The organism is Novosphingobium sp. PASSN1, assembly GCF_002278815.1.
On sequence record NZ_NKIS01000007.1, the window covers coordinates 138,062 to 193,680 of the forward strand.

A 55,619-nucleotide genomic window follows, 5' to 3' on the forward strand; every position below is an offset into this window, starting at 1 on the left:
CGGGGGCATCGAGCCCCACGCGCCGCCGGGGTCATCACTTAAGTCGCAGACAGTCGCTTTATTGCGGTGTCGATGCCAAGCGTCATCGACACGCGCAGCAACTGCTTGAGCTGTGCCGGTTCGAGGACTTCAGCACCGCAATCGAGCAACACTTTGCCGAGATCGGCGGCAGCCTCCTCGCGCAGACGCGCCTCGCGGCTAACAAGTTCATCGCGCTCTGCCCGAAGCTTCAGAAGGGCATCGCGCGCACTGGGTTTTGACCGGGCCATATCAGGGTCCTTTCGATCTGGCCGTTGGACCCCTCCGCTCACAATCTTGCCATGTCGGCGCTGCGTTTCAAGGGGGCAAACCGTAATCCCGATCGTTGCGGCTAACCGAGAGGTTGGAAGGTTCTCTCGCAGAGGTGGCCAAGCGTGATGGTGCCTTTGGGTCCGCGTCAAGGACGACGGGGCCCCACCATTTTGCCGGGACGAGCCCGACAAAATCGTTGCCCCCATCGCCGCTTCGCGGCCGCGCTTACGCGCGGTCCCTGACCCGGCCCGTCGGCACCATCGCGAGCACCCCTGATGCGACGCATCGTTATCAGGAGAAGAAAGCCATGTTCGTTTCAGCACACGCAGCGCATGCCGAGGTTCAGGTGGCGTTTGACACCAGCAGCGCTTGGATTGCGGCCCTCGATCAGGCCCATGCCCGGGCCCAGCACAGCTACTTCACCCAGTACGTCCTAACCGATGGGCAGACTGGCTATCTGGTCATCGATGAGGGGGACTATGGCGCGCTGCCGGCTGATCTCGAAGGGCGGGTTATCGACGCGGTCCGGGGCAAACTCAGCGACGAGTTCTAGAGGCTGGTTAGCACCACGCAGGGAGGGCGTCCGCCAGGGCGCTCTCCCTTTTTCTTTGCTCACTCACCTTCTCGTCCTGCCTGCATAAGGCGTATTTTGGAGCCAGTAAGGTATGCGGCAGAAAAATCCCCGCCGAACCACTTGGGCTCGGCGGGGCTAAGGTCAAGGGTACCGGAATGGTGCCCTTCGGGTCGCACTATTTGTCTAGCATCGTTCTAGTTGCATCAAAGTGACGAATGTCACTCGGTCGGAAATGGGACGCGAATCCGGGCAGCAAGAACAGTCGGGGCGATACCAAGTTCGGCAGTCATTTCTGCGGCTGGATCGCTGTCCACCGTTAACGTCTGAAAGTTCGCATCGTAGCTGACCGCGAGCCAATTTTCCGGGCCGAAGGGGACAGACCAGGCCCGCGCCTGAGGGCAACCGGGGTTCCTGCAATCCTGGTTTCCTGATGCCGATTGTCCATCATGCCAAGCGTTTGGAACCACGCTGCAAAGGGGGGGAAGTGGGCACACCCTACGCGACTTGTCGCAGGTGGGAAGTATCAGAAATAGATGCCAAAATTTGTGATTTCGATCCCTTTGGCGCGTTTCCGTCACATTGACCTGCAAGGCGCTTTAGCACGTCAATCTACCGTACAGGGAGGCGAATTCGGCGCGGTTCCTTGCCTCCAATGTTCTTGACATGTTCCAAATGCCGACGTAATCTGCCCATCACTTTCGCAGAGTGACCAGGCTCCTTCACTTGAAGGAATCTGTCGAATGTCACGTCCCAAATGTCTCCAAGCCTACGTCTCTGACGAGCTTGCTACCCGTGCCCGCGCAGCAGCTTCTGCCAACGGGCTCGCGCTCAGCGAATGGCTGCGCACAGTCATCGTCCGCGCCTGCGATAGCGACCTCTCGGTCGCCAGTGATCGCAGCGTCATGCTCCGGCTCTACCGCCAGTCGCTCTTCGCCATGGTTGGGGTTGATGCCCTCCTCGCGGGCCATAGCGATCATGCTTTGCGCGAGCGGGTGCATACCGCTTTCGCTGCCCGCTGCCGCGCCGCCGGCGTCGCTGAAACGACTGACGAGGGAGGCAGCCATGAAGCGTGACCTCGGCAATTTCACTCGCGGTAGCCAGCTCATCGAGCACTTCGGCTTCATGTTCGCAGCGGGTCTGAAAGGACCGCTAATCATTTCCCTCATCGTTATGTGCTGGATGACCTGGTGGACCGTCTCGGAAGGCATGTCCGACCACGAAGTCTACCTCGCGTGGATGCATGTCTACGGCGTCGGCTACCGCTTCATGGAGTTCGATCCGGCGCACGATGTGACGGTCCGGACAGCGTGGGGAAGGGCCGTGACCTTTCCCATTTCGCTGCTCGATATCTACCCGCCGGTGGTGCGCGCCTGGCATCATTTGCTAAAGCTGGTCGGCATCGCTCTGGCCTGGTCGAGCGTGATCCTAGTGCCGGTGTTTGTGGCGTGGGTCTGGTTCGCGTCGCGGTTTGGCGGCAAGGCCAAGGAACGCCAGCATGAGCGCGGCGCCAAGCTGACGAGTCTCCACGATCTCGAAACCCGGATCCGGAGGCACAACAAGGCAGAGCAGCGCAAGGAGTGGGGCGCGAAGCTCGGCAACGAGTGGCGCTTTTGCAGTGCTGCACAACTCGCACGCGCGTTTCCCTATCGGCCTTCGAGCATTGCCGGGGTGACCTATCCTTGGCGGCTGGAACAGAGCCACGCCATGCTCATCGGCACCACCGGCATGGGCAAGACCGTTGCGCTCTCGGACATGATCGAGGAGGCCCGGGAGCGCGGACACCGCGCGGTGATCTTTGACCTCACCGGACACTTCATTGAGCACTTCTACGATGCCTCGCGCGACGTAATCCTCAATCCGCTCGATGCGCGCTGCCCACGCTGGAGTGTGTTCGACGAGTGCCGCGACGAGGCCGAGTTCACGGCCGCTGCCGAGGCGCTGGTGCCCCACGATGGGGGCGGCTCGGAACAGTTCTGGGTGCTCGCCGCGCGCCTGCTGTTCGTCGAGATGTGCCTCAAGCTCCGCGCCCGCGGCGCCGACAGCAACGACGCTCTGGCGAGGGAGCTGATGACGGCAGACCTCGCCCAAGTGCACAAGCTCATGCGCGGCACAATCGCCGATCCGCTGACCGCACCCGAGGCCGCTCGCATGGCGGAATCCATCCGCGCGGTGTTCAATGCGAATGCCAAGGCTCTCAAGATGCTCCCCCGAAAGGGGAAGCCTTTCTCGATGCGCAAATGGATCGAGAGCACCGATGACGGTGGTGGGTTCGTCTTCATTTCGGCTCGCTACGTCGATCTCAGCGTGTGCTCGCAGCTCCTCACCGTCTGGCTGGACCTGGCGATGAACACGCTGATGACCCTCGATCGCACCCGCGATCTGCGCATCTGGTTCTTCATCGACGAACTGGGGGCGCTCCACCGCCTCCCTGCGCTCGAGAAGGGCCTCCAGACCGCGCGCAATTTTGGCGGCGCGATCGTCACCGGCATCCACGCCTATGCCAAGCTGAAGGAAGTCTACGGCGACAACATGGCAATGACCTTGTCCTCGCTTGCCCGAACCAAACTCGTTCTCGGGACCGGCGATACCGACACCGCCACTTGGTGCTCCGACTTCATCGGCCAGAGAGAGGTGCGGGACATGGACGAGGGTTACACCTACGGTTTCAACAATGCCCGTGATGCCGTCAGCCTGACCACGCGGCGGCATATCCAGCGGCTGCTCCTTCCCGACGACATCAAAGACCTGCCTCGCCTTGTCGGGTACCTCAAGTTTCCCGATGGCTTTCCCGCAGCGGAGGTCAAACTCACGCCGGTCGACCGTCCGATGCGTTCGAAAGCGTTCATTCGCAGGGCAGCTGATCCCTTCCCGAATCGGCCGATTGCGCGAGAATTGGCGGATGGAAGCACCGGCGAGGACTGGACGGGATCCTCGGCTCAGGAGCACCCGTCATCCAATGATGATGGTGCGGGCAGAAGGCTCGATCCGCGCCAGGGTCTGCTGCCGCTTGTTCCCCGCGAGCCGGAGAACGGTGAGGGTGACGAGCGCGTCCAGCATCGCGGCAGTCTGACGGATCAGGCCGCTGATATCGGTCTGGCGAAGGGGGATGCTACCAGCCCAGGTGTGCCGCGCGAGGGTCAATCGGCAGACGAGATGGCGGGCGTTCAAGGTGCAGGGTCTGTGCCGACCCGCGGTACCAGCCCGGAAGCTGCGAAGGCCAGTGGCGACAGTGAAGTGCCGGACAAGTCGGCGCCAATCTATGGCAGGTCGTCGGCAACTGACACCAATCCGGCGCAATCAGATCAGCCCCTTTCAGAAGCACCCCTGGCGCTGACCGACCCCCGCCGGATGGCACTCGAAGGGGACGCATCTGAGGTGCGTCATACACCTCGCGAGGCTCGCGATGTCGGAGAGTTCGACATCGAGATCTGAAGCGTCAGCTTCCTCTGATCGAGGTCCCTGCCAATGCTGTCCGTTGCCAATGTCCGAACTGCCGGTGGAGCTGCCCGCTATTTTGCCGCCGACAACTACTACACCCGCGCTGATGCCGATCGTTCGGGTGAATGGTTGGGCAAAGGCGCGGACAAGCTGGGGCTTTCCGGCGAAGTCGATGCCAAGACCTTCGAGGAAATCCTCAAGGGGTTTCTGCCCAATGGGACCCGCCTTGGCACCGACAAGCGCGAACACCGGGCAGGAACCGACCTAACGTTCTCGATGCCCAAGAGCTGGTCGCTGCTCGCCCTCGTGGGCGGCGACCGGCGCATCCTCGAGGCCTACACCGAGGCGGTCAAGGAGACGCTCACATGGGCCGAACGCAATCTCGCCGAGACCCGCATCGAGGTGCGCGGCAAGGACAAGGCCGTCGCGACCGGCAACCTGACCGTCGCGTTCTTCATGCACGATACGAACCGCAATAAAGAGCCCAACGCGCATATCCACGCGGTGGTCGCCAATGCGACGCAGGGTCCCGACGGCAAGTGGCGCGCCCTGCGCAATGACAAGCTGTGGGAGCACAACACCCTGCTCAACGCGATGACGATGGCGCGCTTCCGGCTCTCGGTCGAACGCCTTGGCTATGAGGTTGGTGAGGTCGGGAAGCACGGCAACTTCGAAGCGGTCGGTGTCCCGAAATCCGTGCGCGAGGTCTTCAGCTCGCGCCGTGCCGAGGTGCTCGATGCTGTCTCCAGAATGGAGCACAAGGGGCCTCGTGCGACCGATGCCGCGACCTTGATGACCCGCGCCGAGAAGTCGCCGGTCGAGGACCGTTCTGCGCTTGTCAGCTCTTGGAAGGAAAGGGCAAAATCCATCGGCTTCGATCCTTCTGCTGTCATGGCGAGGGCGAATGCGCGCGCGGCGCAGGGCCTCGGCGAGGTTGGCAAGCTGACCTCGATCGTGCGCGGGACCGTTACCAGGGCGCAGGTCCTTGCGGCCGCGCTCGCCGAGCGCTTTGGGCTCAGGGAAGGCGATCCGCAGATGCCTCGGGATCTCGCCAAGCGGTCGCCCGAACAGGTCGCGGCAGCCCACGCTGTGGCGTCCGCGGTGCGGCATCTCGCCGAGCGCGAAGCAGCGTTCTCGAAAGTCGATCTCTACCGGGCGGCGCTGGGCTTTGGCCTTCCAGCAGCCTTGCCGGCGATCGAGCAGCGGGTGCAACAGCTCGCGCGGCAAGGCGCGCTGCAGCGCGGTGCCGGGGTCAACCAGGGCATGCTGACCACGAAAGACGCGGTCGCATCCGAGCAGCGCATCGTGGCCGCCGTGGATGAGGGCAGGGGGAAGGCATCGCCGATCATCACCGCCGATGCGGCCGGTGCGCGGCTGCAGAGCCTCTCGCAGATGCGGTATGGCATCAAGCTCAATGCCGGGCAGGAGGCTGCCGGACGTCTGCTGCTGGGTTCGACCAACCGGATTGTTGCGATTCAGGGCGTCGCCGGCGCCGGCAAGAGTACGGTGCTCAAGCCTGTAGCCGACATCCTGCGCGAGGAGGGCAGGGTGGTGCTGGGCCTCGCCGTGCAGAACACTCTGGTGCAGATGCTCGAGCGCGACACCGGCATCCCGTCGATGACCGTCGCGCGGTTTCTGCGCCGCCATCAGGGCCTGCTGGAGGGTGGTGATCCAGCCCGTCTCGCCGAGGCCCGGGCGGATATGAAAGGCGCCGTGATTCTGCTCGACGAGGCCTCGATGGTCGGCAACGCCGACAAGGAAAAGCTGGTCCTTCTCGCCAATCTTCTCGGTGTCGACCGCTTCGCCAGCATCGGTGATCGCAAGCAGCTGGGCGCGGTCGATGCAGGCAAGCCTTTCGATGTCATGCAGCGCTCCGGCATCGAAACAGCGACGATGGATGCCAACATCCGCGCCCGCACCAAGGCCTTGCGTGCTGCGCAGCAGGCAGCTCAGGGCGGGCGGATCGATGACGCGCTACGGCACCTCGGCAAGAATGTCGTCGAGGTCGGTGAAGGGGCATCGATCGAGGCGGCGGCGGCGTGGCTCTCGCTTGCGCCTGTCGAGCGCGAGCGAACTGCGATCTATGCCTCTGGCCGTGCTCTGCGCAGCGAGGTCAATGCCGCTGTTCAGATCGGGCTAAAGGCCAATGGCGAACTGGGTCAGACGGCACTGAGGCTGGACGTGCTCTCACGCGTCAACACAACGCGCGAGGAGCTGCGCTATGCATCCAGCTATCGCCCGGGGATGGTCGCCGTACTCGACCGCGACAATCGGGCGCAAAAGCTAGGGAAGGGGACATACACGGTCATCGAGAGTGACCGGCAGCGGGGGTCGGTGACCTTGGAGGGTGAAGGCGGGAAGCACACAGTGCTGAGGGTCGATCGCCTTCGTCCCAATGGTGACTACGATCCGCTACGGCTGTTCGTAGTCAAGCGCCTGGACCTCCATGCAGGAGACCGCATTCGCTGGACTGAGACCGACCACAGACGAGGGCTCATCAATGCCGACCAAGCGCGTATCACCGCGATCGGCCGGGATACAGTATCGCTGGTGACCTCGACGGGCATTGCGCATGATCTGCCGGCCAGCGATCCGATGCTGAAGCGGCTTGATCTGGCTTATGCGCTCAATGCCCATATGGCGCAGGGGCTCACGTCAGACCGCGGCATCGCGGTGATGGACAGCCGCGAACGCAATCTCTCGAACCAGCAAACTTTCCTCGTGACCGTCACCCGCCTGCGCGATGGGCTAACCCTCTTCGTCAACGATGCCTCGCAGCTTGGCGCGGCCATCGCTCGCAACACGGGCATGAAGCGTTCTGCCCTTGAAACCGTGGGCCTGCTGCGCGAGGCAGCCGCTTCCGGTCTTGCGAGAGGGAAATCCGAGGTAGCGCTGCAGAGCGAGCCTCCCGTGCTCAAGGAACCGCCCGAGCGCGAGAAGGCGATGGTCAAGCCATTCGAGATGGGGATCTGAACGGGGCGAGATCAGACCTTGCGGCCGAACCAGAGCACACGGCCAACGATGTTCACCGAGCGGCGGTCCAGCCCCTGCCAGCTGGGATAGGCCGCATTATCGCTGACCACCGAGATCTTCCGCCCCTGCGGCTCGATCGCGATGCGCTTGACGTTGAGCGCGCCGTCCATGCGCAGGACATAGATCCCGTCACGCAGCTTTGATTGCTCGTCCGACACATCGACCAGCACCTCATCGCCGTCGTGCAGGGTCGGCTCCATCGAGTCGCCGGTCACCTTGATGATGGAGAGGTTGGTGGGCTTGGCCTGGGTCAGCTTGCGCAGCCACTTGTCGTCGAACCCGAACTGGCCGGCCTTGGCTTCGCTACCGGCAAGCGCGCCGTGACCCGCCGAGGCTTCGACATCGAGCACCGGGATCTGCACCAACTGCACGATCGGAGTGGCCAAAGCAGTCGGTCCGCCCAGAACCGCCTCATCGACCCCAAAGAACTGGGCGAGGATATGCCGGTCCCGTTCGTCTAGGTGGCGCGGACTGCCTTTGCGGAGGAACTGCTGGATGTAGGATACGTTGCGGCCGAGCAGGCGGGAGATCGACGAGTAGTTGACGCCGCGCTGGCGGATCAAGTCGTCGAGAACTGCGCGTGGATCGTTCATGGTCTGCGTTCCTGCGATTCTAGGATTCTATCCTAGGGCTAGGAAGTATCCTTACATGGAACAAAAAGTGAACTCAAGATGGTTTCGACGATCGACAGTGTACCTTGCAACCTTCAGGCACGATCAAACCTGGGCGTTCACGTGAGGCCGATGTTCCATCGTGTGAGGGCTCGCAAAACGACTGAGGTATCTTGTTGGCGCAAGTGCGATCACTGCTTCGTTGGTGATCCGTGCCCAACAGAAAGTTCAGAAATCCGGCGCGCAATCGCCTGCCAGGTCGCGATGCCATTGTTGTCACCGACGAGTACGAGCGCACCGATCTGTTCGGCAACAAAGAGCGCTGCCTCATCGCCGTGGCTCTTGAGGACCTCGTTGGCACAGGCCCAGAGCTCCCAGTCGCTCAGCATCAGCCAATCGTGCTGATTGCAGCCGCAACGGTTGCGTACAGACCGTAGGCAACCAGCGCGGCTGCTGCCAGAAACTCGAGGCGCAGTTTGAATGCCTGCGGGCGAATCTGACCTGCAACCCGGATATGGTCGCAAACCAGCCCATTGAACCCAGCGCGTTGCCCGATGACCTCGACCTGTGATCCGATAAGCTTGCGGGCAGCGCGGCTGTCTTCGAGCTCCCAGATGCCGCCGCTATCGGCTTTTAGGACAAGGCCGTTGGGACCGTGTTGGATCGTGCCGGTGAGGTGCTCCATGCTGCTCACTTACAGGCTGGACCTTTCCAGTAGTGGTCCCAGCGCAGGACCGTTCCGGTTTTTATCATCGCGCAGGAGAGATCGGCCCCAGACGGGAAGCGGCACCAGGCGGCTGTCCTGCTGCCGCCCGCTGACCCCACCGACTGGCAGACCAAGCGAGGCCCAGCTACAATGACGTGTCCGGTCTCGATTGTTCCGCGCGGTCCGCCGAACAACTGGACCATAGCGTCGCGTGCTTCGATCGCCGTTGCGGCGGGACACGGCTGATTTGAGCGGCAAGTGCCGTCCATCTCCCGCGCCGCAATACCGCCAATGCGGAGGTGTGGACCCTCAGCGCACCAAACCGGCCCGTCTCCATCGTACACATGCGTGGGGGTGCAAGTGAACGTCTGGCCTGCGGAGACGACAGCTGCCGCAAGGGCTAGAAACATGGTTGTGGCGCTCCATCTATCGCCCAATCTTGCCATTGGCGCTCGGGAAAGTCATCCAAAACTCGGACAATCTGGCGTGAGCGGGTCAAGCAAGTGACGATGCCGGTTGGACGGCGATGAGTGACCTGCCGTATTCATTCACATATCGCAATCTGGGCTGCGACCGTCGGAACTGGCCAAAGGCAGCCGCTGGGAATAGGCTTCAGACTGAAAAGCAGGGCCAGCCGGTGACCGATGATGTAATCGCCTCTTATGATGCGCAGTCTGCCGAATTGGCCGAGCGCTATGACCAGCCAAGCCTGCTTGCATCATACCAGCCCGTCGAGGCTTTGCTCGAGCCTCGAGGCGAAAATCCGCTCGCGCTCGACATCGGAGCTGGGGCCGGGCGTGAGGCGCGTTGGCTGAAGACCCTTGGCTACGAAGTCGTGGCCGTTGAACCATCGAGCGGCATGCGTAGAGAAGGCGAACGGCGGCACTCGGGCGAAGGAATACGCTGGCTGGATGACCGGCTTCCTGGCTTGCTGAGACTTCACGGACTTGGGCTTTCGTTCGATCTGATCCTGTTGTCCGCCGTTTGGCAGCATGTGGCACCAACCGATCGCCAGCGGGCGTTCCGTAAGATGTCAGCGCTCCTGAAGCCTGGCGGATTGCTTCTCATGACCCTCAGGCAGGGACCAGCGCCATCCGACCGGCCGATGCATGTTGTGACGCTTGGCGAAGTCGAGGCACTTGCCAGAGGCCATGGGCTTGAAGTCCTGAAAGTGGTCGGTCAGGCGGATGAGCTTGCGAGACCAGATGTGCACTGGATCACGGTGGTCTTGCGAATGCCGGATGAGGGCACAGGAGCGCTACCGCTCATCCGGGGGATCATTCTCGCAGATGACAAGTCTTCGACCTACAAGCTCGGACTGCTGCGGGCGATAGCGAGGGTCGCTGAGCATGCTCCCGCAGCCGCCAAAATGGCAATCGATGACCTTGACGCTGTCGATGTCCCTTTGGGTCTTGTCGGGCTTTTCTGGATCCGGATGTACCTCCCGCTTGTCCAGACTGGCTTGCCACAGGCACCGCGCAATCGAGGGCCGGACGGCCTAGGCTTTGCGCGTCAGGGTTTCAGAGCGCTTATGGGCCTAGGGTTCGCAGCAGCTGATTTGCGAGTAGGCGCACAGTTTCGGGATGAGCGGGCCCAGGCAGTCGGGGCTGCGATAACCGACGCGGTTCGAACAATCGTTGCGATGCCGTCAAATTTCATCACGCTACCGGGAACGGGCGCGCAGGTTTTTCGGGCGAGCAAGCTCAGGGCGCCCAAGCCTGAGGAGGTCATCGCGCTGGATTTGCAAACCTTGGGGTCGTGGGGCAGCCTTCGCATTCCGGGCCATATCTGGCGCACCATGTCCCGCCTTGGGGTCTGGATCGAACCGGTTCTCGTCACAGAGTGGGTGCGTTTGATTCGGGCCTATGCCGAGAGACAAGGCATCGTTGTCCCCGCCGGTCAGGCCGAAGTGGCGCTCGCATGGGAGGAACCTGTCCGCGACACGGCCATTGGACGTACAGTAGCTTTGCAGATTTTGGACAGGGGAGGGCGGCTCTCCTGTTGCTGGAGCAACAAGGAACTCAAGCCGGCGGTGCTCGATATCGACCACTGCTTGCCTTGGACTCTCTGGCCATGCAGCGACCTCTGGAACCTGCTACCCAGCGACCGGCGCGTCAACCAGCATCAAAAGCGCGATCGGATCCCGTCAGCCGCTCGGATGCAGGACGCGCGGGGGCGGATCATTGGGTGGTGGTCAGATGCTTGGCTGGGTGATCGCGCATTGGCGGAGCGATTCTGTCGGGAAGTCGGTGCAGCGCTTCCGGTACAGAACGCCGATGATCTGGAGGATGTCTTTGACGGAGTGAGTTGGCGACGTCTGCGTTTAAGACAGGACCAGCAAGCGCCCGAATGGAGCGGATAGAGCCCCATGGCAAAAATCCTGATTGGGCAGGGTCTCGGGCAATGGTTTGTAACGCATCGGCAGGTATCGACACTTGACCCGTCGACGCTGACGGTGGATGTTCTGCGGTATTCAATTTTGGGGACGTTTATGTCGAGAAGGAATTTCCTGAAGCCGTTTGCGCTTACCGTCGGCACCCTGCTCGCATCCGCGCAGGCCCAAGCATCTGCGCCTCAGTTTGAGAATGCCGTTGCACAGGTCCAGCGTGTTTCCGCGGCAACCGACATGGCGGATTTGACCTTGGCTGTTTCGACCGATGTAGTGACGGCGAATGCTCAGCATGCAAGTCATGCCAGCCATTCGAGCCACTCCAGTCATGCCAGCCATTCCAGTCACAGCTCGCATTCCTCCAGCTCCTACTGAGTTGTGCAATCGGACAAGGTCGCAACGCCTGTTGAACAGGCCATGCAACACGTTTCGCTTTGCGCTTCGGCATATTCGATCGAAGCAGTTCATCGAGCTGCTTACGCCCTGATGGCCACAATCGATGTGCGTATTCTGGCGACTGAGCCGGAGATTCTTTGCGAGCTTCGCGCACTGGACAAGGGTATGAATGCGGCTGACGCCGACCTGAGGTTCCGCCGAGAAGTCACCGATCACCAGTTACGCATGGCGATCGAGGAGCGCACGAGCGGGTATCGTGATCTGATTCTGGGCCTCGCCTTTTCAAAGACCGGTTTGCTGGGTGGCTAAGTTTCGTGAGGCTGAAGCGTTTGATAGCTCAGCCAACTCAGCTTACACGATGCTGCCTTGGCGATTCACAGCGTTGGATGGGAACGATCGCTATGTTGCGACCAACCTCGTCGGCGAACATCTGGTCCTTGACCGCGAGACTATTGGAAAGTTTGCGCGACGGGAGTTGGCTCCGGCAGACCCCGCCTACGACGAGTTGAAGGCTCGCCATTTTCTCATCGACGACGACACAAATGTGGCGGTTGATCTGCTGGCACTCAAGGTCAGAACTAAGCTGGCACCACTCGCAAACTTTACCGCGCTTCACATTTTCGTCGTTACCTTGCGTTGCGAGCACAGCTGCCCGTATTGTCAGGTCTCCCGCGCAAACAATGATCGCGGCGAGTTCGACATGTCGCGCGAGACCGCACTTAAATCCCTAGACCTCGTTTTCCGTTCACCTTCACCGGCGCTCAAGATCGAATTCCAGGGCGGGGAGTCCTTGCTCAATCTTCCCCTGATCAAGCTGATCGTTGAAGAAGCCAAACGCCGCAACGAGACAGCCCGGCGCGAGCTCGCCTTCGTCGTGGCAACCAATCTTGCTGTCTTGGACGATGAAGCGCTCGCCTTCTGTAAAGCTGAAAACATCCTGGTTTCCACATCGCTTGATGGGCCAGCAGAACTTCATAATGCGAACCGGCCGCGGCCTGGCAGAGATTCTCATCAGCGCGCCGTCGATGGCATACATCGGGCCCGAGGCGTCCTTGGGCATTACAATGTCGGCGCACTTATGACGACGACCTCGGCCAGCCTCAACCAGGTCAAAGCTATCATCGACGAGTACCTTCGGTTGGACTTTGGCGGCATCTTTCTTCGCCCGTTGTCCCCCTACGGGTTCGCCATCAAGACGAAGTCCTATGCCGCATACAGCCGCGAGCGCTGGTTGGAATTCTACTTTGAGGGTCTCGACTATATCATTTCGCTGAATCGGCAGGGCTTCGATTTCATTGAGCACTATGCTGCCATGGTCCTCAAGAAGATGCTGACCCCGCTGCAGACAAGCTATGTCGACCTGATGAGCCCTGCGGGCATTGGCATCGCAGCCATCGTCTACAATTACGACGGTACAGTCTACGCCTCGGATGAAAGTCGCATGCTCGCTGAGATGGGCGATCAGACATTTGCGCTTGGCAACGTACATCGTGATTCTTTCGAGGACATCATGCTCGGTGATGCGCTGCTTGAGCCGCTGACGCAGTCATTCGCGGGCTCCGTACCTGGATGTTCTTCTTGTGCTTTCGAGCCATGGTGCGGAGCGGATCCCGTGTTTCACCACGCCACTCAGGGTGACCCTGTGGGCAAGAAACCGCTTTCGGCGTTCTGTACCCGCAGTATGGCCCTTTTTCGCGGACTGATCACCCGAATGGAGGCCGATGACGATGTCCGGGCCTTGTTCGAAAAGTGGTCTAACCGAGCATGATGCCGCTTCGAGCCCGAGCGCTTGAATTTCTAGGTGCGTCGGCCGCTACGGCGGAGGTCATCCGGGTTTCGCTATCGGCGGACCGACCTGCCATCATCAGGGCCCAGGAAGGGTTTGTCGTTGGAACGGGTCCGGTCCCTGAAGGCTTCGCTTGGTATCTTCTTGCATCGGCTGACGACTTTCGACGCCTCCCCATCGACGCGCGTGCGGTGATTGCGCCGGCTCAGACCGTGTTTTTGGGCCAAGGGGACGTGATAGCCGTCGATCCGCTGCGCAAGGCGATCCGTGTGCTCTATCGGGGCAATTCGCCTTACAATCATTTTCTGCTCACGGAGCGATGCAACAATTATTGCCTGATGTGCTCACAGCCACCGCGCGATGTCGATGATGGCTGGATCGTCGATGAGGTGTTGCAGGCCATCCAACTTGTAAGCCGCGATGCTTTGGAGATCGGGTTCACTGGTGGTGAACCCACCTTATTGGGGGAACGCTTCCTTGAGCTGGTCCAAGCTGCGGCATCTTACCTACCTCGAACTGCACTCCATGTGCTGTCCAACGGACGGCGCTTCGCCGACGGTGCCTTTGCAGCCAAGCTTGGGGGTATTCGCCATCACGATCTGATGCTTGGCATCCCGGTTTACTCAGATCTCGCGCACCTCCATGACCATGTAGTCCAGGCCGATGGCGCATATGACGAGACCATCCGCGGCATTTTGGCGCTCAAGGCCAGCGGTGTCCGCGTAGAGATCCGAGTTGTGCTGCAAGCCCAAACGGTTGGCCGCTTGCCAAAACTGGCGCAGTTCATTGCCCGCAACCTCCTCTTTGTTGATCACGTCGCCCTGATGGGACTTGAGCCTACCGGCTTCGCGCGCGCCAACATGGAAAGCATCTGGTGCGATCCGGTCGACTATGCTGAGCAGCTGAGCTCGGCAGTGAGGACGCTATCCGGCGCTGGAATCAGGACATCTATCTACAACACCCAACTTTGCGTGATTCCGCCGGAAATTCGGTCATTTGCTCGTCGGTCGATAAGCGACTGGAAGCAAACCTACCTGCCTGAATGTGAAGGCTGTGAGGTGAAACAGGAATGCGCAGGTTTCTTTGCAAGTGTCGTCCATGGTCGGAGCCGAGGAATCAAGCCAATCGTTGCACCTACTTAGATGATCGCCCAGCTAACCAGACCTAGGCCATCGGACTTCAGCGAGATGGTCGAGAGGCAGACAGACTCTAACGGGCCTTCCTTAGGTGCATTTGCTCATGGGGAATGGGAGCATCTGCATCCCTCCACATCCGCATGATTTTTGGTTTACCGATGCGCGGCCTCTGCCTTACCTATTGATTATACAGGGGGTGCAGATGTCAAAGCTTTGGCGGGTTCTCGCGATTTTCGTCCTGATCATGTGCTCAACCCCTGCGGCTGCGCAGGAAAAGACAGGAGTGAAGCAGGGGTTTGAGCTCAAACCGGGAGCCGCAAGAATATTGCTGATTGAGCCTTCCGTTCGCGTAGGAGCGCAGTCGACCGGAGGCATGTTCGAACCCAATGCGGATTGGACTAGTCAGGCGAAGCAGAACATCGAGCGGGAGCTCGCGGCCATCCAAGGTCGGCTCGGCAATGTTGTTGACCGTCTTGAACTGGATGCAACTGACCAATCAGCCGATCTGAGGCGGTATCACGCTCTTTTTGGCGCCGTCGCGGATTCTGTCATCGAGTACCAGTTCTTTCCTGGGAACCGTCTGCCAACAAAGAAGAAAGACAAGCACGTGTTTGAGTGGTCGGTTGGGCCGGGGCTCAATACGCTCCATGCGTTGGAAGGCTATGACTATGTCCTGATGATCCGGACAAAGGACGCCTACGGTTCGACAGGCCGAAAACTTTTGCAATTCGCGGCAGCACTGGGCGGGATCGGCGTAAAGTCGGGTGAGCATGTCGGCATGGCTGGCCTGATTGACGTACGCACCGGCGATCTGGTCTGGCTCAACGCGGACCTGCAAATGGGTGGTGACGTCAGAACTGAAGAGGGAGCAAACAAGCGCGTTAGCCAGCTGCTTGAAGGGTTCCCTGGCCGGTCGGCTGAATAGGCGATGAAGAGACTCATTGCATTGGCAGCTAGCTTGCTTTGGCTGCCTGATCAGGGGGTAGCGGCTGACAGCTACGCCCTCCCTACATATACGCCTGCCTACGAGCCCAAAACTGTCGACGAGCGGGGCTTGTGGATGGATGCGGATCGATATGAAAAGGCGCTCGCTGCCTCCCCACTTCGGATCAACGATAAGGACCTGACGGACTATGTCCGCCGGGTGCTCTGCCAAACAGTGGGGCGCGATCGCTGCGAAGGGACGCGCATCTACATTGTCGATGTTCCAGCCTTCAACGCGACCATGGTCGCCAACGGTGCAATGAGTGTTTGGAGCGGGCTGTTGCTTCGTGTTCGAAGCGAAGCGGAACTCGGCGCAGTTTTAGGCCACGAGTTCGGTCATTTTGAGCTGCGCCACTCTCTCAAGGGATTCCAGAGCGCGCGCAGCACTTCTGATGCCCTGGCCTGGACGCAGATCTTGGGGGCGATCGCTCGGCAGGACGTTTCCGATACGCAGGTCAATCTGCTTGGATCCTACTACCGCTTCAATCGGGCCCAAGAAATGGAGGCCGATCTGATTGGCCTGCGGTATCTGGGAACATCACCTTATCCAAGTCGTGCAGCATCTGAGATTTGGCAGCACCTCATGGAGGAAGCCGATGCGACGGCTGCGGGCAGGATGATGCGCAAACAGCAGCGGTATCAGGCGGGCTTTTTTGACTCGCATCCGACCAACTTGAGCAGAGCCGACTATCTGCTCGCCGAAGCCATCAAGATCGGTGACACTGGAGATGCAGCAGCAAAATCGCACTATGCATCAATTGCCGCTCAATTGCCGCGGTTTCTCGAATCGCAGATCAAATTGAACGATTTTGCCGGGACAGAATATATCCTCAGCGGGATCGCTGCCACCACAGGATGGACTGGTGAACTCCTTCAAGCACGAGCTGATATGTTTGCCATGCGGGGCAATCCGCGTGATCTCATTACCGCAACAACGCTGTACTTGAATGCGATAGACGCTGGCTACCGGAAGCCCGAGACCCTCAGGGGGCTTGGCTTAAGCCTCATCAAGTCAGGACAAAAGGCTGACGGGGCTCGCTACCTCAGCGAGTATCTCGCTTTGGTTCCGAATGCTCCGGACGCCAAAATGATCTCATTTTATCTGCCGCAGACAAGTGGGAATGCGAAATGAAGAGAATTGCCATTGCAGGCTGCCTTTTCTTGGCAGCGGCATACCCCGTGTTGGCGCACAAGCTTATCGAGCCGGGGCTGATCTCCGGAATCGCGAAGGGCGCTTTTTCGGCTCAGCCGTCTTCGACCTGGAATCGCCTCCAGCAAAAGGAGGGCAAGTATCAGGAGATCTGGACCATTGATGGGGACCATCTCAACCGCGTCATCTTTCTCGGAGGGGTTCCTGATGGGGAAGCGTTGCTCAAGGAGCGCGACAAGAAGCGGGATCCACTTCCAAGATTTGGTCAGAACATGCTTCTCCCCGACATTCCCGTTCTGTTCGAACGGACCTACCGTAGCTACTATGGCACTCCCGCAATCGAAGTCGGGGCCATGGAGCCAGTGAGCTTTGCCGGCGAACAGGGCATTCGCTTTGAATACGCCTACACAGATACTGAGGACGAGGTTGAACGTCGTGGGGAAGCTTACGCTGCGATAAAAGGTAAGCAGCTGTTCGTGATGGCCTTCGAGGCGCCAAAACTGCATTATTTTGAGCGAGATATCTCACTTTTCCGTAGTCTTGTTCAATCGGCCAAGATCAGATGAAGCGCAAGGCGGGCAGCTACAGGACCGGGTACGTGGTTCTAGCTGTGCTCGCCTTTGTCGGAGGGCGATGGTCAGTCGAGGCACCCACTACGGCAACAAGCCCACGGTATCTAGCAGCGCCGACACGCCTAGGTGCTGCAGAACAGGTGGACGCCGCTAGGCTAGACGCAGTCGCTGCAACTACGTCTAGCCTAGGTCGCAACGAATGGCTATCAGCGGGCGTGCCAGAGGCGGTAGACACGCGCTTAACCTGCGAGGGGAAGCGCTACTGCCGCGAAATGAACAGTTGTGCCGAGGCCAACTTCTATCTCAACCAATGCGGGGTCGGGCGGCTGGATGGGGATGGCGACGGCATTCCGTGCGAGAGCATCTGCTAGAATTTGACAGCCGCTGGCGACCAGTTGAAGACGTTCGCCTCTTTCACGCGAGCGTCAGAACCGGACAAAAGCAGTCATTACCGTTCGACTATTTGGAGGTCGGACTACATTCTGGAGGCCTTATAGTTTACGCCCGCTACATCGTGGGCTGGCGGGTGGGCGGGACGGCGCATGCCAGCCGCGTGCTGGATGCCCTGGACCAGGCGATCCATGATCGCGGCCTGTCCACCGTGGTGGCCTGATCCACCACAGCGATCGTGGCAGCCAATACGTGTCGATCAATTATACCATGCGCATTGCCGAGGCCGGTACCGAGCCTTCGGTGGGCAGCGTCGGCGACAGCTATGACCAAGCCTTGGCCGAGACGATCAACGGTCTTTACAAGGCCGAGGTCATCCTCCGGTGGGGACCATGGCGATCATTTGTAGCCCGTCGAACACGCTACGCTCGAAACAAAGTTCAGCGCCGCTAATGGATCGACTAGTTCAACAATCGGCGCTTGCTCGCGCCTGTGGACCGGCGTGCAAAAGGGACCCCGTTAGCGGGGTGATCGGCGTCTAAAAGGGACCCCTCATTCCGATGGTGTAGCGGGCCGCCTGGTTTTCCAGGTGGCGAGATCGGGATGTTGGTGGTGGAGACAGTCGTTCGGATCCGGCGCGAGCACGCGAACGGGAAGGCGATCAAGGCGATTGCGCGGGATCTGCGGTTGTCTCGCAAGGTGGTGCGCAAGGCGATCCGGGCGCCGGAAGGCGCGTTCGATTACCATCGCACGGTCCAACCGCTGCCCCGGCTTGGGCCGTTCCAGGAGCGGCTCGATACGCTGCTGACGGAGAACGAGGCCCGGCATCGGCGTGACCGGCTGCGCATGACCCGGATCCATGATCTGCTGTGCCGGGAGGGGTTCGAGGGATCCTACGATGCGGTCCGGCGCTACGCCCGGCGCTGGGCGGAAGCACGGCGCAAGGATGCGGGTGACGGCGCCCCGGCGTTCATCCCGCTGCTGTTCCAGCCCGGCGAGGCCTACCAGTTCGACTGGAGCCACGAGGACGTGGAGATCGCCGGCAAGCCGATGCGGGTGAAGGTGGCGCACATGCGGCTGTGCGCGTCGCGGGCCGTCTATGTCCGGGCCTATCCCCGCGAGACGCAGGAGATGGTATTCGATGCCCATGCCCGCGGCTTCGCCTTCTTCGGCGGGGTGCCGCTGCGCGGGATCTACGACAACATGAAGACCGCGGTGACGACAGTGTTCGTCGGCAAGGAGCGCGTGTTCAACCGCCGGTTCCTGGTCATGGCCGACCATTACATGGTCGAGCCAACGGCCTGCTCGCCGGCGGCAGGATGGGAGAAGGGTCAGGTCGAGAACCAGGTCCAGACCATCCGCGGCCGTTTCTTCCAGCCCCGCCTGCGCTTTGCCAGCATCGAGGAGCTCAACGGATGGCTGGAGGCCGAGTGTCTGCGCTGGGCGGCATTGCACGCGCATCCCGAGCAGAAGGAACTGACCGTTGCCGAGGCGCTGGATCTCGAACGGTCATCCCTGCAGCCGATGCTGGCGCCGTTCGACGGCTTCCACGAGACCGCCCATGCCGTGACCGGCACCTGCCTGATAAGCTTCGACCGCAACCGTTACTCGGTCATGGCCAAGGCCGCGCGGCGGGCCGTGCAGGTCCGCGCCTATGCCGACCGTATCGTCGTGCGCCTCGGTGACGAGGTCGTTGCCGAACATGCCCGGCACTTCGGCCGTGATCGGACGATCTACGATCCCTGGCATTATCTCCCAGTCCTGGCCAACAAGCCCGGCGCCTGGCGCAACGGCGCCCCTTTCCAGGGCTGGGACCTGCCGCCAGCACTGGCGCGGCTGCGCCGCAAGCTGGGGAGTGGCGACGAGGCCGATCGGCGCTTCGTGCGGGTGCTGGCGGCCGTTCTGACCGATGGTCTGGACGCGGTCGAGGCTGCAATCTGCGAGGCGCTCGACGCCGGTGCCGCCAGCGACGAGGTGATCCTCAACATCCTGGCCCGGTACCGCGATCCACTATCTGACCGGCCTCTCGACGTGGTCGTCGACCTCAAGCTCAGCCATCCGCCAATTGCGGACTGCGCCCGCTACGACACGGTGCGAGGCCTCGATGCAGCGGCATGAGATGATCGAGGCCATGCGCGGGCTCGGCCTCAGGGGCATGGCCGGCGCGTTCGACGAGGCCGTCACCACGGGACTTCAACGCAAGCGCACGACCCACGAGATCCTGACCGACCTGCTGCGGGCGGAAGCGGCGCATCGCCATGCCGCCTCGATCCGCTACCGCATGACCGCGGCCAAGCTGCCGGTGGTCAAGGACCTCGATGCCTTCGTGTTCGAGGGCACGCCGATCAACGAGGGGCTGGTGCGCTCGCTCCACGCCGGCTCCTTCGTGCCCGCACGGCGCAATATCGTGCTCGTTGGCGGGACGGGGACCGGCAAGACCCACCTCGCCACCGCGATCACCGCCAGCGTCGTCCGCGCCGGCGCCCGCGGGCGCTACTTCAACACGGTCGACCTGGTCACCCGGCTCGAGGAGGAAGCCCGCATCGGCAAGGCCGGCGCCATGGCCGCCCAGCTCAGCCGGCTCGACGTCGTGGTGCTCGATGAACTGGGCTACCTGCCGTTCGCCAGATCAGGCGGACAGCTGCTGTTCCACCTGATCAGCAAGCTCTACGAGAAGACCTCGGTCATCATCACCACCAACCTGGCCTTCGGCGAGTGGCCCACCGTGTTCGGTGACCCCAAGATGACCACCGCGCTGCTCGACCGCATCACGCATCATTGCGATATCGTCGAGACCGGCAATGACAGCTGGCGCTTCAAACACCGCAGCTGACCACCTCGAAAAATCGCCTTCGCGCTGCCGCCGCCTCCGGTCGGGCTACGCCCTCCCTACGCCGCCAGCAGCGCGAAACACGCGCCCAGCTTCAATCGATCAATGCGACGCCGAGGGGGGCCCTTTTGCGCGCCGATAGGGGGTCCCGATTGCACGCCGATTGACAGTCAGGCAGCTGGAACACAGGTTCATCCAGCTTTCGCGCAAGCAGCCTGTCAAATGGTATGCCTGCAATGTCCGGACTGCGAGCTTGAATGCGCTGCAAGACCTCAATCGTGCCTTCGCGGCATATGAGATCACGCCGTCCCGTTTTGCCCGACACTGACAGTTCCAGATAGGTTCGACCGGCGTCCTCGAACACAGTGACATGCCGCCACGATAGGTTCTGCGTTTCCGTGCCATGCCGCATTCCGGTGTTGGCCAGCATGATCACGTAATCGAACAGCAGTGCACGCATCTGCCCGGACTTGCCTACACGCCCCTGCTCAATCCAAGCTGGGAAGCTATCGAGCATTGTCTGGTATTCGGCCTGCGTGAAATCCGGCCTGCGCTGCCCATTGCGGCCCTTGTTCATCAACACAGGCACATCCTTGCGGGCCAGCAATCCGCGCACCACGGCTTCATCGAATACGCGGTTCAATGCGCTGTTGTGGGTATTGAGGGTCGAGCTTTTCGGCTCTCTGCCCATCTTCTCCCGCCGCCAAGCCCCGAACTTGAGCAGTTCCTCGTACCTCACGCTCTGGATCGGCATGTTTTCGAAATATGGGATCAGGTAGCGGTTGATGACAATATGGTAGTCGCGGAATGACACCTTGCCGACGCCGTTTGCCGTTTCCTCCCGCATCCTGTCCATGGCCCACATAGCAACCGTCTTGAAGCTCTTGGAGAGCGTGGGCAGGCCATGCTGCTCCATGTAGCGGTATTTGTAGAACAGCTCGCGGGCGCTGATGATGGCCTCTGCCATGTCGTGATGGCCAGTGCTCACACGCACCCAGCGCGATTTCAGCTTGAAGGTGGCTTGCCAGCGCCTGATCCCGGCCCGCCGGTAGAGTTTGAGATCGCCGTCAAGCAGCAGGATCGTGCTAGTTTTTGGTCGTATACCCATTGCAGAACAGTCTGTTTAACCGACTGTTTGTTGTCAGGTGGGCAGGTGGTCAACCAGAGAGATGGGCGGCCTGTCAGTCGCTGAACAAATCTGATAGGCTCGCATGATGAGAAACCGAAGGAATTGTGCGATGCGATTTTCGCTGCCCTTCCACCAATCGAGCAAAAGGCCTGTAGCTGCCTACTGGCGTGATCCCGAGCGGCCAAAATGAGCGTTGGATCCGGGCTATCAAATCGCATCCGTGAACGCATAGAAAAATTACAGCTATCCCAAGCAGCAATTGCCCACTCGTGCGGATGTAGTCCGGCACGCTTCGGTAATTATGTGACCGGCATTCGAAATCCAGACCTCAAAACACTTGCACGTATCGCGGTCGCACTCAGGACAACTACCGATCACCTGCTTGGGCTCAGCCCCGCGGTGCCCGATGCGACAAAGGCGGTGATCCTGCGGGTTCTTGAACTGGAGGGGATGGAGCACTATCAAGCGCAAAACATAGCTCAAATCGCGGAAGAAGCACTTCAGTTGTTCGCCGCTTTGCCAAACGACGGGGACGCAGAAATGCGGGCTGGCATAGCCGCTCAGGCTGCTTGGCAGGTGCGGCAGCGTCTTTAACTAGATTGGCATCATAGCCTGCCTCAACCCAGCGCGATTTCAGATTGAAGGTGGCTTGCCAGCGCCTGATCCCGGCTCGCTTGTAGAGTTTGAGATCGCCGTCAAGCAGCAGGATCGTTGCAGGTTTTGGTCGTGCACCCATCGTGTATCAGTCGTTTCACACGACTGTTTAGCGCCAGCCAAATGGGCTGTCGGCTGGAGATTGACGCCTTCAAATCTGGCGCAGCTGCGAAAAAATGGACACTATTTATCGGCCATTTTTCGAGCATCATCGGGATACTCGCGCACCAAAATTGGGACAAAGTCACTCATGTCCGGCTCGGAAGAAGAATCATTTTCGTCATTAAATACAAAATCAGGAATTTTTTCAAATTTTGTTATGACAAATCCGTCCCTCCCTGTAGAAAAATCCGCCACAACACTCTCTCCGTGCTTGATGTAATGCACTGGAATTAGATAAAATGAAATTTGGGTATTATACAAGGGAAAGCCCTTTGCCCGCGGCCGCCCCTCTTTCTCTTTATCAAAAACAAAAAAAGGTGAAAAATTCACACGCCTCCCATTATAAATGACATAAACTGATTTTAATGGCAATTCATCAGGATTAATTGTAGACGAAATCAATTTCAATATAGCATTTTTTCCTAGAGAATAATACTCACCTTCATCTTCAGTAATCCATCGATCATTACTTATTTCTCGCGGCGGATAAACACCGATCTTTGATAGATCGTTGTACAATTCATCTTGATTTACATCATTATTTATATCGAGCGTGACAAAGTTATCATTTGATTTTCGAGCTTTCCGAGTGGGAGCAACAGGACTGCCCTTTGATCTTGCATTAGCTGCCGCCCTTTCCCGCTCTGCCTGAGCTGCGGCTTCACGAGCAGCCTGATCTCTTTGGGCTTTGACCTGCGCGGGAGACAGCTGCGCATGAACCAGGCCAGACCCAGCACCAAGAGAAACTAGCGCAAAGACGACCAAGATTTTGCGAGAGAGGCTCATCATCTTAAATTGTCCCAGAACCAGATTTCAGCTCGGCTAGCTCAACCGCAATGCGCCGCTGATGCCGCTCCATGGCAACGATCAGGAAAAAGAACATTAGCCCCAGAAATCCGACCATAGCGTTTCGTGCCTGAACAAAGCTCACGCCAGCCGCCTCACTCTTCTCCGCCAACTCAGCTGCCTTGGCGGCGGCACGTGACGCCTCAGCATCTCGCTTGATCTTCAGTGTCACCCAAAACCCATCGGTCAAGCGCATGAAGGTTTGGTCGTAGCGGTCCCAGAACTCGTTCTTGGATTTCCCGGCCTGAAATGCCTTCATTCGGGCGATGACAGCTGGGTCTTTTGCAGCCTTGGCCAGAACCTCGACCGACATTTCCAGATCGGCTTTTGTGCGCTCCTCGTAGAGCACCCAATCCAGCACATCATGCTTCCGCAGTGTGCCGTTGATGTACTCGGTCTGATACCATTCCGAGAAATCAGCGAATGTCAGCGCGGGATCACTCTGGGGCCGGTAAGGCTCAAACTCGGTTTTCCAGACTTTGTACATCTTCTTGGCGTGCACATCGTAGATCGATGGCGGCAGCTTCTTGCTCTCCCCCTCAACCGTTGCCCGCACCGGCGCCGCGTCGGTTTTCGGCGGAGTGGCAGCAGCGACCATATCCGCTTCCGTGACAGAGACCGGTTTGACCTCGACGGTTTGGAGGGACAGTAGGTAGTTTAAGGCGCTGCTGGCACCATTCCACGCGGCAAATGCCAACATGGTCGTGGCCACGATGATCGCAATCCACCTCAGGATCCTGAGATAGAGTGCCTCAGCCTTGTCGATAACGCTAACCTGTCGCTCGTTTGAAACTTCCGACATACGCTCCCCTCTTGCGTTCAAAGACTGCGAGTTCAGCCCGGCACCCTTGACTTGGGCACAGGGCATGCTGAAGCCAATGCGTGCCGCCTGCATAACCAAAAGCTTCAAATCAGCAAACCTCATCGGTTTGGTTTCGCAGTGCGCAATGCGTTAAAGAGTATCGGCGTGAGTAAGGAATGGAATGAAATGGCCGAATCGATCAATCGATTTATCATATGCGCGGTTGCTGCAACCCTAGGGCTGTCAGGTGCGCCTGCTGCCTCACAGCAATCCCCTGCTCAGATCAAAGCCCAAAGAGATCGGGCTGCACGCGATTCGGCTGCTAGGGCCTTGACTGAACGTGAAAAGGCAGCGGCAGCGGCAAAGGCAAGTGCCGCAGCGAAGGCAAGGCAAGCACAAGCAGCCAAAGCTCGAGACGCTAGGTTAGAGGCTGAATGGCGTGACTGGGCACGGCGTCCTAAGGTTTCACAAACGTGCACTGGGGTGGATTGCAGAGTGGTCACACCTGAAGGTTGGGCCGGGATAACAGCTGGGATGAATGTAGCGACGGCCCAAGGAGCATCCGGCCTCGACCTCAGGGATGACGGTCATTATGCAGAGCTCGATTATGACTGCAGATCTTACAATGTCTATGAAGGCCCCGAAGAAATATCTATGCTCGTAGAGGAAGGCGTTATCACCTCTATTGAAGTGTGGGGACCAAAATTTCAAACTGATAGAGGTATAAAATTGGGAGATAGCGAATGGCTTGTCCGGAGAGTTTACTCCATTACGAGGGTTGAACCGGATATCTATGGAGAGAAAGGCGACAAAAAGCTGTTTTTTGACGTAAATAAAGGTGAGTTTGGAATTAAATTTAGTATAAACGGTGGCAGACTGACAGGAATCACAGTGGGCGGGAAAAGTCGAGATTACGTGGAGCACTGCTTATGACATTGTTCCTATTTACAGCCGTACCGGGCCTGAACTGCGAGCCACCATTTAGATGACTGATGGCCCCACAAAATTTAGTCGTCTCACACGACCATTCACGACCAGCCCAAACCTGAAAATCCAGCCCACACAGCGCCCAGAACGCTGCCAGCAGTGAGTTGCTCAACCCAGCGTCGCCTCGCTGTAGACACTGTCAAAACGCAGATTTGCACCCCACCCAAAACAGTCGTGCAAAACGACCATTTGAAACCGTGCCCGATCACCGTGCTCACACCGTCCCCGTACAGCCCAAAACCGTGCGATAAACCGTGCCAATCAGACACACCTCCCCCATCGGGATAAGCATTTGTTTCTGTGTGAAAAATGGTAGCGGAGGAGGGATTCGAACCCCCGACACGCGGATTATGATTCCGCTGCTCTAACCGACTGAGCTACTCCGCCCCGATCAGGGGTTGCGCACGCGGCGGGGTGCTCCGTTCGCTGCGCAGGCGGGCCTATTAGGCGGGGTCGGCTACGGGGTCAACCAGGGAAATCGCGTTGCGGTGCAAGGTTTCAGCGGCGCGTTCGTCCGCGGAAGGGCCAGCGGCCCGCAGGCTCCCACGGTCCGCCGCGATAGCGGTGCAACGCGAGCGCCGCGAAGGTGAACCGCTCGGGCAGGATGGCGGGGCCTAGCGCGGCCTGCAGGGCCTTCGCCTCGCCCCTCAGGACCTTGTTCTGCACCGTGACATGGAGGCGCGGCACGCCTTCATCCTGCACGGTGAGCATGCCGTGGAAGTGATCTGCGATCATGGCGCGCAGCGCGAGCATGGCGGGGCTTTCGATGGCGAGCGCGGTGCCGGTGCCGAGGTCTGTGATCCCAGCGAGCAGGGCGGGCTGCGGCGGCATTTCGGCGGCGAGCGCGGCCAGCAGGCTGCGCGCTTCGTCCTCCACGAACGGCGGTAGCGCACGCAGCAGGGTGACGTGCGCGGGAACGTGGTTGCGCTCTGCCGGATAGTGCGCGCGCCGCAAGGCATCTGCGCGGCCCTGGAGCGCGGCCGGAAGTTCGGCCGTCAGCACCAGCGGCGCTGGCACCAGCAACTTTGGCACGGGCTCTTAAAGCTCCCCGCGCGCGCGGCGGATGGCGAACCAGCGGGCAACGTTGGCGTTGTGCTCCTGCAGCGTTGCGGCAAACACATGGCCGCCTTTCCCGTCTGCCACCATGAACAGCGCGTTCGTCTTGGCCGGGTGCAGCGCCGCCTCGATCGAGGCCTTGCCGGGGTTGGTGATCGGCGCAGCAGGCAGGCCGACCATGGTGTAGGTGTTATAGGCGTTGACCGCCTGAATCTCGGACTGGCGGATGCGGCGGCCGAGCGGCTTGCCGCGCGTGATCGGGTAGATGATCGTGGGATCGGCTTGCAGCATCATGCCCTGCCGCAGCCGGTTGGAATAGAGCCCCGCCACCATGCGGCGTTCGGAAGGCTTGCCGGTTTCCTTCTCGACGATCGAGGCGAGGATGACGGCTTCCTCCGGGCTGCGCGGCACGGCATCGCGGGCGCGCTCTGCCCAAAGCTTTGTCACAGTGCGCGCCATCGCCTGCTGCATCCGCGCGGCCACCGCCGTGCGGCTCTCGCCGCGCTGGAAAGCGTAGCTATCGGGCAGGACCGAACCTTCAGCGATAGTGGGCGCCGTGCCGGTGAGCAGCGGCTGCGCCATCAGGCGTTCCTGCACCATGACTGCGGGCATGCCTTCGGGGATCATCACCATGCGGCGCACTTCGCCGCCTGCGCCCTGCAGGATCGCCAGCACGGCCGAGCCGCTGGCATGGGCGGGAACAGCGTATTCGCCCGCCTTCAGCGGCTCGCTGCCGCCGAGCAGGCGCGCGCGGGTGCGGAAGGTGCTGGCCGAGGCGACGATGCCCTCCGCCTCCAGCTTTGCCGCCACGCTGGCAAGCGTCGCGCCTTCAGGCACGGCGAATGTGGTGTCCTTGAACAGCGGGCCGCTGCCATACCAGCCATAGAAGAAGTGGACACCCCAAGCGCCCACGACCAGCAGCACGGCCAGCACGAGGATGCGGAGGCGGCCAGCTTTTCGCATCGAACGCCGCCTCCTGCCGCCCTTGCTCAGATCGCCTTCACGATGACGCTGGCGTTGGTGCCGCCAAAGCCGAACGAGTTGTTGAGCGCAGCGCGCACGACGCGCTTCTTCGCGACCTTGGGCACGAGATCGACGCCTTCGGTGCCTTCGTCCGGATTATCGAGATTGAGCGTGGGCGGCACGATCTGATCGCGAATCGCCAGCACGCAGAAGATCGTCTCGACCGCGCCGGCACCGCCGAGCAAGTGGCCGATGGCCGACTTGGTGCTGCTCATCGAAGCGCCCGCCAGATCAGGGCCGAGCACGCGCTTGATCGCCGCCAGCTCGATCGTGTCCGCCATCGTCGACGTGCCGTGGGCGTTGATATAGTCGATGTCGCCCGGGCCCATGCCGGCCTTGCGCAGCGCCATGCGCATCGAAAGTTCGGCACCCTTGCCTTCGGGGTGCGGCGCCGTCACGTGATAGGCATCGCCCGAAAGACCATAGCCGACGACTTCAGCATAGATCTTCGCGCCGCGCGCCTTGGCGTGCTCGTACTCTTCCAGCACGACGACGCCTGCGCCCTCACCCATCACGAAGCCGTCGCGGTCCTTGTCGTAAGGACGGCTGGCCTGTTCGGGGCGATCATTGAAGCTGCAATTGAGCGCGCGGGCCTGTGCGAAGCCAGCAACGCCCAGCGGATTGATCGTGCCTTCCGCGCCGCCTGCCAGCATCACATCGGCATCGCCGTCCTTGATCATGCGCGCGGCATCGCCGATCGAGTGCGCACCAGTGGAGCAGGCGGTGACGACCGCGTGGTTGGGGCCCATCAAGCCATACTTGATCGAGACCTGACCCGAGATCAGGTTGATCAGGCGGCCATGCACGAAATGCGGGCTGACACGGCCCGGGCCCTTTTCGTGCAGGACAATCGATTCGCTTTCGATACCCGGCAGGCCGCCGATGCCAGAACCGATCGAGCAGCCGGTGCGCATTTTGAGATCGTCGTCCATGTCGGTCAGCCCGGCATCTTCGAGCGCCTGCCCTGCGGCATCGATCCCGTAGATGATGAACGGATCGACCTGGCGCTGCACCTTGAAATCGACGCGCTTGTTCGGATCGAATCCATAAGGATGGTCAGCGGGCTTCACCTCGCACGCGATCAGGCACTTCTGGCCCGTGGTATCGAAGCGGGTAATCAGGCCAGCGCCCGACTTTCCGGCGATGAGGTTGGCCCAGACGGTTTCGACATCGGCCCCCAGCGGGGTCACGAGGCCAAGTCCGGTGATGACGACACGGCGCATTGCAATCTCCGAAACGTTCGCCCGCTACCGGCGAACGGACCATGAAGCACAACAGGCCCAGACCCTTGGGGGCCGAGCCTGCCGAAGTCCTGGCGCACAAACGCCGGGACGCGTCACCCGCCCCCATGCAACTTGCCCGAAAGCAAGCTGCATGGGGAAACGCGGACGCATTGGGGACCCGAAAGGATCAGCCCTTGTTATCGTCGATGTACTTGATCGCATCCGACACGGTGGCGATCTTCTCGGCCGCATCGTCAGGGATTTCGACACCGAATTCTTCTTCGAACGCCATGACCAGCTCGACGATATCAAGGCTGTCGGCACCGAGATCGTCGATGAAGCTCGCGTCTTCGGTGACCTTGTCGGCCTCTACCCCGAGGTGCTCGACAACGATCTTCTTCACGCGGTCGGCAGTATCGCTCATTCTAATGCCCCTTCAAGGAACTGGGTTGGTGTAATCAAATCTGGCCTTCGCCCTAATGTCCGGATTGCTGGCTGGCAAGTGCCGCATTGTGGACGGAATGTGGACGCGGCGTGGCGAGTGGTGAAATCGAGGCTGGGCGAGGCCTATGCGGGCCGGTCCACCCTCACCCCTTGGGCTGCTCCACGGTGCGCAAGTGCAGTTCGCGCAGCTGCACCGGTGCCGCAGGCGAAGGCGCGCCCATCAGCAGGTCTTCTGCGCGCTGGTTCATCGGGAACAGCGTGATTTCCCGCAAGTTCTGCGCGCCGCAGACGAGCATGACAACGCGGTCCACGCCCGCCGCCATGCCGCCGTGCGGCGGTGCGCCATACTGGAACGCGCGGTAGAGCCCGCCGAAGCGTTCTTCCACATCCGCTTTCGAAAGGCCGACGAGTTCGAAGGCCTTGACCATCAATTCCGGCGACTGGTTGCGGATCGAGCCGGAGGCGATTTCGTAGCCATTGCAGACGAGATCGTACTGGAACGCCTTGATCGTCAGCGGGTCCTGCCCGGTCAGCGCGTCCATCCCGCCCTGCGGCATCGAGAACGGGTTGTGTGCGAACTCTACCTTCTTGGCGTCCTCGTCCCATTCGTAGAACGGGAAATCGACGATCCAGCACAGTTCGAAGCGGTCCTTGTCGATCAGGCCGAGCTGCTCGGCAACGCGGGTGCGTGCGGCCCCTGCCAGCTTGGCCGCCTGCTCGGGCTTGCCCGCGGCGAAGAACAGGCCGTCATCGGGACCAAGGCCGAGCGCGGCATAAAGAGCCTCCATGCCTTCCGTGCCGTGGTTCTTGGCGATCGGACCGCCGAACTCACCGCCCTTGCGCGTGACGTAGCCGAGACCGGCATGGCCTTCGCTGCGCGCCCACTCGTTCATGTCGTCGAAGAACTTGCGGCTCTTGTCCGCCGTGCCCGGTGCGGGGATGGCGCGGACGGTGCCGCCGCCTGCCACGATCTTCTCGAACAGGCCGAAACCCGAAGTGGTGAAGTGGCTGGCAACGTCGGTGATGATCAGCGGGTTGCGCAAGTCCGGCTTGTCCGAGCCGTACTTCAGCATGGCATCATCATAGGCGATGCGCGGAAAGCTGCCCGAAGGCGTGACCGGCTTGCCATTGGCGAAAGTCTCGAACACGCCGCCGATGACCGGCTCCATCGTCTCCCACACTTCTTCCTGGGTGACGAAGCTCATTTCGAGGTCGAGCTGGTAGAACTCGCCCGGCAGGCGGTCGGCGCGCGGGTCTTCGTCGCGGAAGCAGGGCGCGATCTGGAAATAGCGATCAAAGCCCGCGACCATCAGCAGCTGCTTGTACTGCTGCGGCGCCTGCGGCAGCGCATAGAACTTGCCCGCGTGGATGCGGCTCGGCACGAGGAAATCGCGCGCGCCTTCGGGGCTGGAGGCGGTGAGGATCGGCGTCGAGAACTCGGTGAAGCCAGCGGTTTCCATGCGGGCGCGCATGTCGCGGATCACCTTGGTGCGCGTCATGATGTTCGCGTGCAGCGTCTCGCGGCGCAGATCGAGGAAGCGGTAGCGCAGGCGGATATCCTCGGGATATTCCTGCTCACCGGCCACCGGCATGGGCAGTTCTTCGGCCGCCGAGAGCACCGTTGCGCTGCGGGCATAGACTTCGATTTCGCCCGTGGCGAGCGCGGGGTTGACGGTACCGGCGCTGCGGGCCTTGACCTCACCCTCGATCGTCACGACGCTTTCGACGCGCAGGCTTTCGAGCAGGCCAAGCGCGGCACTGTCGCTATCGGCGACGATCTGGGTGATGCCATAGTGATCGCGAAGGTCCACGAACAGCACGCCGCCATGATTGCGCTTGCGGTGCACCCAGCCCGAAAGGCGCACGTTCTGGCCGACTTGCGCCTGAGCCAGCGCGCCGCAGGTGTGGGAACGATAAGGGTGCATGGGGCTTCATCCAATTGGGCTGGCAAATCCGCCAGCATTCGGGCAGGGAATACCCGCGGCCAAGAGGCGATGGCCGCGGATTTGTCAAGCCGCAGGCCCCGGACGGGGTCACCACCAGCGTCGTGCTGACCGCTTGTCGGACTGCCCGGTGCCCAAGCAGAAAAGCACGATGAAGATACATCCCCTGATCACGACGACCGAGGCCCTTTCCGCACTGTGCGACCGCCTTGCCACGGCCGATTTCATCACGGTCGATACCGAATTCATGCGCGAGAACACCTATTGGCCCGAGCTGTGCCTGGTGCAGATCGCCGACGACAAGGAAGCAGCCGCGATCGATCCGCTGGCGCCGGGGATCGATCTGGCCCCGCTGCTCGAACTGCTGGTCAACAACGAGGACGTGCTCAAGGTGTTCCACGCCGGCGGGCAGGATGTGGAAATCATCTACAATCTTTCCGGCAAGACCCCGCACCCGATCTTCGATACACAGATCGCGATGATGGCGATCAGCCAGTCCGAACAGATCGGCTACTCCAATCTCGTCGAAAGCTGGCTGGGCTTCTCGGTGGACAAGGGCGCCCGGTTTACCGACTGGTCGCGCCGCCCGCTGACCGAGCGGCAGATCGAATATGCCATCGGGGATGTCACGCACCTCTCAAAGATCTTCCCGCGCATGCTCAAGCGCCTGATCAAGACCGGGCGCGGCGAATGGCTCGATGCCGAGATGGAAAAACTCGCCGATCCCGAGAACTACCGCTCCGATCCTCAAGTGGTTTGGCAGAAGATTCGCGCACCCAGCCGCAATCCGGCAGTGCTGGGGCGGCTGAAAGCCATTGCCGCCTGGCGTGAGACCGAGGCGATGGACAAGAACATCCCGCGCGGGCGGATCATGCGCGACGAGACGCTTGCCGATGTTGCCAGCCACCCCCCGCGCGAACAGCACGATCTTGCCAAAGTGCGCGGGCTCTCTGCAGGGTGGAAGGACAACGACATCGGCCGCCGCCTGATGCAGGCGATTGCCGATGCCAAACCGCTGCCCGACGCCGAACTGCCGGCCCGCGCCCCGCGCGGCGCCCCGCTGGGCAAGGAAGGCGCGCTGGTCGCCGATCTGCTCAAGCTGCTTCTCAAGATTCGCAGCCGGGAGATTGATATTGCTTCCCGTTTGCTCGCGCGAAGCGATGATCTGGAAGCGCTTGCCGCAGGCCAGCGCAAGGGCAACCCTTTGCTGGAAGGCTGGCGCTTCGAACAGTTTGGCCGCGATGCGCTTGAACTGGTCGAGGGCAAGCTGGCCTTCGCGGTCGTGAAAGGCCGCCTGAAAATGGCGCATATCGACGATATCGCCGGGAGCGGCGAAGACGCGCCTGAGCCAGTGGTTGACGATGAGGACGGGTTCTCCCCGCCCGATGCGGGCGATGAAGTGGCCGATGGCGACGTTGCGGCCGAGACCGAAGCGCCAGCCGAAACCGGGGCCGACTGAGCGCACCAATGAGCACCTACCTCCCCACGCTCAAGCAGCTGCAATATCTGGTGGCGCTGCACGAGCACGGCCATTTCGGCCGCGCGGCGGAGGCCTGCTTCGTTTCACAATCGACGCTCTCGGCGGGCCTGCGCGAACTGGAAACGCTGCTCGGCGTCACGCTGGTGGAGCGCACGCGCCGCGTGGTGCGCTTCACCGCGCTGGGCGATCAGGTCGTGGCCAAGGCGCACCGCCTGCTGCGTGAGGGCGAGGAGCTCTCTGCGCTGGTGCAGGCGCATGGCGCACCGCTCACGGGCGAACTGCGCATGAGCGTGATCCCCACCGTCGCGCCATTCCTGCTGCCGCGAATCCTGCCGCGCCTGCGCCGCGAACGCCCTTCACTGAAGCTGTTCCTGCGCGAGGAGCCGAGTGCGGCGGCAGTCGAATCGCTGCACCATGGCCGGGCAGACTGCGTGCTGCTCGCGCTACCGTTCGCCACCGGCGAGGTCGAGGCGGCGCACTTGTTCCACGACCGCCTGCTCGTCGCCTTCCCCAAGGACGACCCGCGCGATCCGCCCGCGAGCATCGCGCCTGCGCTGATCGACGAGGCGCGGCTCTTGCTGCTGGAAGACGGGCACTGCCTGAAGGACCACGTGCTCGCGGCCTGCAACCGGCCCGAACTGCGCGCCAGCGCCAGCGTGATCGGCACCAGCCTGCACACGCTGGTCCAGATGGTCGACAATGGCCTGGGGCTGACGATGCTGCCCGAAATGGCGGTGAAAGCCGGAATCCTCAACGGCACCCAGATCGTGGCGCGCCCGCTCGAATCCGAACACGCCAGCCGCGAGATCGCGCTGGTGTGGCGCAAGAACTCGCCCCGCGCGGAGGAATTCCGCATGCTGGCCAGCGAACTGGCGGCGGGATGAACCTTCCGCCCACCCTTGCGCTCGCCATTGCCATCGTCGCCGAAGTGATCGCGACAACCGCGCTCAAGCAATCGGCGGGGTTCACCCGGCCGCTGCCGCTGGCGCTCAGCCTTGCGGGATACCTGATCGCGCTGTTCTGCCTCTCGCTATCGCTGGAGAAGATCCCGACCGGCGTGGCCTATGCGATCTGGTCGGGCGTGGGCATCGTGCTGATCACGGCATTGGCGTGGATAGTGCACGGGCAGAAGCTGGATGCGCCGGCCTTTGCCGGGATGGGTCTGATCATGGCCGGCGTTCTGGTGCTGAACCTGTTTTCCAAATCCAGCACTTAATCCATGTGCTTGAGGCCAACCCTCAAGTAATCCCAGCCCGTAACCACGGTCAGCACTGCCGCCGTCCACAGCGTGATAAGCCCCACGGTGTGCGGCACGTTTGCTTCGATGCTGCCGATCATCATCGTCCAGTCCGGCGCGCCCTGCCCCAGGATCAGGGCGCCCAGCGCGACGAGTTGAAACGTCGTCTTCCACTTGGCGAGCTTGGACACCGGCACCGAAACCTGAATGCCGCCGAGAAATTCGCGCAGGCCCGAAACCGCAATCTCGCGGATCAGGATGATGAGGCCCGCGATCACATGCAGATCGCCGACATAAGGTCCCGTCAGCACACCCTGCGCGCTGAGCACGAGAATCACCGCTGCCACCATGATCTTGTCGGCAATCGGATCGAGGAAAATGCCGAGCTTGGAAACCGTGCCTTGCGCGCGGGCGAGATAGCCGTCGAAATAGTCGGTGACGCCCATCAGGGCATAGACCGCAAAGCCGATGGCATAGCCCGTGTGCCATTCGGGCCACCACAGCAGGCCCGCCAGCAGCGGCACGGTGACAATGCGGGAGAGCGTGAGCAGATTGGGAAGGGTCAGCATCACGCACCTTCATAAGCAGGTTGGGCGCGCGAAGAAACCGCAAGTTGCCCCGGCCATGCCCCCTTGCCCGCTTCGTGCAGGGCGCTATGGAAAACCCACAAGTATGCGAAGGCTGGCCTGACCCGAATGACAACCACTGCGCTGCTCATACGGAAACGTCGCTTTCTGCCGCTGTTCGCCACCCAGCTCCTCGGCGCGTTCAACGACAATCTCTACAAGAACGCGATGATCTTGTACGTGGTCTATACCGTGTACAATTCGGAAGCGGCCGAAGCGCGCTTTTCCGCCATTGCCTCGGCCGTGTTCATCCTGCCGTTCTTCCTGCTGTCCGCCCTTTCGGGCCAATTGGCCGATATGCGGGACAAGGCGCGGATCATCCGCATCGTGAAGGCCGCTGAAATCGGGATCATGATCGTTGGCGCTGCGGGCCTGTTCCTCGCTTGGCGGGGCATCGCGGTGCAGATTGTGGCGATCCCGCTGATGCTGGCCGCGCTGCTGGCGATGGGCGTGCATTCCACGTTCTTCGGCCCGATCAAATACGCGATCCTGCCGCAGCATTTGCAACCCGAGGAAGTGCTGGCCGGCACCGGCCTGGTCGAGGCGGGGACCTATATCGCGATCCTGGCGGGCACGATCTTCGCGGGCTGGATTCCGGTGGAATGGGCCGCGCTGATCTGCATCGGCACCGCGGTGGTGGGCTTCATCACCGCGCAGTTCGTGCCGACAGCGCCTTCGCAGATGGAGCCGGTGCCGCTTGATTTCCATGTGGTCCGCTCCTCGATCACCCTGGTGCGGATGACCACGCGGCACCCGCGCGTATTCCTGGCGATTGCGGCGATCAGCTTCTTCTGGACGATTGGCGCGGTGCTGTTCATCCAGTTCCCGCCGCTCGCCAAGAACGTCCTTTCCGCCAGCAAGGAAGTGGCGAGCCTGTTCCTCGTGGTGTTCTCGATCGGCGTTGCCATCGGCTCGGTCTCGATCAATCACCTCCTCAAGGGCACTGTTTCGGCCCGCTTCGGCCCGCCTGCGGTGATCGTGATGGGCGGCTTTATCATCGCCTTCCACGTGGTGTGCAAAATGTGGCATCAGGCGGTCGGACCCGATCTGCTCAATGTTGCACAGTTCGTGGTCCAACCGCTGGCCGTGCCGCTGCTGCTGAGCCTGCTGGGCATTGCCATTTCCGGCGGCATGTTCGTCGTGCCGCTCTATGCCTTCCTGACCACCGTGGTCGACAAGGCGGAGACCGCGCGCACGATTGCGGCGAACAATATCGTCAATGCCGGCGCAATGGTCGTCGGCTCGCTGATCGCGGTCAGCCTCAGTGCCGCAGGCGTGGCACTGGCCGATCAGCTGCTGCTGGGCGCGGCGATGTGCTTGATCGCGGCATGGCTGGCACGGGTGCTGCACAAGGCCGAACTGGCGCATGTGGGCGAGACCGAGCACACGTTCGAATAGCGCAAGCGCGGCCATGCGCACCTGCGAAGGCACGTGAAGGTCAGAAGATAAACGCCGATATCGCCGCGAAACACGCGCAGTAGGCGAGGAGGAAATCCTTCACGTCCTGCAGCGTGATGCGCCCCGGATCAACCGGCGGGGAGCGCATGCCTTCGGGCAGGTGCAGCGCCTTCATCGCAGCTTCCACTTCCGGCTCGAACAGGGGCAGCGGGCGCAGCACATGCGCGGGCAGTGTGCGCCGGAACGGATGGCCGGCAAGATCGGGATTGGCAGCGCGACGTTTGAACATGCCCTCGTGGTAACGCTTTATTTACCACGCAGGGAGCCTGCGAATCAGCCGTTCTGGCTGCCATCGCGGGAGTGTTCCGATCCGGTACAGCCCCAGTGCTTGGCCCGGTGCCTGGCCGGCACCTCCTCTTACCCGCGCTTCAGACCGTTCCGCCCGCCATTTCCAGCACGATATCCCACTCCGCCGCGCGCACCGCCGAGACCGAAAGCCGGGAAAGCCGCAGCAAGTCCATCTCAGCCAGCGCCGGATTGGCCTTGATCGCAGCGAGCGTGACGGGGGCCTTCAGCTTGGCCACCGGCTGCACTTTCACCGCGGCCCACTTGCCTTCGGGATCGGTCGGGTCGGTCAGGCCGGCCACGCTGATCCGGGCGATGCCCACGATCTCCTTGCCGATGTTGGAATGATAAAAGAACGCCAGATCGCCCACCGCCATCGTGCGCAAGTTGCGCGCGGCAAGGTGATTGCGCACGCCGTCCCATGTCCCCTCGCCCTCGGCGATCAGGTCATCCCAGCCGTAGACGTCGGGTTCGGACTTCATCAGCCAGAGTTGGTCGGTAAGCGCGATTTTGGTCATGCACTGGTCCCCGATTGGCGATATGCCATCGCCGATAAGCTCTTAGCGGCCCATACCTCCAACCGGACCACGTGCAAGCCATGAACCCCGAAACGCTCCCCGTGCTGTCGCTCGCCGCCCCATCGGGCAATCTGGCGCGAGGCCTGGGCGAAAGCTTCCAGCGCTTCGGCTTTGCACTGGTGGCGGACCACGGCCTCGATCCGGCGCTGGTGGCGCGCGGGTGGGAACTGACCGCCGCGTTCTTTGCCCTGCCCGAGGCGGAGAAGCGGCGCGGGCACGTGACGGGCGGCGGCGGGCAGCGCGGCTACACGCCCTTCGGTACCGAAATCGCCAAGGGCGCGCGCGTGCACGATCTCAAGGAATTCTGGCACGTGGGGCGCGAAGGCGCGAACGACCCGGCGATGCCTGCAAACGTCTGGCCCGAAGCACCGGCGGGCTTCCGCGAGACCTTCACCGCGCTTTACGCCGAATTCGACCGCATCGGCGCGCGCATCCTTTCGCACATCGCGGTGTGGCTGGGGCTGGAGGCGGACTGGTTCGCCCCTGCCATCGCAGGCGGCAATTCGATCCTGCGGCTGCTGCACTATCCGCCCGTGCCCGATACGACCGGCGGCGCGATCCGTGCCGGGGCGCATGAGGACATCAATCTCATCACGCTGCTGCTGGGCGCGGAGGAAGCCGGGCTGGAACTGCTGACGCGGGAGGGCCGCTGGATCCCCGCATCGCCCCCGCCCGGCGCGCTGGTGGTCAATATCGGCGACATGCTGCAGCGCCTGACCAACCATGTGCTGCCATCGACCACCCACCGCGTGCGCAACCCCGATGGAGCGCGCGCGGGGCATAGCCGCTATTCGATGCCGTTCTTCCTCCATCTGCGCAGCGAATTCCGCATCGCCTCGCTGCCCGGCTGCGTCAGCGCTCAAAACCCGGATCGCTATCCGGCGGCGATCACGGCGGACGAGTACCTGCATGAACGCCTGCGCGAAATCGGGCTGAGCCGATAATACCTGCACGGGTGACACAAGTCACACCGCTCTCACATGGCTGCAATACAACCAATCCGGTTCAGGAATGACGTCCGCGTTGGTGATCAAGGTGCTGACATTCCTGCCAGCGTGGCGTAACGTGAAAGGAACAACGCAGTTCATGCCGCTGTCAGGGTCACGGTTGTAGCCTCCTCAGCGTCCAGGAATTGATAGATCATCCTTCGGATCGCCCGGACCAAACCCTGTGCTGCCATTCTTCGGCGGCACATCCGCGCGTTTGCGCGGCTTACCGAGGATTTTCGATCATGGCATTGCAAGTTGCAGACAGTTTCACGGGTACAGGCGTCCGGCATGACCTTGGCACGACGGACGATCTCTATGTCGCCGCCGGCGTTCGCTCGGTTTCAGCCGATGATGGGGCCATCACCGCCCTTGGCACGCTGCATTCCATCAAGATCGATGGATCGGTGTTCGCCGGTGGGATCGGCATCTACATCGATGTTTCCGGCAATGCCGCGGGTTCCAATGCGGTTGCAATCGGCAAGACCGGGCAGGTATCGGCAGTAGGGACTGCCATCAGACTGACGGGCGAGTACAACGCTGTCATCAACTATGGCGAGATTTCGAGCCTTGCGGGCCGCGGGATCACGATTTCCAACGGCGGCAGTGGAACCCTGCGATCGAAGATCATCAACTACGGCAGCATATTGGCGGATGGCGAGGCCATTTCCACCGGCGGGAACGGCGTGGTTATCCGAAACTATGGCGACATCACATCCAGCTTCGGCCAATCGATCTCCTCCGGGATCGGAGATGACACGGTCCACAACTTCGGCACGATCGATGGCGATATCGCTTTGTACGACGGATTCAACATCATGATCAATCGGGGCGTGGTTGTCGGTAACATCGCAACCGGCGTCAACGGTGACATTATCGATAACCGGCTCGGCACGATCATGGGTGATGTCAATCTGGGCGATGGCAGCGATATCTTCAGGCCCGGCCAGACTGACGAAACGGTCGACGGCGGGGCAGGCAGCGACATGATCGATTTCTCGAAATCGAGCGGCGTGCAATTTGCCCTCGATGGCAGCCTGACCGCAACCGGCTGGGCTTCTGGCGATGTCTATCTGAACTTCGAAAGCCTCACGGGATCACTCACGGGCGCAGACGTGCTGACCGGCAACAGCTTCGGCAACTACCTCATCGGCAATGGCGGCAACGATGTGCTTTCAGGGATGGCCGGAGACGATACGCTGCAGGGCGGGTTTGGCAACGACACGCTCGACGGCGGGGCTGGCATAGACGACATTTACGCCAGCGACGGCGATGACATCGTGCTCGGCGGCATCGGCAACGACACCATCCGCGGCGACAAGGGCAACGACACGCTGACCGGCGGCGCGGGCAAGGACGGGGCCTATGGCGGCGCGGGCAAGGACGCCTTCGTGTTCGCGAATGGAGATTTCGGCGGAAAGACCAGCACGACCGCCGATACCATCTTCGATTTCAAGCAGGCAGAAGCCGACCGGATCGATCTCAAGCTGGTCGACGCCAAAAGCGCGGTTGCCGGAGACCAGGCGTTTGCCTTCATCGGCACCGCCGCCTTCCGCAACGTGGCGGGCGAACTGCGCTATGCACAATCTGGCGGCTCCACGTATGTTCAGGGTGACACGAACGGCGACGGGGTCGCCGATTTCTGGATCGCGCTGAGCGGTTCGATCGCGCTCAAGGCCGCCGATTTCGTGCTCTGAACGGCTGCACTCCGGCGCTGTCAGGCGGCTGCCACGCGCAGCACTTCGATGGCGCCGGGCTTGCCGCCGAAATCCAGCTCGTCCCCCGCTTCCGCGCCCATCAGCGCGCGGCTGAGGGGGGCAGTGAACGCAAGCAGGCCTGCGGCAGGATCGGCCTCATCATCGCCGACCAGCGTGATCGTGCGCTCCTTGCCATTGAGCAGGAAGGTGACCGTGGAGCCGAACGCTACCGCCGGGCCTGCGGGCGGGGGCATGACTTGCGCGGTGGCCTGCCGAGTCAGCCAGTAGCGCATCACGCGCCGGTGCTTCTTGATCGCATCTTCATCGGACAGCTTTGCAAGTTCCGCTTCCAGCTCGGCCACGCGCGCGGCGATCAGCGCAAGGCCGCGCGGGGTGACGAGGTTGGGACCGGGCGGGATCGGCAGCTCGAACTTGGGTTCGAGATGTTCGTCATCGCCTTCGCGGCGAAACGCAACGCTCATGCTTCTTCTCCGTCATCCACGGTCCATTCGGCCAGATCGGGCGCGCTGCCGATCAGCGCGAGGCCGTGGGCAATGGAGGTCAATTCATCGCCGCTGGCAATGCGGCTGCTCCCGAAGCGCCGCTCGAACAAGCCGCGCACCGCCGGGATCAGCGAGGAGCCGCCGGTGAGAAACACATGGTCGATCTGGTCTGCGGCAAGGCCCGCGCGGGCGAGCACGCGGTCCACGCCTTCATCCAGCTCGGCCAGATCGGGGGCGATCCAGCGTTCGAAGTCTGCGCGGCTGACGTCCGCGCTGACCGAGAGGCCCTCCCCCTCGAACGTGAACGCGGCGTGGGTCTGGGCCGAAAGCGCACGCTTCACCGCACCAATCGCTTCGTAGAGGCCATAGCCGAGTTCATGTTCCACCACGGCAATCATGCGGTCGATCGCGGCGGGATCGGTTGCGGCGTGGCGCAGTTTGCCGAGTTGGTCGAGCGTGCGCTTGTTGCGCATCAAGGCAAGGCGCGACCAGTCGCTGAAATCGGCGAAGTGGCCGGGAGGAATCTCCAGCACCTTGTCGAACGAACGATACGTGCCGCGCTTGCCCAGCAGCGGCAGCACGAGCTGGTCCATGATGCGGAAGTCGAAGCGGTCTCCGGCGATGCCCACACCCGCCGAGGCCAGCGGCACGCAGCGGCGCGGCGCGTCCGGCGCTTCCACCCGCACGACCGAGAAATCGCTCGTGCCGCCGCCGAAATCGGCCACCAGCAGCGTGGCCGGTTCGCTGAGCCGCGAGGCAAAGCCATAAGCCGCGCCTAGCGGTTCGTAGACATAGTGGATCTCGCGCCCCAGCCCGGCGAACATCGCGCCGTAGCGCGCGGCTGCGAGCGCCGGATCGGGCCGCGAACCGACATAGCGCACCGGGCGGCCGACCACGATGCGTTCGGGCAGCTGCTTCAGCGCATCCCCGGCATGGGTGGTGAGGTGATCGAGGAAAACACGCCCCAAGTCCTCGAACCGCAGGCGCTTGGTGAAGATCTGCGCATGCTCGAAGGTTGTGCTGGCTGCGACCGACTTGAACGATTGGAGGAAGCGCGAACCTTGCGGAAAGCCGAGGAATTCAGCGATGGCCCACGGCCCTGCTTCATGCGCCAGTCCGCCGCGCACTGCGTCTTCCTGCCAGAAACACAGCGCCGAGCGGAACACGGCGGTAACGGCATCGGGGGCGGCAAATTCCGCAAGATGGACCGTGCCATCGCCTGCCGTGCGCGCGACGACCGAGTTGGTCGTGCCGAAATCGATCCCGACCGCAGGCATAGGCAATGAAGGAGCAGACATGGGAGCAGGGCCTTCAAGAGCGATTCGCAGTGGGGCGTCGCGCCTAGCCTGCGGTTTCCTTTGGCACCACGTTATATTTGCGCACGTCGTCCTGGCTGAGACAATAGCGCGTGGTCTTGTTCGCCGCCGTGGCCACGGCCTGCTGGCGATACATCACTTCAGTGAGCAACTTGCGGCTGATGCCCATGCGGATGAGGAAATCGTTGTCCTCGCTCGCCAGCAACGCGCTGTCCTGCTCGATCTGGCCGATCAGGCGCGTGGTCTCCGCGCTGCCTTCCTCGACCGAAATCTCGATCGTGTCGCGATCACCGGTATGCGTGAACATGTGGACCATGAACACGCCGCCCGGATCGACGAAGCGGCGGTCACCGCCCATGAACACGAAGTTGCAGGCGGAAAAGCAGGTCCAGCCCTTGGGAATGCGGGTCACCATGCCGGGATAGCTGCGGATCACCTTGCCCGCCTGGTTGCCCGCCCGCGCATCGCCGCCGCGCGATTTGATCCAGACTTCCTCGATCCGCTCATCCCCATCGAGCGCGGCCTTGAGGCGCTTCGGCAGGGTAGAATCGATGATGCCATCGGCAATCAGCACATGCTTGCCGTTCCTGTCGGCAGGTGTGAGCGCGATGGCCTTGGCCTGCCCCCAATCGGGCGCGGCGGGACAGGAAGGATTGTCCTTGTCCATCAAGACGGCAGCGGGCTTGGCCGCAACCAGCGCGGTAGCCGCAGCGCCAAGAGCAAGGGTGCGCAGCAGCCTCATGCCATCAGGCCATCAGCGAATAGCGCGCCGAGCCGGGCTTGCGGCACATGCGCTTGTCGGCGTTGGTTTCCTCGCCATTGACGATGATCACGTCGCTGACGGTGATGCACTGCATGCCGCCGCGGTCATTATCATTGCGCGCGACCACGGTAGATGTGCCCGACACGTTCTCGCGCGTTTCCGAGGTCCATGACGAGGACGCACCGACCGGCGGCGGCGCAGCATCGCCGGCTTCGCCGCGCGTCGCCGTGATCGTGGCGTTGGCGGCCTGCTGCTGCTCAGCGGGATCGAGCCGGCAGGCGATGGCGTTGGTGAGCGTGCCCGCCACATCGGCAATGGGGAAATAGCTGGAGACCCCGGCAGAACCCGCTGCGCGGCCCAGACCCTGCCCGATCAGCCCGCCCAGCACCGCCGAGCCTTCGCTCTTACTCTTGCCCTTGGGGCAGCCATCGGAGCTTTTAGACGAGCTTGAGGAGACGCTGGGCAGCGAAGGGATGCTGAACCCGCCGAACTGCGCGGCCGCGCTGGTCGCGACAAGGGCGCCGCTCGAGAGAACGGCGAAGGCCGCGCTGAGCCGGCGGACGGAAGGACGGAACGTGTTCATCACCAATGGCACCCCTGATCTGCGCGCCGCGCCCTGCCCCCTTCGCCGTGGAGACAACCGTAACGCCGCATGGCCTTTGTTATACGGCGAAGGTTGTATCGCCGCTGAACCCGATAGCGGAAATGCCTAGGCAGGGGTGTGATGTGCGTCAATGGCGCGAACATTCCGCCCGGCTCATTTGCACCGGATCGAAAAAGCCAAATTGATTGGGAAAAGGGAAGAATTGGTGGAGCCTAGCGGGATCGAACCGCTGACCTCCTGCATGCCATGCAGGCGCTCTCCCAGCTGAGCTAAGGCCCCACAATTCTTCAGACAAGTGCCGCTGGAGGCACTGCTGCCCGGTGCGTTCGCTCCGGAGGACCGGGCCTTTATGCGAGGCCCGGCGCGCTGGCAACACATTTTTTGCCTGCGCAGATTCGCGGCTGAAGCGCCGTGCGGGAATGCCGCTGGCGCTTCAGCACACGAAGGAAATCAGACTTCCTCGTCCTCGCCGTCGTGGCCGGGAACGCCGAGATCATCATCGCCGCCAAGATCGACGTCGTTGTCGGGCGAATCGGCATCTTCGTCGATGTCGAGATCCTCGTCGGCCAGATCGACGTCGGGCACGGCGTCGGCCTTCTCCTTCTGGATCTCTTCATAGGGGATCGGCTGCTTCGACTTGAGCACCGGCTCCGGCGTCCAGCTGTAGCGGCATTCGACGCAGGTGACCGGGTCGTCCTTGCCCAGATCGTAGAAGCGGGTGCCACACTTCGGGCAGCCATGCTTTGCGCCCCATTCAGGCTTGACCATGCGAAATCCTTAAAACTTGCGCCCGCGACAGTTGGCGGGGACATCAACAGGTTGCTTGATGGGGAGCGGCCCCCATAGAATCAAGCGCGGGGCGCGCCTTGCCATAGGCGCGGGGCGCTGTCAAAAGCGCGCCCGTTCCAGACGCATCAGACCCCGGAAAGACCTGCCACCGTGCATTCAGCCGAAACATCCGCCCCGCGCCCCCGCCGCTTCCGCGCCGCCGGGCCGCTGACCGGCCGGATCCGGGTGCCGGGCGACAAGTCGATCAGCCATCGCTCGATCATGCTCGGCGCGCTGGCGGTGGGCCGCACGCGGGTAACCGGGCTGCTGGAGGGCGAGGACGTGATGTCCACCGCCGCCGCGATGCGCGCGATGGGGGCCACCATCGAACGGCAGCCGGATGGAGCCAATGGCACTGAATGGGTGATCGACGGCGTCGGCGTGGGCAGCCTGCTGCAGCCGAAGACCGCGCTCGACATGGGCAATTCGGGCACGTCGACGCGGCTCCTGATGGGCCTTGTCGCCAGCCATCCGATTACGGCCACCTTCATCGGTGATGCCAGCCTTTCCAAGCGCCCGATGGGCCGCGTGATCGAACCGCTTTCGCAGATGGGCGCCGATTTCACGGCGGCACCCGGTGGCCGCCTCCCCCTCACCCTGCGCGGAATCGCGCCTGCCGTGCCGATCGCCTACCGCCTTCCCGTCGCCTCGGCGCAAGTGAAAAGCGCGGTGCTGCTGGCCGGGCTCAACACGCCGGGCATCACCACCGTGATCGAACCGATCCCCACCCGCGATCATTCCGAACGGATGCTGCGCGGCTTTGGCGCGGACCTCACCGTTGAAGTGGCCGCAGACGGCACGCGCACGATCCGCCTTACGGGCGAGGCGGATCTCAAGCCCCAGACCATCGTCGTACCGGGCGATCCCTCGTCCGCCGCGTTCTTCGTGGTGGCGGCGCTGATCGTGCCGGGATCGGACCTCAGAATCGAGAACGTCGGCCTCAATCCCACGCGCGCGGCGCTGTTCGATGTGCTGCGCGCGATGGGCGGGCAGATCGAGGAACTGGACCGGCGCGAGGTGGGCGGCGAGCCGGTGGCAGACCTGCGCGTGCGGCATTCCGCGCTCACCGGCATTGCCGTCGATCCCGCTGTAGTGCCGAGCATGGTGGACGAATTTCCGGTGCTGTTCGTGGCCGCCGCGCTTGCCAGCGGTCGCACGGTGACGACCGGCCTCGAGGAACTGCGGGTCAAGGAAAGCGACCGCATCTCGGTGATGCGCGCCGCGCTGGAGCTGGCGGGCGCGAGCGTGACCGAGACCGAGGACGGCCTCATCATCGACGGCACCGGCGGTGATCCGCTGCCCGGCACGCCAGACGGCACGACGGTCGCCACGCACCTCGATCACCGCATCGCCATGAGCATGGCCGTGGCGGGCCTCGCCAGCCGCGCCGGCGTGGAAGTGGACGACACGCGGCCCATCGCCACCAGCTTCCCGGTGTTCGAAAGCCTCCTTTCGCAGGCGACTGGCGAATGATCATCGCCATCGACGGGCCGACCGCTTCGGGCAAGGGCACCATCGCCAAGGCACTGGCCGCGCATTACGGCCTGCCGCACCTCGATACCGGGCTGCTCTACCGGGCGGTTGGGCGGCAGGTGCTCCTGAACGGCGGCAACCCCGATGATCCCGCTGACGCGCTGGCGGCTGCCGATTTTCCCGAAGGCCTGCTGGGCGACGATGAACTGCGCAGCGAAGATACCGGGGCACTCGCCAGCCGGGTTTCGATCCATCCGGCGGTGCGCGCGGCGCTGCTGGCGCGGCAGCAGGCCTTTGCCCGCCAGCCGGGCGGTGCTGTCCTCGATGGCCGTGATATCGCGACGGTGATCGCGCCCGAGGCCGAAGCCAAGCTGTTCGTCACGGCCAGCGTGGCCGCCCGCGCGCAGCGCCGCTGGGCCGAGATGCAGAAGCGCGGCGAGACCATGACACGCGAAGACATCGAGGCAGACCTCGCCGCGCGCGACGAGCGCGACCGCAGCCGCGCTGCTGCCCCGCTGCGCCAGGCCGAAGGCGCGGCGCTACTGGATACCTCCGCGCTGCCCATCGATGCCGCCATCGCGGCGGCTATCGCCCTTGTCGAACAGCAGGTTACCGCCCGATGAACATCCCGATGATCAGGCCCGCCCTCACCATCCGCGAATTCAGCGACGAGCTGGCGCAGGCCTTCCACGACATCAACGCCGAGTGGATCGAGGCGATGTTCGTACTCGAACCTGTCGACCGCGAAGTGCTGGAAAACCCGCGCGAGAAGATCATCGCGCCGGGCGGGGTGATCCTGTTCGTCGAGGCCGAAGGGCTGGGCGTGGTCGGCACATGCGCACTCAAGCCCACGGGCGGCGGCGGTTACGAGCTGACCAAGATGGGCGTGCGCGAGACCGCGCGCGGCACCGGCGCGGGCGCTTTCCTGCTGGAGGCGGTGATCCGGCGCGCGGCTGAAATCGGCGCCGATCCGCTCTACCTGCTGACCAACCACACCTGCGAAGCGGCGATCCATCTCTACGAGAAGCTGGGCTTTCGCCACGACGGCGGGATCATGGCCGACTATGGCGCACGCTATGCCCGCTGCGACGTGGCAATGCGCTACGTCAGCCAGAATTAGGCAGCATCATCCAGCTTCCCCGCCAGCGGCGGCTGCGCGATATAGACGTCGACATCGCCGACACCCTTGAGGTTGATCGTGACCGGCTTATCGAAGCCGGTGCGATCACGTGCGCGCAGCCAGGTGATCTCTGAAATCGCGATGCCGTTGGCAGGCGCAGTGCCATCGAGCCGCGCGGCGATGTTCACCGTATCGCCCCAGTAATCATAGGCCATGCGCGTTTCGCCGATCACCCCGCCGACCACCGGACCGCTGTGGATGCCCGCACGCAGCCCCACTTCGACCCCGGCGCTGCGGCCCATTTCAGGCACGCCCGCGATCACCGCACGGGCAAAGGCGATGGCCGCATCCGCGCTGTTGCCCGAAGCCACGTTGCCCCCGGCGATGGCGAGATAGGCATCGCCCACGGTCTTCACTTTCTCCACCCCGAACTGGCGCGCGCAGGCATCGGCGTGGTTGAAGAAGCCATTGAGCATCTCGACGAGGTGGCCGGGCGAGACGCGCTTGGCCAGCGTGGAGAAGCCCACCATGTCGATGAAGATCACGCTGGCATCGGCATAGGAATCAGCCACCAGCAGCCCGCTGCGGATGCGGTCCACCGCCGCGGGCGGCAGCATGTTGAGCACCAGTTCCTCGTTGCGCGCGCGTTCGGCGTCGAGCGAATCCGCCAGCTGGAACGCGGCGCGGCTGGTGCGGCCGACGGCGAGGTTGATGGCTGCCATGATCAACGCACCGCTGCTGAAGCTGAGCGCGGCATAGACCACCGCTGAAAGCTGCGGCTGGCCGCTTGTGATCTGCGCGAACCAGATCAGGAAATCGCAGGCAAGCCAGATCAGGAAGCTGCGCGGCATTCCCGCAAGGGTTACCGCCGCGAACGCCACGATGATGAGCTTGTTGATAACACCAATAACGTGAAGCCCCTGATTGAGGCTGGCGAGATGCTCCATCAGCAGGACATTGATCCTGCCCACAAGGATGGACAGTGCCAGCAGCGCAATGAAATCGATCACCGCATGCCGGACGTAACCGTCCCAGAAAGTCGTGCCGATGTAAGCGCCGCATGTTAAGAGCGCGAGCCCGAGCATGATCGCAAGCTGTGCGTTGTCTACCGACGCCAGGAATATCGGGTTCACGATCGAATAGGCCAGCGCGACGACCATGAAGATCACGCCGTAAAGCCGCACGAACGGCAGGCGCAGCGTGCGCGCGCGTTCGGAATAGCGGCGCTCGGTCTGGTCATCGGCGAAGCGGCTGAACAGCCCCGGCCGGCTCATCGCGATCGCGCTGCCTGATGCATCCGGCACATGTGCCTCCCCTCCTTGACCCCGTGCTCCTTAATCCCCGAACCTTACAGGAAAGACAATAACCCGATCCGGACCAAATAGCGCATTAATACCGCATCTTTGCGTAGGGACTGAAGGCGGGGCGCAGGCTGCCGTTCTCAATGCATGTGGTAAACACCCGGCGCAGGAGCAGGCCATGTTCGAAGAGTTCGAAGGCGTTGAGCATATCAACCAGCGGCGCGCCCGCCGCGTGGGATTTGAATTGCCGGTGCGCTGCAAGCACGGCCTCACCCGGTCAACGGTCATGCTTAAGGACATGACCACACACGGCGCACGGATCGAGGGCATTCCCCGCCAGCGCATCGGCGATACGGTGCTGCTGTTCCTGCCCGAACTGGCCCCGCGCCTGGCCTTCGTCGTGTGGTCGAAGGACAAGACCTCCGGGCTCGAATTCGAAATGCCGCTGCACGAGAACGTATTTGCCAACCTTGTGGCGGATTTCGCCATCGGGCATCTGCAGCGGCTGGAACTTGGCCGACCAGAAGCCGACATGGCGGCACAGGCGAAGCCTGCCGTGCCGCCAGCGCGCCACGCGGCCTGAACCGCCGCGATTTCACCTTGCATCTTCATCGATACCCGCTAAGGGCCAGCGCTTCCGCAGTGAGGGCGCAGGCCCGACGCGGAAATTGAAGAAAGCCGGAGGGGCCCCGCAATACCGCGGATCAGCCAGCGATCGGTTAGATTGATGAAGGACGCTAGGGCCCATGCCGCTTTACGAGCATGTTTTCCTCGCACGTCAGGATCTGAGCCAGGCTCAGGTTGACGCGCTTGCCGCCACCGCCACCGAAATCGTCGAGACCAACAACGGGAAGGTCGTCAAGACCGAGACCTGGGGTCTCCGTTCGCTGGCCTACAAGATCCAGAAGAACCGCAAGGCGCACTTCGTGCTGCTCGACATCGAAGCCCCCGCGGGCGTGGTTGCCGAGCTCGAGCGCCAGACCGCGATCAACGAAGACGTGATCCGCTTCATGACCGTCCGCGTGGACGAGCACGAAGCCGGCCCGTCGGTGATGATGCGCAAGAACGACCGCGAGCGGACCCGCCGCCGCGAACGCGAAGGGGAATAAGCCATGGCTCGTCCGTTTTTCCGCCGCCGCAAGTCGTGCCCGTTCTCGGGCAAGGGCGCCCCTGTCATTGATTACAAGGACGTGCGCCTGCTTCAGGGCTTCATGTCCGAGCGTGGCAAGATCGTGCCTTCGCGCATCACCGCCGTTTCGGCAAAGAAGCAGCGCGAGCTGGGCCAGGCGATCAAGCGCGCCCGGCACATCGGCCTGCTTCCCTACATCGTCAAGTAAGGAGCGCTAACCATGCAGATCATCCTGCTCGAGCGCATCGAGAAGCTGGGCTCCATCGGTGACGTTGTCACCGTCAAGGACGGCTACGCGCGCAACTTCCTGCTGCCCAACAAGAAGGCGCTCCGCGCCAACGAAGCCAACAACAAGGTCTTCGAAGCCAACCGCGCCCGCATCGAGGCCGACAATGCCGCACGTCGCACCGACGCGCAGGCTGAATCCGCCAACGTCGAGGGCAAGGAAGTGGTGCTGATCCGCGCCTCGTCCAACTCCGGCCAGCTCTATGGTTCGGTTTCGGTGCGCGACATCGTAGACGCGCTGGTCGAACAGGGCGCCAAGGTGACGAAGGCCATGGTCGTGCTGGAACGCCCGATCAAGTCCATCGGTATCTCGACCGTCAAGGTTTCGCTCCACCCCGAGGTGAGCGTGACCGTGAAGGTCAACGTCGCTCGCTCGCCCGACGAAGCCGCGCTGCAGTCGCAGGGCGTCGATGTCATCGATGCGATGTTCGATACCGAAGTGGGCGGCTTCACCGAAGCCTATGACCCCAATGCCGAGCCGGGCGAAATCCCGGCCGACCTGCTCGAGGACTCCGCCGAAGCGGACGCCTGAGCCAGTTGATCGAGATCGGATAGCAAGAGGGGCGCCTGGCAACGGGCGCCCCTTTCGTTTTGTGTCCTGTTGTGTCTCGCAAGGTCCGTGCTGGCCAAACGCCAGGCACAATGTCACCGTGGCGGCGTAGGCAAATTTGCTGATAGCCATTCAGGGGTGACGATGACCTACAGCGCAACCAGCGGCGAGTTTCTGATCAACACGACAACCACCGGCAACCAGAAACTGAACGGCATCGAAGCCTTGGCTGACGGACGGTTCGTCGCTCTCTTTTCCGATGCGAGCGATCCTGTCGGACTGGTGCAGAAAGGGCGCTTCTTCAACGGGACGACCGGTGGCAGCGAGGCCGTTTCCGGAGGCAATGAAACGGCGGTGGAACTGGCATCGGGTCGATTCATCTCGGTTCAGACCAGCCCGGCATCCAACGCCATCACCATCCAGTTGCTGGGCCGTTCGCTGGCCACGCTGGGCGATCCGATCGTGGTCACCACCGATACCGCCGGGGGGGAGAAGATCCTGCTTGGCACCGGTGCAGTAGCCCAGCCGGCTGGCGGTTTCGTGGTCGGCTGGATAGCGATTGACGTCCGCGGCACCAGCTTGCCAATATCCTACCAGCAGGCCTTCAGCGCCTCCGGCCAAAGCCTGGGCGATCCGGTCGCCTCGCCCGGTCTGGTGCCCGGTGGCGGCACCGCCTTGTCGGATGGCCGGATCGCATTGTTTGATCCGCACACGCAAGACATCCTGATCTTTGCCCCCAACCTATCCGGCACACCGCAAGTCGTCGCCCTCGATGGTGCGGCAAGCGATGGCGGCAATCCGGAACAGGTGCGCATCGAAGCATTGCGGAATGGCCAATTCGTCGTGCTCTGGGCCGAAGGCGCGGCCGTGACCGGCCCGCTTCATGCGCAAGTTTTCAGCGCGAGTGGCGTTGCGCAAAGCGAAGACATCATCATCGACCAGACGGGTCTGGGCGCGGCCCGGTCGTTTGACGTGGCGATGCTGGCGTCCGGGGATTTCGCCGTGGCTTGGGCCAGGCGCAGTGGCGCCACCGGCAGCGAGATCGCAGTCAAGACCTTCTCTTCCCTCGGCGAGGAGATCGGCTTCCAGCAGGACGTCAACACCACCAGGGCAAGCGATCAATCCGGGCCGATGATTTCGGCGCTTTCCACCGGCGGGTTCGTCATCGGCTGGAACGACCAGAGCCAGACCGGACTGGATACGAGCGGCTCTGCCGTGCGCGGGCGGACATTCGGCTCGAACGCAGGCGTGGTGCTCATGGGAACCGACCGGGCGGACGCGCTGACCGGAACCACGCGGGACGACACGCTCATCGGCCTGGGCGGCAACGACAGGCTGGTGGGCCTGGGCGGCCGTGATACCGCAAGTTATGCCGGAGCCGAAGCGGGCGTGGCGGTTTCGCTGGCGCTCACCACGGCGCAGAACACCGGAGGTGCCGGAACAGACACTCTGACCGGGATCGAAGACCTGGTCGGTTCGCGGTTCAACGATGCGCTGACCGGCGATGCCCGGCGCAACGTGCTGACCGGCCTTGCCGGAGCAGATCGGCTGGACGGAGGCGCCGGGGGTGACCGGCTCGTCGGCGGCGCTGGTGCCGACGTGCTGATTGGCGGCACGGGCGCCGACGTGATGATCGGCGGAACCGGGCGCGACACCTACTACGTCGACAATGTCGGCGATCAGGTGATCGAAAGCCGCGCCATGAGCGCAGCCGGGACTTCGCTCGGCGGAACCGACACGGTTATCTCCACAGTGAGCTTCATCTTGCCGGACTTTGTCGAAGTGCTCAGATTGGCCATGGGCGATTTCTACATCGATGGGACAGGCAACGCCGGCAACAACACGATCATCGGCAACGCTGGCAAGAACGTGCTTGATGGCGCTGGCGGAAACGATCGCCTGACCGGAGGCGCTGACAATGACCTCTTCAAGCTCAACGCCGTCGGCACTGGCGTGACCGTGATCACCGACTTCGCCTCGGGCACGGACATCATCGGCATCAGAAACCCATTTGGCAGCGAGCTTGCCTTCGGCACCGCTGCGACCACCGCAGACCAGCGCCTGATCTACGATATCGAGACGGGCAATATCTACTACGATGCCGATGGTTCCGGCAGTGGGGCGCAGGTGCTGCTTGCGGTCATCGCCAGCAAACCCGAAATCTACGGGTACGATTTCATGGAAATCTAGTTGGGAGAACCGGGCTCCATGCACATTGCGCGGAGCCCGGTTGCCTGCCTCTCACCTCACAGCACGAAGTCTGCCGCTACCAGAGCAGTGCTGCTGGTAACGAGGATCGCGAAATCGGCCACCTTGTCACCGTTGATGTCGGCTTGAACCAGCCACTGATTACCTTGTGCCGAGATGACGAGCGCGCCGTGGCTGCCATTGAAGGCAGAAACGAGCTTGAACGTGCCATCGCCCGCATCGCCGCCGTTGGCATCGATCTTCGCAAGGTCGATGAGATCGTGCTCCGTGCGGGAAAAGTCCGCGATCGTATCCCGCCCGGCCACGGCCGCAGTTGAATCGGTGAGGCTTTCGAACACGAACTGATCTGCACCCGCGCCGCCCTTGAGGCCATCCGCCCCCTGGCCCCCATAGAGCTTGTCGTTGCCAGCGCCGCCCGAAACCCAGTCATTCCCGGAAAGGCCGCGCAGCACGTTGCTGCCATCATTCCCGACCAGTGCATTGGCGAGGCTGTTGCCGACACCCGCAAGGGTAGCCGTCCCGGTCAGGATGAGGGTTTCGACATTGGCGGCCAGCGTGAAATTGACACTAGAAACCACCCGGTCGATGCCTTCGTCGGCGTTCTCGATCACCCGGTCACCCGCGTTGTCGATGACATACGTGTCGTCGGCCCTGCCGCCTGCCATGATATCCGCGCCAAGCCCGCCATTGATATAATTGGCTTCAGCGTTGCCTTCGATGCGATTGGCCAGCGCGTTGCCGGTGGCATTCTTCGCCCCCTCGGTCAGGAACAACTCCTCCAGATTGGCACCGAGCGTGGTGTTCACGGCCGAGTAGACCCGGTCACGGCCTTCGTTGGCATTCTCGATGATCGTGTTGGTGGCCAAGTCCATGAAATAGGTATCATCGCCCGAGCCGCCGACCATCTTGTTCGATCCGCCGCCACCAAAGATGGTGTCGTTGCCATTGCCGCCGGTGAGCAGATCATTGCCGCCGCCGCCATGGATGGTGTCGATCCCGTCACCGCCATTGATGGTATCGTTTCCGTCCATGCCCGACAGGGTATCGCCGCCAGCAAGCCCTTCGATCAGATCGCTCCCTGCCCCGCCGGTGATGGCGTTGGCCTGTAGGTTTCCGGTCAGCCGCATGGGACTGGCACCCCGATACTCGGCATTTTCGAGCTCGGCGGCGAGCGTGTAGGATCCCGTGGCCTGGCTCATGATGAACACCGTATCCACGCCGCCCGCAGGACCGGCCTCTTCCTTGATCACATCCTTGACCGAATCGATCCAGTAGCTGTCATCGCCGCTTCCGCCGAACAGCGTATCGGTGCCTGCGCCGCCGATGAGGACATCGCCGCCACTGCCGCCATAGAGCGTATCGTTGCCGGCTCCGCCTTCGAGCATGTTGGACTGGTTGTTGCCGGTGAGCGTGTTGTCGCTGTCGTTACCCGCACCGTTGACTGCCGATCCGGCCAGCGTCAGGCTCTTGGCACTGGCCGCCAGTTTGACGTTCAACCCTTCTCTCACCGTAACGTTCGGTGCCGCAGCACTGCCCACCAGCGGCGCGGTGCCCGAGCCGGGTGGAGGCAGCGGCATCGTGCCGAGCAGTTCGTTGAGCCAGTAGGTCACTGTCTCGACCCGCGCATTGGTGTTGCCATCCTCGTTGAGGAAGCGGTCCCACTTCGTGTCGAAGCCGATGTGGTAGATACCGTCCATCACGGTATCGATCGCGCTGTCGCCGAGCAGGTAGCTGGCCCCGTGATCGCCCTGGATCAGGTGGAAGCCGGTCTCCACCATGTTCTCGTCATTGCCGTGGGCAGCAAGGAAGGCGGTTGACTGGTTGGCGCGGATCCACTCCGAAAGGTCGTATGTCTCGGCCACGGTGAGGTGCCCGTCGTCCATCGCGCCGGTGGCCTTGATGGCATCGATGATGATGTGATTGAGCTTGTCTGCCGCCGCAGCGCCTTCGCGGATCTGGCTGGCGGAGATGTTGTTCTTCAGCCCCACATCCTCGCCGATCATCTGGATCAGCTGATCGAGCCCGGTGCCGGTGGTGCCCTTCGGCCCGTCATAGGCATAAGGCAGGCCGCCATCAGGCATCGCTCCGTTGGCAGCGAGCGCGGCCTTGTAGTCGTTGATCGAGGCATAGAGCCGGTCCGCGCTGACCGGATCGCCATCGAGCTCCACCCGAAGGCCCTCGGGCCCATTGTTGTCAAAGTAATAGAGGTCAACGGCGTAAAGCCCGGACTTGGCGATATCGATCGTCTTGCTCGTGCCGGTAAATCCGCGCCCGTGGGCATAGCTGGAGAGTTCATCTCCACCCAGCTTGAGCAGGAAGCCATCGTCCGAGCGCACATTGATGAGATGCTGGCCCTTTTCGAGCCAGATGAAGCCCTGCAAGCGCAGGCCAATCGTGTTCATCGCCGTGTCCGCGCCGCCATCTGTCAGCGCGGCCTTGCCATCAAGGAACTGCCCCAGCGTCGAAACTTCCTTGAAGCCGCCGAAGTTCACGGTGGTCGCAGAAAGGTGGAAGTTGGCGGACTTGGTCGCGGTCTGGGCGATCAGATCGTCGATCGAATCGAAGCTGGTGCCACGATCGAACACTTCGCCCTTGAGCCCGGTGCCGGCGCGCGCCGCCGGCTGATCGCCTTCGAACGCAGCGCTTCCAACCCATTCCGCCGGCAAAGCGCCCGAATGGTTGATCGCGCGCAGCTCGAACGGATCGAGGATGCGGTCGTAGACGGCAAGGTTGCCCACTTTGCCATCGAGATAGCTGTCCAGTCGCGACATGTTGCTGCCATCGCGGTTCCAGGTGCCCGCACCCAGCACGAGGCTGCGCGTGTTCGGCCCGAGCCCGCTGGTCGCATCGACTTCCGCCGCAACGCGCTTGCCATTGAGGAACACGCCCAGACCGTCCTGGCCGAACGTGATCGCAAGGGTATATTGGCGGCCCGCCTCGATCGTGACGCCATCGGCCTTGACCCACCAGTCACGGCTGCCGTCCTGCAGCAGGACATAAAGCTCGCCGTCATTGATGAAGGCGGTCATGTCGCCATCGGCGTTGCTGCTGCCATCCTTCGAGAAGATGACGTGGGTGCCGCCATCATCCGGATGGTTGGCCGTGAAATCGACCGCAATGGTGCCTTCAGCCACGCTTGTGGCCGGCGCCTTGCCCAGTTCCACCGCGCCCTTGGTGCCATCATTGTTGGCCATCGAAGCCTTGCTGAACACCAGATTGGGCTTGAGCGAGGCGGCATCGACAACCGCGTGGTCCGAATGGAGCGAGCCCGATTCCAGATCCTTTGCGAGCAGCAGGCTGATCCAGTCCGAGGTGTCGGTGATGCGCTGGTTGGCGTTGCCATCCTCGTTCTCGAAGCGGTCGCCCGAAATCTTGAAGCCGATGTGATAGATGCCATCGGCCACGGTATCGACCGAGAGATCGCCGTAGATATAGTCGCGCCCGCCGTCGCCTTGCGCATAGTGCAGGCCGCTTTCGAACGCGCCTTCGTCGTCGCCGTGAAGCTTTGTCCACTCGTCGAGCTTGTTGACGATGACCCAGCGATTGAGATCGACCATGTCCATCGGATCGAGCCGGTTATCATCGGCAACGCCGGTTTCCTTGATCGCCTGAAGCATGATCTTGGCCATGCCGTCGGCAGCCTTGGCCGCATCGTTGATCTGCTTTTGCGAAATGCGGTGGTTGAGGCCGATATCGTCGAGCAGCCGCTCAGTGATGAGATCGAGCCCGGTACCAGTGGTGCCGTGCGCCTGCGGATCCCCCTTGCTGCTCCCCAGCGTGCCTGCCGCCAATTCGGGCGCCAGCAGGCTATTGAGCCAGTGCGCCGCATCATCCACGCCCGCGCCCCAATAGTTCTGGGGCGACGTGAGGTGACCGTCCTTGATCTCGAATGCGAGACTGTAGAGGCTGCTCAGCACGCGGTCGACGCCTGCATCGCCGAACAGCCGCGTGACTGCGCCTTCGCCCGCAACGCGCTGGAAGCCGGTGGAGGTGCTATCCGTCTCGGCCCCGTAGAGCGCGGAGAACTTGGCCAGCGCGGTGCCGCGCAAGTAGGTGTTGAGCGAGTAGATGTCCGAAGTCGTTATCTCGCCATCATTGGCAAGGCCGAGCGTGCGGATCGCGCTCACGATCAGGCCGTTCATCGCATCGGCCGCAGCCGCGCCTTCACGAATCGCTGCTCCCGATGAGCCCATGTTGAGCCCATAATCGTTTGCAATCAGATCGATGGCACGATCTAGTCCTGTGCCGGTAGTCCCTGTGATCCCCATCGTGCATCTCCTTGCCTTTGGGCCATATGCGCAGAGCATGCCGAAGGACGGTTTAAGTACAATGGCTGCGGGATACCCCTAACGCGTTAACCCAGATGCTTAAAAATTGCGCAGCCAACCGGAATGGACTATTTTGATTTCAACTAAAAAGAGCATTTGATCCCAAGCACTTGGGTAATTATGCTGCGATAAAGTGAGCAGGAGGATGCCTTGAAGCGTGAACATGCCGTCGCAGTTGTGGCACTCCTCATCGGCGTGATCCCGAATAACTCGGTCGGGAAAACTTCCGAAATAATCGGCGAAGCGAAAATCGAACGGGACGAGTGGGGCATCGCGCATGTCTCGGGCAAGACCGACGCCGATGCGATC

At 62.2% G+C, this 55,619-nt stretch carries 55 protein-coding genes, 2 tRNA genes and 1 pseudogene (1 of these 58 cut by a window edge); 33 read left to right on the forward strand and 25 right to left on the reverse strand.

What is annotated here, in order from left to right:
* Positions 1-38 precede the first annotated feature (38 nt).
* Positions 39-497 (reverse strand): DUF6437 family protein, encoded by a 459-nt coding sequence (locus CFE35_RS22535; protein WP_366557148.1) that lies wholly within the window; start codon positions 495-497, stop codon positions 39-41.
* 101 nt (positions 498-598) lie between these two features.
* On the opposite strand from CFE35_RS22535, the gene CFE35_RS13245 reads away from it, so the two are divergent.
* The 4 genes from CFE35_RS13245 to mobF all read left to right on the forward strand — a co-directional run bounded on the left by CFE35_RS13245 (position 599) and on the right by mobF (position 7,276).
* Positions 599-844: a hypothetical protein gene (locus CFE35_RS13245; RefSeq protein ID WP_292931104.1), complete on the forward strand. Its 246-nt coding sequence runs from the start codon at positions 599-601 to the stop codon at positions 842-844.
* Between the two features lie 761 nt (positions 845-1,605).
* On the forward strand, positions 1,606-1,938 hold the full coding sequence (locus CFE35_RS13250; RefSeq protein ID WP_292931106.1) for a hypothetical protein: 333 nt from the start codon (positions 1,606-1,608) through the stop codon (positions 1,936-1,938).
* Positions 1,928-4,297: a type IV secretion system DNA-binding domain-containing protein gene (locus CFE35_RS13255; protein WP_292931108.1), complete on the forward strand. Its 2,370-nt coding sequence runs from the start codon at positions 1,928-1,930 to the stop codon at positions 4,295-4,297. The genes CFE35_RS13250 and CFE35_RS13255 overlap by 11 nt, the downstream gene beginning before the upstream one ends.
* Before the next feature lie 33 nt (positions 4,298-4,330).
* Positions 4,331-7,276 (forward strand): MobF family relaxase, encoded by a 2,946-nt coding sequence (gene mobF, locus CFE35_RS13260; protein ID WP_292931109.1) that lies wholly within the window; start codon positions 4,331-4,333, stop codon positions 7,274-7,276.
* An 11-nt stretch (positions 7,277-7,287) separates the two neighbouring features.
* On the opposite strand, the gene CFE35_RS13265 is transcribed toward mobF, so the two are convergent.
* The 4 genes from CFE35_RS13265 to CFE35_RS13280 form a co-directional block, all read right to left on the reverse strand.
* Positions 7,288-7,929, reverse strand: a complete 642-nt coding sequence (locus CFE35_RS13265; protein ID WP_292931110.1) for a S24 family peptidase — start codon at positions 7,927-7,929, stop codon at positions 7,288-7,290.
* 209 nt (positions 7,930-8,138) lie between these two features.
* Positions 8,139-8,336 (reverse strand): hypothetical protein, encoded by a 198-nt coding sequence (locus tag CFE35_RS13270; RefSeq protein ID WP_292931111.1) that lies wholly within the window; start codon positions 8,334-8,336, stop codon positions 8,139-8,141.
* Complete coding sequence (locus CFE35_RS13275; RefSeq protein WP_292931112.1) at positions 8,336-8,632, reverse strand: DUF5818 domain-containing protein; 297 nt, start codon at positions 8,630-8,632, stop codon at positions 8,336-8,338. Before CFE35_RS13275 ends, CFE35_RS13270 begins: the two co-directional genes overlap by 1 nt.
* Positions 8,633-8,637: 5 nt before the next feature.
* On the reverse strand, positions 8,638-9,063 hold the full coding sequence (locus CFE35_RS13280) for a hypothetical protein (RefSeq protein ID WP_292931113.1): 426 nt from the start codon (positions 9,061-9,063) through the stop codon (positions 8,638-8,640).
* Between the two features lie 227 nt (positions 9,064-9,290).
* Between CFE35_RS13280 and CFE35_RS13285 the strand changes: the two genes are divergently transcribed.
* The 12 genes and pseudogenes from CFE35_RS13285 (at position 9,291) to istB (ending at position 20,289) form a co-directional block, all read left to right on the forward strand.
* Positions 9,291-11,015 carry a methyltransferase domain-containing protein gene (locus tag CFE35_RS13285; protein WP_292931115.1) on the forward strand — a complete coding sequence of 575 codons (1,725 nt, stop codon included), beginning with the start codon at positions 9,291-9,293 and terminating at the stop codon, positions 11,013-11,015.
* A 6-nt stretch (positions 11,016-11,021) separates the two neighbouring features.
* Positions 11,022-11,417: a hypothetical protein gene (locus CFE35_RS13290; RefSeq protein WP_292931117.1), complete on the forward strand. Its 396-nt coding sequence runs from the start codon at positions 11,022-11,024 to the stop codon at positions 11,415-11,417.
* A 42-nt stretch (positions 11,418-11,459) separates the two neighbouring features.
* On the forward strand, positions 11,460-11,747 hold the full coding sequence (locus tag CFE35_RS13295; protein ID WP_292931118.1) for a hypothetical protein: 288 nt from the start codon (positions 11,460-11,462) through the stop codon (positions 11,745-11,747).
* Entirely contained in the window at positions 11,740-13,206 is a 1,467-nt protein-coding gene (gene hxsB / locus CFE35_RS13300) for a His-Xaa-Ser system radical SAM maturase HxsB (RefSeq protein WP_292931120.1), read from the forward strand. Before CFE35_RS13295 ends, hxsB begins: the two co-directional genes overlap by 8 nt.
* Entirely contained in the window at positions 13,203-14,366 is a 1,164-nt protein-coding gene (gene hxsC / locus CFE35_RS13305) for a His-Xaa-Ser system radical SAM maturase HxsC (RefSeq protein WP_292931122.1), read from the forward strand. The genes hxsB and hxsC overlap by 4 nt, the downstream gene beginning before the upstream one ends.
* Positions 14,367-14,562: 196 nt before the next feature.
* The gene (locus CFE35_RS13310; protein WP_292931124.1) at positions 14,563-15,285 is read left to right on the forward strand and encodes a hypothetical protein; all 723 of its coding nucleotides are present in this window, start codon (positions 14,563-14,565) and stop codon (positions 15,283-15,285) included.
* Positions 15,286-15,288: 3 nt separating this feature from the next.
* Positions 15,289-16,476 (forward strand): M48 family metallopeptidase, encoded by a 1,188-nt coding sequence (locus CFE35_RS13315; RefSeq protein WP_292931125.1) that lies wholly within the window; start codon positions 15,289-15,291, stop codon positions 16,474-16,476.
* Positions 16,473-17,060, forward strand: a complete 588-nt coding sequence (locus CFE35_RS13320) for a hypothetical protein (RefSeq protein WP_292931126.1) — start codon at positions 16,473-16,475, stop codon at positions 17,058-17,060. Before CFE35_RS13315 ends, CFE35_RS13320 begins: the two co-directional genes overlap by 4 nt.
* Positions 17,057-17,437: an excalibur calcium-binding domain-containing protein gene (locus CFE35_RS22540; protein ID WP_366557149.1), complete on the forward strand. Its 381-nt coding sequence runs from the start codon at positions 17,057-17,059 to the stop codon at positions 17,435-17,437. Before CFE35_RS13320 ends, CFE35_RS22540 begins: the two co-directional genes overlap by 4 nt.
* Before the next feature lie 125 nt (positions 17,438-17,562).
* Positions 17,563-17,909, forward strand: a pseudogene (locus CFE35_RS13325) (DDE-type integrase/transposase/recombinase); the annotation flags it as partial.
* Positions 17,910-18,059: 150 nt separating this feature from the next.
* Entirely contained in the window at positions 18,060-19,574 is a 1,515-nt protein-coding gene (gene istA, locus CFE35_RS13330) for an IS21 family transposase (protein WP_292931128.1), read from the forward strand.
* Positions 19,561-20,289, forward strand: coding sequence for an IS21-like element helper ATPase IstB (gene istB, locus CFE35_RS13335; RefSeq protein ID WP_292931130.1), 729 nt, complete (start codon positions 19,561-19,563; stop codon positions 20,287-20,289). Before istA ends, istB begins: the two co-directional genes overlap by 14 nt.
* 91 nt (positions 20,290-20,380) lie before the next feature.
* Here istB and CFE35_RS13340 read toward each other — a convergent pair whose 3' ends face one another.
* A complete protein-coding gene (locus CFE35_RS13340; RefSeq protein ID WP_292931132.1) occupies positions 20,381-21,394 on the reverse strand; it encodes a hypothetical protein in 1,014 nt (337 codons plus the stop codon).
* A 207-nt stretch (positions 21,395-21,601) separates the two neighbouring features.
* Here CFE35_RS13340 and CFE35_RS13345 point away from each other — a divergent pair, with 207 nt between their 5' ends.
* Positions 21,602-22,009 carry a helix-turn-helix domain-containing protein gene (locus CFE35_RS13345; protein ID WP_292931134.1) on the forward strand — a complete coding sequence of 136 codons (408 nt, stop codon included), beginning with the start codon at positions 21,602-21,604 and terminating at the stop codon, positions 22,007-22,009.
* A 243-nt stretch (positions 22,010-22,252) separates the two neighbouring features.
* Here CFE35_RS13345 and CFE35_RS13350 read toward each other — a convergent pair whose 3' ends face one another.
* Together CFE35_RS13350 and CFE35_RS13355 are read right to left on the reverse strand one after the other, a co-directional pair.
* The gene (locus CFE35_RS13350) at positions 22,253-23,020 is read right to left on the reverse strand and encodes a hypothetical protein (protein WP_292931136.1); all 768 of its coding nucleotides are present in this window, start codon (positions 23,018-23,020) and stop codon (positions 22,253-22,255) included.
* A 1-nt stretch (position 23,021) separates the two neighbouring features.
* Positions 23,022-24,002 (reverse strand): hypothetical protein, encoded by a 981-nt coding sequence (locus CFE35_RS13355; RefSeq protein ID WP_292931138.1) that lies wholly within the window; start codon positions 24,000-24,002, stop codon positions 23,022-23,024.
* Between the two features lie 63 nt (positions 24,003-24,065).
* Here CFE35_RS13355 and CFE35_RS13360 point away from each other — a divergent pair, with 63 nt between their 5' ends.
* Complete coding sequence (locus tag CFE35_RS13360) at positions 24,066-24,812, forward strand: hypothetical protein (RefSeq protein WP_292931139.1); 747 nt, start codon at positions 24,066-24,068, stop codon at positions 24,810-24,812.
* A gap of 364 nt (positions 24,813-25,176) precedes the next feature.
* On the opposite strand, the gene CFE35_RS13365 is transcribed toward CFE35_RS13360, so the two are convergent.
* The 6 genes from CFE35_RS13365 to aspS form a co-directional block, all read right to left on the reverse strand.
* Positions 25,177-25,253: transfer RNA gene (locus tag CFE35_RS13365), tRNA-Met, on the reverse strand.
* A 111-nt stretch (positions 25,254-25,364) separates the two neighbouring features.
* The gene (locus CFE35_RS13370; protein WP_292931140.1) at positions 25,365-25,898 is read right to left on the reverse strand and encodes a 2'-5' RNA ligase family protein; all 534 of its coding nucleotides are present in this window, start codon (positions 25,896-25,898) and stop codon (positions 25,365-25,367) included.
* A 6-nt stretch (positions 25,899-25,904) separates the two neighbouring features.
* On the reverse strand, positions 25,905-26,885 hold the full coding sequence (mltG, locus tag CFE35_RS13375) for an endolytic transglycosylase MltG (protein WP_292931142.1): 981 nt from the start codon (positions 26,883-26,885) through the stop codon (positions 25,905-25,907).
* 26 nt (positions 26,886-26,911) lie between these two features.
* Entirely contained in the window at positions 26,912-28,168 is a 1,257-nt protein-coding gene (gene fabF, locus CFE35_RS13380; protein ID WP_292931144.1) for a beta-ketoacyl-ACP synthase II, read from the reverse strand.
* 187 nt (positions 28,169-28,355) lie between these two features.
* On the reverse strand, positions 28,356-28,592 hold the full coding sequence (locus CFE35_RS13385; RefSeq protein WP_054121351.1) for an acyl carrier protein: 237 nt from the start codon (positions 28,590-28,592) through the stop codon (positions 28,356-28,358).
* Between the two features lie 163 nt (positions 28,593-28,755).
* Positions 28,756-30,537, reverse strand: coding sequence for an aspartate--tRNA ligase (gene aspS / locus CFE35_RS13390; RefSeq protein ID WP_292931147.1), 1,782 nt, complete (start codon positions 30,535-30,537; stop codon positions 28,756-28,758).
* A 169-nt stretch (positions 30,538-30,706) separates the two neighbouring features.
* Between aspS and rnd the strand changes: the two genes are divergently transcribed.
* Genes rnd through CFE35_RS13405 form a run of 3 tightly spaced genes read left to right on the forward strand, consistent with a single transcriptional unit; the run spans position 30,707 to position 33,251 of the window.
* Entirely contained in the window at positions 30,707-32,014 is a 1,308-nt protein-coding gene (rnd, locus tag CFE35_RS13395; RefSeq protein WP_292931149.1) for a ribonuclease D, read from the forward strand.
* An 8-nt stretch (positions 32,015-32,022) separates the two neighbouring features.
* Positions 32,023-32,919: a hydrogen peroxide-inducible genes activator gene (locus CFE35_RS13400; RefSeq protein ID WP_292931150.1), complete on the forward strand. Its 897-nt coding sequence runs from the start codon at positions 32,023-32,025 to the stop codon at positions 32,917-32,919.
* Positions 32,916-33,251, forward strand: a complete 336-nt coding sequence (locus CFE35_RS13405) for an SMR family transporter (RefSeq protein WP_292931151.1) — start codon at positions 32,916-32,918, stop codon at positions 33,249-33,251. The genes CFE35_RS13400 and CFE35_RS13405 overlap by 4 nt, the downstream gene beginning before the upstream one ends.
* Here CFE35_RS13405 and pgsA read toward each other — a convergent pair.
* Complete coding sequence (gene pgsA, locus CFE35_RS13410) at positions 33,248-33,841, reverse strand: CDP-diacylglycerol--glycerol-3-phosphate 3-phosphatidyltransferase (RefSeq protein WP_292931152.1); 594 nt, start codon at positions 33,839-33,841, stop codon at positions 33,248-33,250. The two genes, CFE35_RS13405 and pgsA, sit on opposite strands and share 4 nt — an antisense overlap.
* Before the next feature lie 126 nt (positions 33,842-33,967).
* Between pgsA and CFE35_RS13415 the strand changes: the two genes are divergently transcribed.
* Positions 33,968-35,296 carry an MFS transporter gene (locus tag CFE35_RS13415; RefSeq protein WP_292931153.1) on the forward strand — a complete coding sequence of 443 codons (1,329 nt, stop codon included), beginning with the start codon at positions 33,968-33,970 and terminating at the stop codon, positions 35,294-35,296.
* Positions 35,297-35,336: 40 nt separating this feature from the next.
* Here the strand turns inward: CFE35_RS13415 and CFE35_RS13420 are convergent, their stop codons facing one another.
* Entirely contained in the window at positions 35,337-35,585 is a 249-nt protein-coding gene (locus CFE35_RS13420) for a hypothetical protein (RefSeq protein WP_292931155.1), read from the reverse strand.
* 139 nt (positions 35,586-35,724) lie between these two features.
* Positions 35,725-36,159 carry an EVE domain-containing protein gene (locus CFE35_RS13425; protein ID WP_292931156.1) on the reverse strand — a complete coding sequence of 145 codons (435 nt, stop codon included), beginning with the start codon at positions 36,157-36,159 and terminating at the stop codon, positions 35,725-35,727.
* 80 nt (positions 36,160-36,239) lie between these two features.
* Here CFE35_RS13425 and CFE35_RS13430 point away from each other — a divergent pair, with 80 nt between their 5' ends.
* Both CFE35_RS13430 and CFE35_RS13435 read left to right on the forward strand, forming a co-directional pair.
* Positions 36,240-37,163 (forward strand): 2OG-Fe(II) oxygenase family protein, encoded by a 924-nt coding sequence (locus tag CFE35_RS13430; protein ID WP_292931157.1) that lies wholly within the window; start codon positions 36,240-36,242, stop codon positions 37,161-37,163.
* 287 nt (positions 37,164-37,450) lie between these two features.
* A complete protein-coding gene (locus CFE35_RS13435; protein WP_292931158.1) occupies positions 37,451-38,902 on the forward strand; it encodes a hypothetical protein in 1,452 nt (483 codons plus the stop codon).
* A gap of 20 nt (positions 38,903-38,922) precedes the next feature.
* Here the strand turns inward: CFE35_RS13435 and CFE35_RS13440 are convergent, their stop codons facing one another.
* The 6 genes from CFE35_RS13440 to CFE35_RS13465 all read right to left on the reverse strand — a co-directional run bounded on the left by CFE35_RS13440 (position 38,923) and on the right by CFE35_RS13465 (position 42,856).
* Positions 38,923-39,384, reverse strand: a complete 462-nt coding sequence (locus tag CFE35_RS13440; RefSeq protein WP_292931159.1) for a GreA/GreB family elongation factor — start codon at positions 39,382-39,384, stop codon at positions 38,923-38,925.
* Positions 39,381-40,703 (reverse strand): Hsp70 family protein, encoded by a 1,323-nt coding sequence (locus CFE35_RS13445; protein ID WP_292931161.1) that lies wholly within the window; start codon positions 40,701-40,703, stop codon positions 39,381-39,383. The genes CFE35_RS13440 and CFE35_RS13445 overlap by 4 nt, the downstream gene beginning before the upstream one ends.
* A gap of 43 nt (positions 40,704-40,746) precedes the next feature.
* A complete protein-coding gene (locus CFE35_RS13450; protein WP_292931162.1) occupies positions 40,747-41,463 on the reverse strand; it encodes a hypothetical protein in 717 nt (238 codons plus the stop codon).
* A 4-nt stretch (positions 41,464-41,467) separates the two neighbouring features.
* On the reverse strand, positions 41,468-42,067 hold the full coding sequence (locus CFE35_RS13455) for a hypothetical protein (protein ID WP_292931163.1): 600 nt from the start codon (positions 42,065-42,067) through the stop codon (positions 41,468-41,470).
* 224 nt (positions 42,068-42,291) lie between these two features.
* Positions 42,292-42,367 (reverse strand) — tRNA-Ala (locus CFE35_RS13460).
* Positions 42,368-42,538: 171 nt separating this feature from the next.
* Positions 42,539-42,856, reverse strand: coding sequence for an FYDLN acid domain-containing protein (locus CFE35_RS13465; protein WP_292931165.1), 318 nt, complete (start codon positions 42,854-42,856; stop codon positions 42,539-42,541).
* Positions 42,857-43,027: 171 nt separating this feature from the next.
* Here CFE35_RS13465 and aroA point away from each other — a divergent pair, with 171 nt between their 5' ends.
* The 3 genes from aroA to CFE35_RS13480 are packed head-to-tail and all read left to right on the forward strand — an operon-like array spanning position 43,028 to position 45,509.
* A complete protein-coding gene (gene aroA, locus CFE35_RS13470; RefSeq protein ID WP_292931166.1) occupies positions 43,028-44,389 on the forward strand; it encodes a 3-phosphoshikimate 1-carboxyvinyltransferase in 1,362 nt (453 codons plus the stop codon).
* Positions 44,386-45,012 carry a d(CMP) kinase gene (locus CFE35_RS13475; RefSeq protein ID WP_292931168.1) on the forward strand — a complete coding sequence of 209 codons (627 nt, stop codon included), beginning with the start codon at positions 44,386-44,388 and terminating at the stop codon, positions 45,010-45,012. Before aroA ends, CFE35_RS13475 begins: the two co-directional genes overlap by 4 nt.
* Positions 45,013-45,020: 8 nt before the next feature.
* Positions 45,021-45,509 carry a GNAT family N-acetyltransferase gene (locus tag CFE35_RS13480; protein WP_292931170.1) on the forward strand — a complete coding sequence of 163 codons (489 nt, stop codon included), beginning with the start codon at positions 45,021-45,023 and terminating at the stop codon, positions 45,507-45,509.
* Here the strand turns inward: CFE35_RS13480 and CFE35_RS13485 are convergent.
* On the reverse strand, positions 45,506-46,813 hold the full coding sequence (locus tag CFE35_RS13485) for an adenylate/guanylate cyclase domain-containing protein (protein WP_292931172.1): 1,308 nt from the start codon (positions 46,811-46,813) through the stop codon (positions 45,506-45,508). The genes CFE35_RS13480 and CFE35_RS13485 overlap by 4 nt on opposite strands.
* 175 nt (positions 46,814-46,988) lie before the next feature.
* Between CFE35_RS13485 and CFE35_RS13490 the strand changes: the two genes are divergently transcribed.
* The 5 genes from CFE35_RS13490 (at position 46,989) to CFE35_RS13510 (ending at position 50,964) form a co-directional block, all read left to right on the forward strand.
* Positions 46,989-47,393 (forward strand): PilZ domain-containing protein, encoded by a 405-nt coding sequence (locus CFE35_RS13490; protein WP_292931174.1) that lies wholly within the window; start codon positions 46,989-46,991, stop codon positions 47,391-47,393.
* Between the two features lie 163 nt (positions 47,394-47,556).
* The gene (gene rpsF / locus CFE35_RS13495; RefSeq protein ID WP_292931175.1) at positions 47,557-47,919 is read left to right on the forward strand and encodes a 30S ribosomal protein S6; all 363 of its coding nucleotides are present in this window, start codon (positions 47,557-47,559) and stop codon (positions 47,917-47,919) included.
* A 3-nt stretch (positions 47,920-47,922) separates the two neighbouring features.
* On the forward strand, positions 47,923-48,147 hold the full coding sequence (gene rpsR / locus CFE35_RS13500) for a 30S ribosomal protein S18 (RefSeq protein ID WP_054121790.1): 225 nt from the start codon (positions 47,923-47,925) through the stop codon (positions 48,145-48,147).
* 12 nt (positions 48,148-48,159) lie between these two features.
* Positions 48,160-48,756, forward strand: coding sequence for a 50S ribosomal protein L9 (rplI, locus tag CFE35_RS13505; RefSeq protein ID WP_292931179.1), 597 nt, complete (start codon positions 48,160-48,162; stop codon positions 48,754-48,756).
* Positions 48,757-48,918: 162 nt separating this feature from the next.
* Positions 48,919-50,964, forward strand: a complete 2,046-nt coding sequence (locus CFE35_RS13510) for a calcium-binding protein (RefSeq protein WP_292931181.1) — start codon at positions 48,919-48,921, stop codon at positions 50,962-50,964.
* 56 nt (positions 50,965-51,020) lie between these two features.
* On the opposite strand, the gene CFE35_RS13515 is transcribed toward CFE35_RS13510, so the two are convergent.
* Positions 51,021-55,250: a LamG-like jellyroll fold domain-containing protein gene (locus tag CFE35_RS13515; protein ID WP_292931183.1), complete on the reverse strand. Its 4,230-nt coding sequence runs from the start codon at positions 55,248-55,250 to the stop codon at positions 51,021-51,023.
* Positions 55,251-55,505: 255 nt separating this feature from the next.
* Here CFE35_RS13515 and CFE35_RS13520 point away from each other — a divergent pair, with 255 nt between their 5' ends.
* A protein-coding gene (locus CFE35_RS13520) for a penicillin acylase family protein (protein ID WP_292931293.1) crosses the window boundary here: on the forward strand, positions 55,506-55,619 show its beginning. Its footprint extends 2,010 nt past the window's final position; the window shows 114 of its 2,124 coding nt (coding positions 1-114); the start codon lies at positions 55,506-55,508; the stop codon falls past the right edge of the window.

Excerpts from the sequence above, each read along its gene's own strand:
- CFE35_RS13465 (WP_292931165.1), bottom strand. The coding sequence starts at position 42,856 with ATGGTCAAGCCTGAATGGGGCGCAAAGCATGGCTGCCCGAAGTGTGGC.
- CFE35_RS13515 (WP_292931183.1), bottom strand. The coding sequence starts at position 55,250 with ATGGGGATCACAGGGACTACCGGCACAGGACTAGATCGTGCCATCGAT.
- CFE35_RS13420 (WP_292931155.1), bottom strand. The coding sequence starts at position 35,585 with ATGTTCAAACGTCGCGCTGCCAATCCCGATCTTGCCGGCCATCCGTTC.
- CFE35_RS13245 (WP_292931104.1), top strand. The coding sequence starts at position 599 with ATGTTCGTTTCAGCACACGCAGCGCATGCCGAGGTTCAGGTGGCGTTT.
- istB (WP_292931130.1), top strand. The coding sequence starts at position 19,561 with ATGCAGCGGCATGAGATGATCGAGGCCATGCGCGGGCTCGGCCTCAGG.
- CFE35_RS13265 (WP_292931110.1), bottom strand. The coding sequence starts at position 7,929 with ATGAACGATCCACGCGCAGTTCTCGACGACTTGATCCGCCAGCGCGGC.
- CFE35_RS13445 (WP_292931161.1), bottom strand. The coding sequence starts at position 40,703 with ATGTCTGCTCCTTCATTGCCTATGCCTGCGGTCGGGATCGATTTCGGC.
- rpsR (WP_054121790.1), top strand. The coding sequence starts at position 47,923 with ATGGCTCGTCCGTTTTTCCGCCGCCGCAAGTCGTGCCCGTTCTCGGGC.
- CFE35_RS13435 (WP_292931158.1), top strand. The coding sequence starts at position 37,451 with ATGGCATTGCAAGTTGCAGACAGTTTCACGGGTACAGGCGTCCGGCAT.
- CFE35_RS13295 (WP_292931118.1), top strand. The coding sequence starts at position 11,460 with ATGCAACACGTTTCGCTTTGCGCTTCGGCATATTCGATCGAAGCAGTT.
- istA (WP_292931128.1), top strand. The coding sequence starts at position 18,060 with ATGTTGGTGGTGGAGACAGTCGTTCGGATCCGGCGCGAGCACGCGAAC.
- CFE35_RS13450 (WP_292931162.1), bottom strand. The coding sequence starts at position 41,463 with ATGAGGCTGCTGCGCACCCTTGCTCTTGGCGCTGCGGCTACCGCGCTG.
- CFE35_RS13430 (WP_292931157.1), top strand. The coding sequence starts at position 36,240 with ATGAACCCCGAAACGCTCCCCGTGCTGTCGCTCGCCGCCCCATCGGGC.
- rnd (WP_292931149.1), top strand. The coding sequence starts at position 30,707 with ATGAAGATACATCCCCTGATCACGACGACCGAGGCCCTTTCCGCACTG.
- aspS (WP_292931147.1), bottom strand. The coding sequence starts at position 30,537 with ATGCACCCTTATCGTTCCCACACCTGCGGCGCGCTGGCTCAGGCGCAA.
- CFE35_RS13405 (WP_292931151.1), top strand. The coding sequence starts at position 32,916 with ATGAACCTTCCGCCCACCCTTGCGCTCGCCATTGCCATCGTCGCCGAA.
- pgsA (WP_292931152.1), bottom strand. The coding sequence starts at position 33,841 with ATGCTGACCCTTCCCAATCTGCTCACGCTCTCCCGCATTGTCACCGTG.
- CFE35_RS13345 (WP_292931134.1), top strand. The coding sequence starts at position 21,602 with ATGAGCGTTGGATCCGGGCTATCAAATCGCATCCGTGAACGCATAGAA.
- CFE35_RS13400 (WP_292931150.1), top strand. The coding sequence starts at position 32,023 with ATGAGCACCTACCTCCCCACGCTCAAGCAGCTGCAATATCTGGTGGCG.
- CFE35_RS13315 (WP_292931125.1), top strand. The coding sequence starts at position 15,289 with ATGAAGAGACTCATTGCATTGGCAGCTAGCTTGCTTTGGCTGCCTGAT.
- CFE35_RS13385 (WP_054121351.1), bottom strand. The coding sequence starts at position 28,592 with ATGAGCGATACTGCCGACCGCGTGAAGAAGATCGTTGTCGAGCACCTC.
- CFE35_RS22535 (WP_366557148.1), bottom strand. The coding sequence starts at position 497 with ATGGGGGCAACGATTTTGTCGGGCTCGTCCCGGCAAAATGGTGGGGCC.
- hxsC (WP_292931122.1), top strand. The coding sequence starts at position 13,203 with ATGATGCCGCTTCGAGCCCGAGCGCTTGAATTTCTAGGTGCGTCGGCC.
- CFE35_RS13350 (WP_292931136.1), bottom strand. The coding sequence starts at position 23,020 with ATGATGAGCCTCTCTCGCAAAATCTTGGTCGTCTTTGCGCTAGTTTCT.
- CFE35_RS13270 (WP_292931111.1), bottom strand. The coding sequence starts at position 8,336 with ATGCTGAGCGACTGGGAGCTCTGGGCCTGTGCCAACGAGGTCCTCAAG.
- rplI (WP_292931179.1), top strand. The coding sequence starts at position 48,160 with ATGCAGATCATCCTGCTCGAGCGCATCGAGAAGCTGGGCTCCATCGGT.
- CFE35_RS13340 (WP_292931132.1), bottom strand. The coding sequence starts at position 21,394 with ATGGGTATACGACCAAAAACTAGCACGATCCTGCTGCTTGACGGCGAT.
- CFE35_RS13480 (WP_292931170.1), top strand. The coding sequence starts at position 45,021 with ATGATCAGGCCCGCCCTCACCATCCGCGAATTCAGCGACGAGCTGGCG.
- CFE35_RS13490 (WP_292931174.1), top strand. The coding sequence starts at position 46,989 with ATGTTCGAAGAGTTCGAAGGCGTTGAGCATATCAACCAGCGGCGCGCC.
- CFE35_RS13355 (WP_292931138.1), bottom strand. The coding sequence starts at position 24,002 with ATGAGGTTTGCTGATTTGAAGCTTTTGGTTATGCAGGCGGCACGCATT.
- CFE35_RS13280 (WP_292931113.1), bottom strand. The coding sequence starts at position 9,063 with ATGTTTCTAGCCCTTGCGGCAGCTGTCGTCTCCGCAGGCCAGACGTTC.
- CFE35_RS13475 (WP_292931168.1), top strand. The coding sequence starts at position 44,386 with ATGATCATCGCCATCGACGGGCCGACCGCTTCGGGCAAGGGCACCATC.
- CFE35_RS13510 (WP_292931181.1), top strand. The coding sequence starts at position 48,919 with ATGACCTACAGCGCAACCAGCGGCGAGTTTCTGATCAACACGACAACC.
- CFE35_RS13310 (WP_292931124.1), top strand. The coding sequence starts at position 14,563 with ATGTCAAAGCTTTGGCGGGTTCTCGCGATTTTCGTCCTGATCATGTGC.
- CFE35_RS13360 (WP_292931139.1), top strand. The coding sequence starts at position 24,066 with ATGGCCGAATCGATCAATCGATTTATCATATGCGCGGTTGCTGCAACC.
- CFE35_RS13455 (WP_292931163.1), bottom strand. The coding sequence starts at position 42,067 with ATGAACACGTTCCGTCCTTCCGTCCGCCGGCTCAGCGCGGCCTTCGCC.
- rpsF (WP_292931175.1), top strand. The coding sequence starts at position 47,557 with ATGCCGCTTTACGAGCATGTTTTCCTCGCACGTCAGGATCTGAGCCAG.
- CFE35_RS13440 (WP_292931159.1), bottom strand. The coding sequence starts at position 39,384 with ATGAGCGTTGCGTTTCGCCGCGAAGGCGATGACGAACATCTCGAACCC.
- CFE35_RS13255 (WP_292931108.1), top strand. The coding sequence starts at position 1,928 with ATGAAGCGTGACCTCGGCAATTTCACTCGCGGTAGCCAGCTCATCGAG.
- CFE35_RS13275 (WP_292931112.1), bottom strand. The coding sequence starts at position 8,632 with ATGGAGCACCTCACCGGCACGATCCAACACGGTCCCAACGGCCTTGTC.
- CFE35_RS22540 (WP_366557149.1), top strand. The coding sequence starts at position 17,057 with ATGAAGCGCAAGGCGGGCAGCTACAGGACCGGGTACGTGGTTCTAGCT.
- CFE35_RS13415 (WP_292931153.1), top strand. The coding sequence starts at position 33,968 with ATGACAACCACTGCGCTGCTCATACGGAAACGTCGCTTTCTGCCGCTG.
- CFE35_RS13250 (WP_292931106.1), top strand. The coding sequence starts at position 1,606 with ATGTCACGTCCCAAATGTCTCCAAGCCTACGTCTCTGACGAGCTTGCT.
- mltG (WP_292931142.1), bottom strand. The coding sequence starts at position 26,885 with ATGCGAAAAGCTGGCCGCCTCCGCATCCTCGTGCTGGCCGTGCTGCTG.
- fabF (WP_292931144.1), bottom strand. The coding sequence starts at position 28,168 with ATGCGCCGTGTCGTCATCACCGGACTTGGCCTCGTGACCCCGCTGGGG.
- CFE35_RS13320 (WP_292931126.1), top strand. The coding sequence starts at position 16,473 with ATGAAGAGAATTGCCATTGCAGGCTGCCTTTTCTTGGCAGCGGCATAC.
- mobF (WP_292931109.1), top strand. The coding sequence starts at position 4,331 with ATGCTGTCCGTTGCCAATGTCCGAACTGCCGGTGGAGCTGCCCGCTAT.
- CFE35_RS13425 (WP_292931156.1), bottom strand. The coding sequence starts at position 36,159 with ATGACCAAAATCGCGCTTACCGACCAACTCTGGCTGATGAAGTCCGAA.
- CFE35_RS13290 (WP_292931117.1), top strand. The coding sequence starts at position 11,022 with ATGGCAAAAATCCTGATTGGGCAGGGTCTCGGGCAATGGTTTGTAACG.